General features: G+C 41.4%; 56 protein-coding genes and 1 pseudogene. 21 read left to right on the top strand and 36 right to left on the bottom strand.

Annotated features, from left to right (window positions below):
- A pseudogene (locus tag AN213_RS20300) lies at nt 1-267 on the bottom strand (hypothetical protein); the annotation flags it as partial.
- 173 nt (nt 268-440) lie between these two features.
- Here AN213_RS20300 and AN213_RS00595 point away from each other — a divergent pair.
- Both AN213_RS00595 and AN213_RS00600 read left to right on the top strand, forming a co-directional pair.
- Nucleotides 441-1,418, top strand: a complete 978-nt coding sequence (locus tag AN213_RS00595) for a tRNA-dihydrouridine synthase (RefSeq protein ID WP_055196827.1) — start codon at nt 441-443, stop codon at nt 1,416-1,418.
- Between the two features lie 51 nt (nt 1,419-1,469).
- A complete protein-coding gene (locus AN213_RS00600; RefSeq protein WP_054561739.1) occupies nt 1,470-1,805 on the top strand; it encodes a TraR/DksA C4-type zinc finger protein in 336 nt (111 codons plus the stop codon).
- A 14-nt stretch (nt 1,806-1,819) separates the two neighbouring features.
- Here the strand turns inward: AN213_RS00600 and AN213_RS00605 are convergent, their stop codons facing one another.
- From AN213_RS00605 to pyrC, 10 genes are all read right to left on the bottom strand, one after another.
- Nucleotides 1,820-2,824 carry a hypothetical protein gene (locus AN213_RS00605; protein ID WP_055196829.1) on the bottom strand — a complete coding sequence of 335 codons (1,005 nt, stop codon included), beginning with the start codon at nt 2,822-2,824 and terminating at the stop codon, nt 1,820-1,822.
- Nucleotides 2,825-2,880: 56 nt separating this feature from the next.
- Nucleotides 2,881-4,140, bottom strand: a complete 1,260-nt coding sequence (locus AN213_RS00610) for a hypothetical protein (RefSeq protein WP_054561741.1) — start codon at nt 4,138-4,140, stop codon at nt 2,881-2,883.
- 11 nt (nt 4,141-4,151) lie between these two features.
- Nucleotides 4,152-4,769: an energy transducer TonB gene (locus AN213_RS00615; RefSeq protein ID WP_054561742.1), complete on the bottom strand. Its 618-nt coding sequence runs from the start codon at nt 4,767-4,769 to the stop codon at nt 4,152-4,154.
- A complete protein-coding gene (locus AN213_RS00620; RefSeq protein ID WP_054551557.1) occupies nt 4,769-5,173 on the bottom strand; it encodes a biopolymer transporter ExbD in 405 nt (134 codons plus the stop codon). The genes AN213_RS00615 and AN213_RS00620 overlap by 1 nt, the downstream gene beginning before the upstream one ends.
- Before the next feature lie 14 nt (nt 5,174-5,187).
- A complete protein-coding gene (locus tag AN213_RS00625) occupies nt 5,188-5,712 on the bottom strand; it encodes a MotA/TolQ/ExbB proton channel family protein (RefSeq protein WP_054551558.1) in 525 nt (174 codons plus the stop codon).
- Complete coding sequence (locus AN213_RS00630) at nt 5,712-7,076, bottom strand: MotA/TolQ/ExbB proton channel family protein (RefSeq protein ID WP_054561743.1); 1,365 nt, start codon at nt 7,074-7,076, stop codon at nt 5,712-5,714. The genes AN213_RS00625 and AN213_RS00630 overlap by 1 nt, the downstream gene beginning before the upstream one ends.
- A gap of 6 nt (nt 7,077-7,082) precedes the next feature.
- Entirely contained in the window at nt 7,083-7,853 is a 771-nt protein-coding gene (locus AN213_RS00635; RefSeq protein WP_054551560.1) for a DUF3450 domain-containing protein, read from the bottom strand.
- 474 nt (nt 7,854-8,327) lie between these two features.
- Nucleotides 8,328-8,942 (bottom strand): response regulator transcription factor, encoded by a 615-nt coding sequence (locus AN213_RS00640; protein WP_063705929.1) that lies wholly within the window; start codon nt 8,940-8,942, stop codon nt 8,328-8,330.
- 435 nt (nt 8,943-9,377) lie between these two features.
- Nucleotides 9,378-9,587: a cold-shock protein gene (locus AN213_RS00645; RefSeq protein ID WP_036967526.1), complete on the bottom strand. Its 210-nt coding sequence runs from the start codon at nt 9,585-9,587 to the stop codon at nt 9,378-9,380.
- A 340-nt stretch (nt 9,588-9,927) separates the two neighbouring features.
- The gene (gene pyrC / locus AN213_RS00650; protein WP_055196831.1) at nt 9,928-10,974 is read right to left on the bottom strand and encodes a dihydroorotase; all 1,047 of its coding nucleotides are present in this window, start codon (nt 10,972-10,974) and stop codon (nt 9,928-9,930) included.
- 191 nt (nt 10,975-11,165) lie between these two features.
- On the opposite strand from pyrC, the gene AN213_RS00655 reads away from it, so the two are divergent.
- Entirely contained in the window at nt 11,166-13,535 is a 2,370-nt protein-coding gene (locus AN213_RS00655; RefSeq protein WP_055196833.1) for an EAL domain-containing protein, read from the top strand.
- A gap of 59 nt (nt 13,536-13,594) precedes the next feature.
- Here AN213_RS00655 and AN213_RS00660 read toward each other — a convergent pair whose 3' ends face one another.
- Nucleotides 13,595-15,874, bottom strand: coding sequence for an acyl-CoA dehydrogenase (locus AN213_RS00660; protein WP_055196835.1), 2,280 nt, complete (start codon nt 15,872-15,874; stop codon nt 13,595-13,597).
- Nucleotides 15,875-16,042: 168 nt separating this feature from the next.
- On the opposite strand from AN213_RS00660, the gene AN213_RS00665 reads away from it, so the two are divergent.
- The gene (locus AN213_RS00665; protein ID WP_054561748.1) at nt 16,043-17,893 is read left to right on the top strand and encodes a M2 family metallopeptidase; all 1,851 of its coding nucleotides are present in this window, start codon (nt 16,043-16,045) and stop codon (nt 17,891-17,893) included.
- 57 nt (nt 17,894-17,950) lie between these two features.
- Here AN213_RS00665 and AN213_RS00670 read toward each other — a convergent pair whose 3' ends face one another.
- From AN213_RS00670 to AN213_RS00720, 11 genes are all read right to left on the bottom strand, one after another.
- A complete protein-coding gene (locus tag AN213_RS00670; protein WP_054561749.1) occupies nt 17,951-18,739 on the bottom strand; it encodes a putative porin in 789 nt (262 codons plus the stop codon).
- A 220-nt stretch (nt 18,740-18,959) separates the two neighbouring features.
- Nucleotides 18,960-19,334 (bottom strand): PH domain-containing protein, encoded by a 375-nt coding sequence (locus AN213_RS00675; RefSeq protein WP_054561750.1) that lies wholly within the window; start codon nt 19,332-19,334, stop codon nt 18,960-18,962.
- A gap of 2 nt (nt 19,335-19,336) precedes the next feature.
- Nucleotides 19,337-20,245, bottom strand: a complete 909-nt coding sequence (locus tag AN213_RS00680; protein ID WP_055021539.1) for an ABC transporter ATP-binding protein — start codon at nt 20,243-20,245, stop codon at nt 19,337-19,339.
- A complete protein-coding gene (locus AN213_RS00685; RefSeq protein ID WP_054561752.1) occupies nt 20,242-21,060 on the bottom strand; it encodes an ABC transporter permease in 819 nt (272 codons plus the stop codon). The genes AN213_RS00680 and AN213_RS00685 overlap by 4 nt, the downstream gene beginning before the upstream one ends.
- Nucleotides 21,061-21,175: 115 nt before the next feature.
- Nucleotides 21,176-22,354: a cystathionine beta-lyase gene (locus AN213_RS00690; protein WP_055196837.1), complete on the bottom strand. Its 1,179-nt coding sequence runs from the start codon at nt 22,352-22,354 to the stop codon at nt 21,176-21,178.
- Between the two features lie 19 nt (nt 22,355-22,373).
- Nucleotides 22,374-23,291, bottom strand: a complete 918-nt coding sequence (gene nudC, locus AN213_RS00695; RefSeq protein WP_055196839.1) for an NAD(+) diphosphatase — start codon at nt 23,289-23,291, stop codon at nt 22,374-22,376.
- 114 nt (nt 23,292-23,405) lie between these two features.
- The gene (gene nagB, locus AN213_RS00700) at nt 23,406-24,200 is read right to left on the bottom strand and encodes a glucosamine-6-phosphate deaminase (protein ID WP_054561755.1); all 795 of its coding nucleotides are present in this window, start codon (nt 24,198-24,200) and stop codon (nt 23,406-23,408) included.
- A 210-nt stretch (nt 24,201-24,410) separates the two neighbouring features.
- Nucleotides 24,411-25,541: a transmembrane glucosamine N-acetyltransferase NagX gene (nagX, locus tag AN213_RS00705; RefSeq protein WP_054561756.1), complete on the bottom strand. Its 1,131-nt coding sequence runs from the start codon at nt 25,539-25,541 to the stop codon at nt 24,411-24,413.
- A gap of 63 nt (nt 25,542-25,604) precedes the next feature.
- Nucleotides 25,605-26,717: an N-acetylglucosamine-6-phosphate deacetylase gene (gene nagA, locus AN213_RS00710; RefSeq protein WP_055196841.1), complete on the bottom strand. Its 1,113-nt coding sequence runs from the start codon at nt 26,715-26,717 to the stop codon at nt 25,605-25,607.
- Nucleotides 26,717-27,631 carry an N-acetylglucosamine kinase gene (gene nagK, locus AN213_RS00715; RefSeq protein ID WP_055196842.1) on the bottom strand — a complete coding sequence of 305 codons (915 nt, stop codon included), beginning with the start codon at nt 27,629-27,631 and terminating at the stop codon, nt 26,717-26,719. The genes nagA and nagK overlap by 1 nt, the downstream gene beginning before the upstream one ends.
- Before the next feature lie 370 nt (nt 27,632-28,001).
- Nucleotides 28,002-28,496, bottom strand: coding sequence for an NYN domain-containing protein (locus tag AN213_RS00720; RefSeq protein WP_054561759.1), 495 nt, complete (start codon nt 28,494-28,496; stop codon nt 28,002-28,004).
- Nucleotides 28,497-28,651: 155 nt separating this feature from the next.
- On the opposite strand from AN213_RS00720, the gene AN213_RS00725 reads away from it, so the two are divergent.
- Both AN213_RS00725 and AN213_RS00730 read left to right on the top strand, forming a co-directional pair.
- Entirely contained in the window at nt 28,652-29,266 is a 615-nt protein-coding gene (locus tag AN213_RS00725; protein WP_054561760.1) for a hypothetical protein, read from the top strand.
- Complete coding sequence (locus AN213_RS00730; protein ID WP_054561761.1) at nt 29,263-30,015, top strand: DUF3307 domain-containing protein; 753 nt, start codon at nt 29,263-29,265, stop codon at nt 30,013-30,015. Before AN213_RS00725 ends, AN213_RS00730 begins: the two co-directional genes overlap by 4 nt.
- A 52-nt stretch (nt 30,016-30,067) precedes the next feature.
- Here the strand turns inward: AN213_RS00730 and AN213_RS00735 are convergent, their stop codons facing one another.
- On the bottom strand, nt 30,068-31,516 hold the full coding sequence (locus AN213_RS00735) for a DEAD/DEAH box helicase (RefSeq protein WP_055196844.1): 1,449 nt from the start codon (nt 31,514-31,516) through the stop codon (nt 30,068-30,070).
- 172 nt (nt 31,517-31,688) lie between these two features.
- Entirely contained in the window at nt 31,689-32,531 is an 843-nt protein-coding gene (locus AN213_RS00740; RefSeq protein ID WP_054551580.1) for an isopenicillin N synthase family oxygenase, read from the bottom strand.
- Nucleotides 32,532-32,769: 238 nt separating this feature from the next.
- Here AN213_RS00740 and AN213_RS00745 point away from each other — a divergent pair, with 238 nt between their 5' ends.
- Nucleotides 32,770-33,657, top strand: coding sequence for an MBL fold metallo-hydrolase (locus AN213_RS00745; RefSeq protein WP_236702868.1), 888 nt, complete (start codon nt 32,770-32,772; stop codon nt 33,655-33,657).
- Nucleotides 33,658-33,664: 7 nt separating this feature from the next.
- Here AN213_RS00745 and AN213_RS00750 read toward each other — a convergent pair whose 3' ends face one another.
- The 5 genes from AN213_RS00750 to aspS all read right to left on the bottom strand — a co-directional run bounded on the left by AN213_RS00750 (nt 33,665) and on the right by aspS (nt 37,678).
- Nucleotides 33,665-34,396 carry an alpha/beta hydrolase gene (locus AN213_RS00750; protein WP_055196846.1) on the bottom strand — a complete coding sequence of 244 codons (732 nt, stop codon included), beginning with the start codon at nt 34,394-34,396 and terminating at the stop codon, nt 33,665-33,667.
- Entirely contained in the window at nt 34,390-34,974 is a 585-nt protein-coding gene (locus AN213_RS00755) for a GNAT family N-acetyltransferase (RefSeq protein WP_054561764.1), read from the bottom strand. Before AN213_RS00755 ends, AN213_RS00750 begins: the two co-directional genes overlap by 7 nt.
- Nucleotides 34,975-35,005: 31 nt before the next feature.
- Nucleotides 35,006-35,596: a pentapeptide repeat-containing protein gene (locus AN213_RS00760; protein ID WP_236702869.1), complete on the bottom strand. Its 591-nt coding sequence runs from the start codon at nt 35,594-35,596 to the stop codon at nt 35,006-35,008.
- Nucleotides 35,593-35,799, bottom strand: coding sequence for a hypothetical protein (locus AN213_RS00765; protein ID WP_054561765.1), 207 nt, complete (start codon nt 35,797-35,799; stop codon nt 35,593-35,595). Before AN213_RS00765 ends, AN213_RS00760 begins: the two co-directional genes overlap by 4 nt.
- A gap of 109 nt (nt 35,800-35,908) precedes the next feature.
- Complete coding sequence (gene aspS / locus AN213_RS00770; protein ID WP_054561766.1) at nt 35,909-37,678, bottom strand: aspartate--tRNA ligase; 1,770 nt, start codon at nt 37,676-37,678, stop codon at nt 35,909-35,911.
- A gap of 227 nt (nt 37,679-37,905) precedes the next feature.
- Here aspS and AN213_RS00775 point away from each other — a divergent pair, with 227 nt between their 5' ends.
- Together AN213_RS00775 and AN213_RS00780 are read left to right on the top strand one after the other, a co-directional pair.
- Nucleotides 37,906-38,754 carry a DUF72 domain-containing protein gene (locus AN213_RS00775; RefSeq protein ID WP_054561767.1) on the top strand — a complete coding sequence of 283 codons (849 nt, stop codon included), beginning with the start codon at nt 37,906-37,908 and terminating at the stop codon, nt 38,752-38,754.
- Nucleotides 38,755-38,776: 22 nt separating this feature from the next.
- Nucleotides 38,777-39,271: a M48 family metallopeptidase gene (locus AN213_RS00780; protein WP_054561768.1), complete on the top strand. Its 495-nt coding sequence runs from the start codon at nt 38,777-38,779 to the stop codon at nt 39,269-39,271.
- 127 nt (nt 39,272-39,398) lie between these two features.
- On the opposite strand, the gene AN213_RS00785 is transcribed toward AN213_RS00780, so the two are convergent.
- Nucleotides 39,399-40,415, bottom strand: a complete 1,017-nt coding sequence (locus AN213_RS00785; RefSeq protein WP_055021526.1) for a DUF5924 family protein — start codon at nt 40,413-40,415, stop codon at nt 39,399-39,401.
- 153 nt (nt 40,416-40,568) lie between these two features.
- Here AN213_RS00785 and AN213_RS00790 point away from each other — a divergent pair, with 153 nt between their 5' ends.
- Nucleotides 40,569-41,063 (top strand): hypothetical protein, encoded by a 495-nt coding sequence (locus tag AN213_RS00790; protein WP_055196849.1) that lies wholly within the window; start codon nt 40,569-40,571, stop codon nt 41,061-41,063.
- 53 nt (nt 41,064-41,116) lie between these two features.
- Here the strand turns inward: AN213_RS00790 and AN213_RS00795 are convergent, their stop codons facing one another.
- Complete coding sequence (locus AN213_RS00795) at nt 41,117-41,797, bottom strand: DUF3334 family protein (protein ID WP_054561772.1); 681 nt, start codon at nt 41,795-41,797, stop codon at nt 41,117-41,119.
- Nucleotides 41,798-41,915: 118 nt separating this feature from the next.
- On the opposite strand from AN213_RS00795, the gene cmoA reads away from it, so the two are divergent.
- The 5 genes from cmoA (at nt 41,916) to AN213_RS00820 (ending at nt 46,288) form a co-directional block, all read left to right on the top strand.
- Complete coding sequence (gene cmoA / locus AN213_RS00800; RefSeq protein WP_054551943.1) at nt 41,916-42,641, top strand: carboxy-S-adenosyl-L-methionine synthase CmoA; 726 nt, start codon at nt 41,916-41,918, stop codon at nt 42,639-42,641.
- Nucleotides 42,642-42,668: 27 nt separating this feature from the next.
- The gene (gene cmoB / locus AN213_RS00805) at nt 42,669-43,637 is read left to right on the top strand and encodes a tRNA 5-methoxyuridine(34)/uridine 5-oxyacetic acid(34) synthase CmoB (RefSeq protein ID WP_054551592.1); all 969 of its coding nucleotides are present in this window, start codon (nt 42,669-42,671) and stop codon (nt 43,635-43,637) included.
- A gap of 200 nt (nt 43,638-43,837) precedes the next feature.
- Nucleotides 43,838-44,890 carry a phosphoribosylformylglycinamidine cyclo-ligase gene (gene purM / locus AN213_RS00810; protein ID WP_054551593.1) on the top strand — a complete coding sequence of 351 codons (1,053 nt, stop codon included), beginning with the start codon at nt 43,838-43,840 and terminating at the stop codon, nt 44,888-44,890.
- Nucleotides 44,890-45,537, top strand: a complete 648-nt coding sequence (gene purN / locus AN213_RS00815; RefSeq protein ID WP_054551594.1) for a phosphoribosylglycinamide formyltransferase — start codon at nt 44,890-44,892, stop codon at nt 45,535-45,537. The genes purM and purN overlap by 1 nt, the downstream gene beginning before the upstream one ends.
- The gene (locus AN213_RS00820) at nt 45,482-46,288 is read left to right on the top strand and encodes a DUF3108 domain-containing protein (protein WP_082401575.1); all 807 of its coding nucleotides are present in this window, start codon (nt 45,482-45,484) and stop codon (nt 46,286-46,288) included. Before purN ends, AN213_RS00820 begins: the two co-directional genes overlap by 56 nt.
- Nucleotides 46,289-46,303: 15 nt before the next feature.
- On the opposite strand, the gene AN213_RS00825 is transcribed toward AN213_RS00820, so the two are convergent.
- Complete coding sequence (locus AN213_RS00825) at nt 46,304-47,068, bottom strand: class II glutamine amidotransferase (RefSeq protein ID WP_054561775.1); 765 nt, start codon at nt 47,066-47,068, stop codon at nt 46,304-46,306.
- A 336-nt stretch (nt 47,069-47,404) separates the two neighbouring features.
- Here AN213_RS00825 and fadE point away from each other — a divergent pair, with 336 nt between their 5' ends.
- From fadE to AN213_RS00845, 4 genes are all read left to right on the top strand, one after another.
- Nucleotides 47,405-49,861, top strand: a complete 2,457-nt coding sequence (gene fadE, locus AN213_RS00830; RefSeq protein ID WP_055196851.1) for an acyl-CoA dehydrogenase FadE — start codon at nt 47,405-47,407, stop codon at nt 49,859-49,861.
- 199 nt (nt 49,862-50,060) lie between these two features.
- Entirely contained in the window at nt 50,061-51,986 is a 1,926-nt protein-coding gene (locus AN213_RS00835) for a S9 family peptidase (protein WP_055196853.1), read from the top strand.
- Between the two features lie 302 nt (nt 51,987-52,288).
- Nucleotides 52,289-52,726, top strand: coding sequence for a SulA-like leucine-rich domain-containing protein (locus AN213_RS00840; RefSeq protein WP_054551944.1), 438 nt, complete (start codon nt 52,289-52,291; stop codon nt 52,724-52,726).
- A gap of 40 nt (nt 52,727-52,766) precedes the next feature.
- Entirely contained in the window at nt 52,767-53,246 is a 480-nt protein-coding gene (locus AN213_RS00845; protein ID WP_055196855.1) for a YchJ family protein, read from the top strand.
- Here the strand turns inward: AN213_RS00845 and AN213_RS00850 are convergent.
- On the bottom strand, nt 53,243-54,067 hold the full coding sequence (locus tag AN213_RS00850; protein WP_055196857.1) for an alpha/beta hydrolase: 825 nt from the start codon (nt 54,065-54,067) through the stop codon (nt 53,243-53,245). The genes AN213_RS00845 and AN213_RS00850 overlap by 4 nt on opposite strands.
- A gap of 2 nt (nt 54,068-54,069) precedes the next feature.
- Nucleotides 54,070-54,714, bottom strand: coding sequence for an alpha/beta hydrolase (locus AN213_RS00855; RefSeq protein ID WP_236702870.1), 645 nt, complete (start codon nt 54,712-54,714; stop codon nt 54,070-54,072).
- Between the two features lie 361 nt (nt 54,715-55,075).
- On the opposite strand from AN213_RS00855, the gene AN213_RS00860 reads away from it, so the two are divergent.
- Together AN213_RS00860 and AN213_RS00865 are read left to right on the top strand one after the other, a co-directional pair.
- On the top strand, nt 55,076-55,963 hold the full coding sequence (locus tag AN213_RS00860) for a LysR substrate-binding domain-containing protein (protein ID WP_054551603.1): 888 nt from the start codon (nt 55,076-55,078) through the stop codon (nt 55,961-55,963).
- A gap of 55 nt (nt 55,964-56,018) precedes the next feature.
- Nucleotides 56,019-56,783, top strand: coding sequence for a YdcF family protein (locus AN213_RS00865; protein ID WP_055196860.1), 765 nt, complete (start codon nt 56,019-56,021; stop codon nt 56,781-56,783).
- A 4-nt stretch (nt 56,784-56,787) separates the two neighbouring features.
- Here the strand turns inward: AN213_RS00865 and AN213_RS00870 are convergent, their stop codons facing one another.
- On the bottom strand, nt 56,788-57,540 hold the full coding sequence (locus AN213_RS00870; protein ID WP_055196862.1) for a Nif3-like dinuclear metal center hexameric protein: 753 nt from the start codon (nt 57,538-57,540) through the stop codon (nt 56,788-56,790).
- Nucleotides 57,541-57,671: the final 131 nt, after the last annotated feature.

Raw genomic sequence — 57,671 nt, forward strand, 5'->3', positions numbered from 1 at the left:
TTTACCTTCGCCGCACTTGCCTTCTTTAGCTGCTTTTTTGTCTGCGCCGCATTTACCTTCGCCACATTTGCCTTCTTTTTCGGCTTTTTTATCGCCGCCGCATTTACCTTCACCACATTTACCTTCTGCGGCATCTAGTTGATAGCCTGCTTGCATTTGCTGAAATTCAAATGGGTTTGCACTGGCATCAGTGGCTGCAAAACTTGACGCACCTACTACAACCGCACCTAATGTTAATGCAATTGAATTTTTCTTAACTGTGTTCATTCGATGACTCTCTTTTTTATAAAGGGTTATTAAACAAGACCCGAGAACTAAAAATTACTTTCAAAATTTTTATAATTATTTTCTGAAAGTGCCAAGAATGCAAATTACGATTTATAAAACAATCCAGAACAGCTAGAATACGCGTCCTAATTTTTGATGAGTTAACAGGTATCATGCGACTAGTTTTAGCACCGATGGAAGGCGTTGTGGATTTTAAAATGCGACAACTCCTAACTGATTTAGGTGGATTTGATTTATGCGTAACAGAGTTTGTTCGTGTCGTTGAAGACACACTGCCCGAACGCGTGTTTCATCGCTATTGTCCTGAGCTAAAAACAGGTGGCTATACCCGTGCAGGTACGCCAGTGCGTATTCAGTTGCTAGGTCAAGTTGCCGATGCTTTGGCAGCAAATGCCGTCAAAGCAATACGCCTAGGCTCGCATGGTATCGACTTAAATTTTGGTTGCCCAGCTAAAACAGTGAACAAAAGTAAAGGTGGTGCGGTACTGTTAAAAGATCCTGAACACATGTACGAAATTATTAAAACCGTACGTGATGCTGTTGACCCTTGCCATGAAGTTAGTGCCAAAATTAGGCTTGGTTTTGATGATGATAGTAATAGCCAAGAAATTGTTGATGCTGTTGTTAGCGCTGGTGCTTCAAGTCTTGCTATTCATGCCAGAACTAAAAGAGATGGTTACAACCCACCGGCATATTGGGAAAAAATCCCGCCGTTGATCAAAGATAAAAATATTTCGGTCGTTGCTAACGGCGAAATTTGGCAAGTTGAAGATGCCATGCTTTGTCAAAAGCGCAGTCATTGCCAAGATTTAATGCTTGGTCGTGGTTCATTAGCGATGCCTGATTTAGCAAAACAAATAAAATCTCATGCAGAAAACGAGCATTACACTCCGATGTTATGGGAGCATGTGATATACCACATTATTCATTCATCTATGCATCAAGACGAGAGCAAATGTGAAAAGTATTTTGCTTCTCGTACTAAGCAGTGGCTCGGCTATTTAAAACGCCAATACCCACAAGCTAACGCACTTTTTGATGAGATCCGCCGTCTAAAAGCCAAAGATGAAGTTGCAGATGTACTAAGAAAGTACGCGAAAGCGCCGAGTATTGATACAAATCATAATTAGCAAATCGATTTTGTTTGATAATACCAGTATTGCCCACTTGGAAGAAAAGCGATGAACAATACTGAAATTCAAACAAAGTTATCTGCGGAACTTGCGCAGGTTAGACAACGTTTACTCGATATGCTGGCTAATTCTGATCAAGCCTATCATCAGCAACTGCTATCGCAACTCAAGGATAATCCCCCTTCAGACTGGTTAGAGCTGACAGCAAATAATCTCGGTTCTGAGTATCAAATATTGATTGCTCGAATAGAAAAGTTAGAAGCAGCACTATGCCAAATCGATATTGGGCAGTATGGCTATTGCTGTGATTGTGAAGAAAAAATTGATGACGAACGTTTACTTGCAGATCCTGCAAGCCAACGCTGTCGACGTTGCGCTCCATAGAGCGCAGCGCTGTACTAATTTATAAAAATAAAGCTCATCGCAGGATAAAGCACGATATCCTCAATTAACCAATCAGCTTGCTGCTGAACTACACCTAAACGCTTCATCAAGTTGACACGTGCTTGCTGTTCACTCCACGTGTGATAATGAATACCTAAGTCAGTTTCCATCATAACTTGCCAGAAGTATTGCTCCCCTTGTGTTAATTTACGCTTACTTTTGAGCGGGTCGAGATAATCAAGCTGCCAATCAAGGCCTGTGTGCTGATGATTTTCTACAAAATAATTCATTACTAATGGTTTAGCGTGAGAGTCTGATACAGGTAATACAAAATCTGCACTCTGCGATTGCTTTAACGAAGCCTGTATCTCACTTAACCAATTTAAAGGTGGCTTAGTTTCACCACTAAAGTAATTAAGTTTACTTTGATACCAATCTTTACCGTTTGCCAAACCAACTAAACCAAGTTTTGTACGCGGTTTATACTGAGTTAAATATTGATTAAGTTTGTTTAGTGCTGCTTGTACACTGTCATCGCTATTATCAAGGTGCGATTTGACCATATTATGTAAAAGCGTTAATTCGATTTTATTTAATTTCAGATTGCTTTGCTCAGCTGCAATTAACTGCGTTTCAACTAACTCTAGCCAGTTAGCTAGTGCATTTACTGAGTAGTCATCTAATGAACGAGCTTGGCTAATAACATCACGTTGTACAGGCCATACAAAGTAACGCTCAGGATAACGCTCAGCAATAATTAAATAATTTAATTGCGCCTGTTGTGACACATCTAACTTAATCGCTTTTAGTCCTTGATAAGCTTGATGACGCGCTTGCAAATAACTTTCTGAGAAAGGCCAGCTAGCAGCTTCACTTTGCTGTTCTTGAGTCGATAATAAATTATTAATAGTTTGCAGCGCTTGCTGCCCTTCACGAAATGTTTTGAAACCTGATGTTTGCTCAGAGCAAGCTATCAGCATCACACTTGCGACAACTAATAATACGATCTGTCTTAGCATTTTAAAATTCCATAAAAAAAGCCCCAGAGGGGCTTTTTAATTTAAAACAACATCAATTAGATTTTTACACCGTTACGAGCGGCTTTATCTTTGATGAAGGTCGACCAGCTCTTCGCGAAACGACGCGTGCGCGGATCATCCATTGCTTTAGTGATAGCGTTGTAAGCTTGCTTGTACTTCTCTTGGTAGTAGTAAGCTTCAGCTAAATCAGAGTAGATAGTTCCTTTTTTGTCAGAACCTAACTCTAATGCCTTGTTCAAACGAACAACGGCTGCACTATAGTTTTGCGATTGTAAAAGTAATGAACCCGCTTTGCGATAAAGCTCTGCATCGTCATCAAATTTAGCCGCTTCTTCATAGTATTTAGCTGCTTTTTCAATATCTTTAGAACGGTGGTAGTTAGATGCCACTGCACTGATATTTTGCTTGTTACGCTTAACTTTTTCTTCGTTGATTGCCTTTTCAAGCACGACTGCTGCTTTGTAAGGAATATCATTTAACGAATAGAAGTTAGAAAGTACTTTGTATTCAACTTCGTTTTCAAAATAGCCATTTTTGTAGGCAACTTCCATGGTCGCTAGACCTTTCTTGAAGTCTTCGGTTTGTAGGTAGTATTTACCTAAACCAACCCAGGCTTTTTTGTCTTCAGGCCAAACACGAACAATCTCTTCAGCTACTTCTACCATGTTTTTGTACTGTTTAAGTTCAAAATAGGCAGCTAGCTTTAATTGGTAAGAAGCTTTAGCAGGTTCTTTTGCCAATTCGATTGCTTTGTCTGCAGCAGGAAGTACGTCTTTGTAAAGCTTTAACTCGTAGTTTGCTTGCGCAATACGTGTATAAACTTTGTCGTCTTCCTCACCTGTGAAGTCCATCCAAGCTGCATAAGCTTCTTTTGCTTTTGCATATTGCTCAGTACCCGCGTACATATCACCTAGAAGTTTTAGGCCTTGCTCTTGGTCAGCAAAGTTTAAAACGTCAGGCTTAACTGCCGCTGAGATGTGCTTAATAGCCAATTGGTACTGCTCTTTTTGAGCGTACATTTGACCTAAGTAACGATCAACTGTTGCCTTATCGAAATCATCTGAAGGATCAATTTCTTTAAGTAGTGCAATCGCTTCATCAAGCTTATCTTCATTGTACAAGTCAAACGCTTTAATAACTTTCTTACCAACGCGCTCGCCCATAACTTTAGTTTTTGCTTTTTTACGCGCTTCAATCTTCGCGTAATCTGGCGCCGCTAAAGCAGGTGCAGTGAAAGCTACACCTGATAGAGACATAAGAAGCGCAAGTGCAGTTACTTTAGATAAATTTCTCATTACTCGCCTCCTTAGTTGCCTTGGTTAAGTTTAAAGTCTAATTGTACTTGAAGACCAAATTGCTTCTGTGGTTTACCATCGATGATTTTCGGACGGTATTTCCACTTACGTAGCGCACGTTTAGCTTCGCGGTCGAAGATACGTTTAGGATCTGCGTCGATCACTTGAACATCTTCTACACCACCCACTTCATTGATAGTGAATGAAAGTTGTACCCAACCTTCTTTACCATCACGCGCTGCTTGCGTAGGGTATTTTGGTTCAATACGAACGATAGGTGTCGCGTCACCATCACGTCCAAATGCACCTGGACCACTTAGGCCACCAGCTGTGCTACCCACATCGATGCTTGGCATATTAAATGACAAACCACCAGTGTTCGGGTTGCTGTTTTCCGGCTGAGGCGGCTGCGGCTTAGGCGGCTGCTTTGGCGGTGGCGGAGGCGGAGGCGGAACACGCTTCCTCTCCTGCACCTTAGATTCAGGCGGATTCGTCATAATTTCGACTACAATCTGTTCTTTTTGTTCAGTCGCACGATCAGCTCCACCGGAGATGAGGTACGCCATGAAGTAGAACAAGCCGAAAGTAACTGCCCCACCTGCAATCAGTGAAAACAGAAAACGAATCATTACTGATCTCCAGCTATTGAAATTTTAAGGTTATCACCCGTCGCTTTGATCTGGTCCATAACTTTAACTACTACGCCGTGTTTTGCTTCTTTATCAGCTTGCAAAATTACAACTTCAGTAGGTTGTTCTGCTAATAAACTTTCAAGCTTAGCTGATACACGCTCAACGTCTACTTGTTGTTTATCAATCCAGATCGCACCGTCAGCGCGGATAGCAACAAAAATGTTTGCATTTTTTTGCTTCGTAGCTGCAGCTGCTTTAGGTTTATTGACTTCGATACCAGCCTCTTTAACGAACGATGTAGTTACGATAAAGAAAATAAGCATGATAAATACGATGTCAAGCATTGGCGTCATGTCAACCGCTGCTTCTTCTTCTTCACGAAAACGTTGTTTACGTGCCATATTTAATTCTCTCTCTAGTGATGAGGCATGCTATCTACAAGTTTAGCTTTCGCCATTCTCGCTCTCGCTTCTAGACGTGAGCTAAAGAATACTCCAGATAGTGCCGCAACCATTCCAGCCATTGTTGGGATTGTTGCCATTGAAATACCTGATGCCATTAAACGTGCGTTACCAGTACCTTGAGTAGCCATGGTTTCGAAAACCGCGATCATACCCGTTACAGTACCTAATAAGCCGATTAAAGGACAAACAGCTACTAATGTCTTAATCAACAACATACGCTGATCTAATTTTTCAGACGCTTCAGAAATCCATGCTTCACGGATTCTGTGTGCGTACCAAGACGTAGTGTCTTGGCGGGCATCCCACTGAGCTACAATGTTCTTCGTCATACGAGGAAACTCAGCTAGTAGGAACCAATAGCGCTCAATCATTAAAACCCACATAAGAAAGAGTGCTATCGCGACCACGTATAATACCTGGCCGCCTGTGCCAACAAAATCCCTGATAGATTCCCAGATCTCCATCAGGACTAGCATTAGGCTTTCTCCTTCTCCGCGTGAGCAGCGATGATACCAGCGCTTTGCTCATCAAGGACATGTAGAACCGACTTACTACGACCCGCAACAATTGAGTGAAGTAGAATAAGTGGTAGAGCTGCAATTAGACCTAACGCTGTAGTAACAAGTGCTAGAGAGATATTACCAGCCATGATCTTCGGATCACCTGTACCGAACAATGTGATTGTTTGGAACGTAAGGATCATACCGATTACCGTACCTAGTAGACCTAGTAATGGAGCGATTGCTGCCAAGATCTTGATGATGTTGATACCAGCTTCGATGCGAGGCGTTTCACGTAGGATTGCTTCGTCAAGTTTAAGCTCAAGGTTTTCAACGTCTTGATTCTTGTTGTCAGCGTATACCTTAAGAATACGACCCAGTGGGTTGTTTGTATTCGGAGTAGAAAGGTTTTTAAGCTGGCTCTTAATCTTAGTGCTAGTAAGCGCAAGATCAATGAAACGAACGATGAAGATAAGTAGACCAACAATTAATAGTAATGTGATGATGTAACCTACTTCAGCACCTTGCTCGTAGTATTCCATTAGTGATTTCTTCTGCGTGTTGATACGTAAGATCGCGCCACGAGTTGGGTCGATATATACGCCAGCATAGTTATCTGCAGAAGTACCTTCTAAATCGCTGATACCAGCTAGGATGTAGCTATCAGGTTGCTTACCTAGAGGTTGAATCGCTTTAGTTTCTGGAGAGTAGATTAAATAACCGTCGTCAGTTACTAAGTTGAAGTTACCGATACGAGTTACTTTCTTCACAGAAGATGAACCGTCAAGACCTGCAACTTCAGTTTCGAAAGTTGAAACTTTAGCTGACTCAGTCATTTCAGTTTGAAGAGAAATCCAAAGCTCTTCTAGTTCACGAACAGTTGGAAGTTCTTTCGCAGCAGCTAGTGAGCGAAGTACTTCAGCACGTCCTGGTTTTTCAGCTGAAACAAGTGATGCTTCGATTGAACCGATTGCATCAGCAGCTGCACGACGTACAACACCGAACATCTCACCTAATGTACCTTGAGCATTTAAAAGAGCTTGCTCTTTTTCTGCTAAAGTATTTTCGTTTTGAGCATATTCTTTAGCTAAACGGTCACCACGTGCTTTTTCAGCAGCTAGGTCGCTTTTAGCTTTGTTAAGTAACGCTTGCTTGTCAGCACGAGCTGAAAGGAACTCTTGTTCACGTTGCTTATTTAATTTGCCTTCAGAGATACGTTCTTGCTTAACTTGCTCAAGAATTTTGTCTAAAGCATCAGTGTTTGCGTGTGCATTAAGCGCGGTACCTGCAGAAACAGATAGTACTGCTGCAACAGCAAAACCTTTAAATAGTTTCTTCATTATTGATTACTCCGCGCCAAAAATTGGTAGTTTAACAAGTTCTAATGTCGCTTGTTTACGCGCCATACGGATAACTTCTTTAACAGGTTTTAGGTATTCTTCACCTAATTCTTTCCACTGTTTAGTGTTGTTATCCCACACCCACGCGTGCTTAAGGTCAAAAGACTGAGCTACGTAAGTGATACGACCTAAACGACCGAAGTCAACGTTGATGCTCTTACCATCAATCTCAAGAGTACCTTGAGAAGCAGTTACAGCTGAGCTGTATGCAGTTTCAACAGTGTAAGCTTCAAGAACTTGGCGGAATTTTTCAGATGTAGTAACTGATGCTGACGCCATGATGTCACGAAGTCTTTCAACACGTGCAAGACGGTTTTCAAGATTGAACGGAACGTCCGCTTTGATGAATTGCTCAAGCGTATCGATCATGCGATACATCAAAGGCACAACGTTTTGTTTCGTGTTATCGATAGTTGCGATTTGACGGTCAAACGATTCGATTGAAGCGTTTTGGTCAGCGACCAAACGTGCTACGTGATCGTTATAAACCTTCATTAGCTCAGTTTCGTCAACAACGCTACGGTACTCAGCGATTAGCTCTTGAGTTTGACCATATACATTGTCAATTTTAGTTTGAGACTTAACAGCAGCCTTTTGAATTTGTTGACCTGCATCTTGCACATCTTTCAAAGGATCTGCAATCACATTGCTGCTTGCAAATGCAAAAGCGCCAACCAACGCTGATGCTACAAGACTCTTTCTGATTTTAACAGACATAGTTCCCAACCAATTAAGTAATGTTACTTTTATAATTTAATTATCCTCCGAAGAGGACAACCCTGATATCTTTTAATAGATATCAACTCTCCAATAATGCTAAATGCTTCAGAGTCTGTCAACTTGATGTTCGGCTTTCATCGGAAAAATTTGGTGACTCGTCGTTGAGATGAAAATAACCAAAACAATGAATTAACAAAAATATAACAGAGGTATTCATGTGGTACTTCTATAGCCCTTTACTGGCGAACATTGCATTCATATTAGGTTCAACCTTAAACATAAATGTAACATTTTATGAAATCTGAAAGTGCTGAAGAAAAATGAAAAAAAAATTCACTTTGTTCATCTAAAAAATCTGTTTTGAAGAATTTTTATGCACTCAATACATCTAACCGCTCAATAAGCAGCCAAATCAGACACTAAACACAAGAATGAGAGAGTTGAAATCTCTCACCGCTACGGGTGAGAGAGTTAAAATACGGCGCGGTCTTTAACTAGCTTAGCGAGTGAGATAATTGAATCAACCTCAAGTTTTTCAAATATTTTCGCTTTGTATGTACTTACCGTTTTATTACTGATGAAAAGTTTTTCACCAATATCTTTGTTTGATAAGCCTTGTAGTAGATAATTCATCACTGCGAGTTCACGTTCAGTGAGTAACTCGTCTATGTCTTTTTCAGACGCTATTAGGTGCTCTTGTGGAAAGAAAGTATAGCCACGCAAAATCATTTCAACTGCGGAGGAGATATCTTCAAGGCTTTCGGCCTTGTTAACAAATCCTTGAGCGCCTAGCTTTGCTGCAGTGCGAATAATATGTTTGTCTTGCTTAGCAGATAAAAACAATACTTTGCCAGTAAACCCACTACTGACTGCGCGCTTATATAAACTAAAGCCATCTGAGTCTTCTAACTCAATGTCTAAAATTGCCAGCGCTACATTATTACTTTTTAAAAACTGCAATGCTTCCTTTTGACTTCCAACAGCTTGTACTTCGTTAACTAGTGTAGACTTAGCGAGTACCATTTTAATTGCTGTTGCCACCATCGGGTGGTCGTCTACCAAAAGTATATTGTTTCCTATGCTCATCGATTAGCAAACCTTCATTATATTTCATCAAACAAGTATAAGTTACTCAGCATTTATTCCACTTGTGGATAATTTAAGTTTAGCGGGTTATTTCTAGATTGGTGAAAAATAACTATAAACTTTTTTAGCTGCTCACTTTCGAGTTCGATCAAAACTACAAACTAAACATAACGGGTGATGTCATGTTAAATAAATCCTATCGGTACAGCATATAATACTTTAGTTATGGAGAGTAGCTTTTAGGACATAGAATGCGAAGTTCTAGCTTATTGGCTGATTAATTTAGTCTTAAACAATGCCTTTGGAGGAATATAATTTCGGTACAGTTTATAACTATTTATAGAGAGTTAAAACTCGGGGTTTGGCAGGAGATAAAAATGAATTTTTGGTGAAACAGAAACTGTTTCACCAAAATGCTTAGGTTCGCATAATTAATTATGCTACTTCTACGTTCTCAGCTTCAGGGCCTTTTTGACCTTGTTTGATGCCGAAAGATACTTGCTGACCTTCGCTTAGAGTGCGGAAGCCTGTACCTGTGATAGCGCTGAAGTGTACGAATACATCAGGGCCATTTTCTTGTTCAATAAAACCGAAGCCTTTAGCTTCGTTGAAGAACTTAACTTTACCAGTAACCGTGTTTGACATACCAAATTTTCCTGTAAGTCAATTATTAAAATTCAGCCATAATGGCTCTATCCTCCCTGAGTGAATGCCCAAAAAACTTGGGGTAAAGTACAGGAAGAACCAATAACCAAACCGGTAACCGTACAGCCGCACATTATCCGTAAATTCAATACGCAAAAACTCAAAGCAATTTAAGACTAACACATTAAATTGCTTTTAGCTCTATTAATCGAAAATAATTTTAAGGTCAACTGCCTAAACAAAAATATATGACAGTACTATTTATAAACAATTAATTATCAATGAAAAAAGCCCATCAAATAGATGGGCTTTTAAATCTCAATTTATAGCTTGCTAAAACTTACTTAACTTGCCAATCCATTTGCGCTTCTGCTTTGATTGGAACTACTTCTGAATCACCTAGTTTATAGCTTGCTGGTACTGTCCAGCTCTCTTTAACTAGTGTAATTGTATCTTGGTTTCGTGGCATACCATAGAAGTCAGGGCCAAAGTGACTCGCAAAACCTTCAAGCTTGTCTAAAGCACCCGCTTCTTCAAACGCTTCTGCATAAAGCTCAATAGCTGCATGTGCAGTATATGCACCGGCACAACCACACGCCGCTTCTTTTTTGTCTTTGTAATGTGGTGCAGAGTCAGTACCTAAGAAGAATTTTTTGCTGCCGCTTGTTGCAGCACCAATTAACGCTTGCTGGTGAATGTTACGCTTTAAAATAGGTAAGCAGTAATAATGCGGGCGAATACCACCTGCTAGCATATGATTACGGTTATAAAGAAGGTGATGAGCAGTAATTGTTGCAGCAACATTCTCTGGTGCATTATTAACAAACTCTACTGCATCTTTCGTGGTGATGTGCTCAAGCACAATTTTAAGACTCGGGAAGTCATTAACCACGTCCGCTAGAATTGTTTCTAGGAATACCTTCTCACGGTCAAAAATATCAATTGATGAATCGGTTACTTCACCGTGCACTAGCAGCAACATCCCTACTTCTTGCATTGCCTCAAGTACAGGGTAAATGTTTTTGATTGATGTTACACCCGAATCTGAGTTGGTCGTCGCACCAGCTGGGTACAACTTAGCAGCAACAATTTTACCTGTCGCTTTAGCTTTTTTGATTTCTTCTGGTGTAGTTTTGTCTGTTAGGTAAAGCACCATTAATGGTTCAAAGTTACCTTGTGGGCCCGCAGCTTTAATTCGCTCATAGTAAGATAACGCAGTGTCTGTGCAGGTTGCCGGTGGAACAAGGTTTGGCATGATGATCGCGCGACCCATATAACGGCTAGCATCACGAACGGTATCAACGAGTTGCTCGCCATCACGTAAATGAATGTGCCAATCATCAGGGCGTGTAATTGTTAGAGTTTGCATCGAATTTAAATCTGACATTGCTTGTTTCCACGGCTAAAGTTAGGGGGATAGCGTAAACATTGAGCAAATAACCTCGCTTATTTACCCAAGTTCATATTCAGGTGCCTAGTTTACACCAGTTCCAGTTTTTTTTGAAAATAACTTTGTGGATAGTTTGATAGTAGGTTAACGTAATAAATTAATACAACATTTCGGTTACCTTTTATTCTATGCCTAAGAGTTTAGACGCTGCTTTTGCACTTGAGGTCAAAACAGACCAACTACATATTATTAATCAGTTCTCATCATCTGTGATGCAATTAGACACAGTTGAAGAATTGTTAGAGTATGTCACGTCAGAAGTGGTAAGCCGCCTAGGTTTTATAGAGTGTGTTATTTATCTAGCCGATGACAAAACTCGCACCCTCAAAGAAATGGCGTCTATTGGCACAGCAAGCAGCCATGATACTTACCATATCGACCGAACAGAAATTAGCTTTGACCAAGGTATTACGGGGTATGTCGCAAGCACTGGTAAACCGTTAATGATTGGCGATGTCAGTGAAGACCCTCGTTATATCGCTGACTCTCGCCCTGCTCTTTCTGAGCTTTGCGTACCATTAGTTTATAAAGAAAAAGTACTGGGTGTCATTGACTGTGAGCACCCGCAAAAAGATTACTACAACGACGCCCATTTAGAGATTTTATCAACAGTGGCGCATCTATTAAGTGCCAAGATAAATCAAGTTCGCACCGTAGAAGACTTACAGCAAACTGTGATGCAGTTAAATGATGCGCAAAAGCTAGAACGCTCGATGCTGCAAATTGCCAATCTAACTTATCAATCGAGCGAGCTAGATAGTTTCTTTGAATCTTTACACGGCATTATTACCTCTTTACTTAGGGCTGATAACTTCTTCATTGGCCTGTATGACAAGCAACTAGATGTACTTGATTTAGTTTACATTATCGAAGAAGGCGTGCGTTCTAACGCGCATAAGAAAATATCGAAAGAACAATTAAAAGACACCGCATCTTATTACTTATTAAATATCGACCAATCTTTACTTTTTACGAAAGAAGAATTTCAACAGCATATTGATGCTGGTCATTTTAAAATGGTTGGTCGTCAGGCCGAGTCTTGGCTGGGTGTGCCATTTAAAGTAAATGAGCGCATTAGTGGTGTTATCGCCGTACAAAGTTACAGTAAAAGCTATCATTATGACGAACATGACCGTGCCTTACTTACGTATGTGAGCCGCCAAATTAGCATGGCGATAGACCGTCAATTATCAAGACAAGAGCTTGAGCACCGCGCTCTTCACGACGAATTAACCGGCCTTGCTAATCGCTCGTTATTAATAGAACGTATTAAACATGCGATCCTTCGCCTAGCAAGAGCTGATAAGCGTCACCAACATGCCCTGCTCTATCTAGACTTTGACCGCTTCAAGAGTATCAATGATTCATTAGGTCATGAGGTTGGCGACCACTTTTTGGTAAAAATCTGTGAGTTGATCTTAGGTACCATTCGCAATACCGATACCTTTGCCCGTTTAGGGGGGGATGAGTTTGCCATCTTTATGGAAAACATCACCGATAAACAACAAATTAATGATGCTCTAGATCGCATTCAACAGGTACTAACAGAGCCTCTCAATATTGACGGCCACCTATTGCAAGCATCTACCAGTATAGGCGTTGCCTTTTGTGAAAGCAGTCGCGACCAAGCTTATAAGCTATTACAACATGCCGATGCAGCAATGTACGAGGCAAAGTCATCTGGCCGTGGTAAGGTTAAGTTTTTCAACAATACCATGCGTAAAAAACTTAAAAATCATGCTGATATAGAAAATGATTTACAGCATGGTATTGAGCATGACGATTTTGAGCTTTACTACCAGCCAATTTTTACCATTCAAGACACAAGAGTTGTAGGTTTTGAAGCACTTGTACGCTGGCACCACCCAAGTAAAGGCTTTGTCTCGCCAAATGATTTTATTCCCGTTGCTGAAGACACAGGGCAAATTATCAATCTAGATTTACATTTGCTTGAGCTTGCTGCAAAGCAAATCGCAAAGTGGACGAGTGAAGGAAAAGCATTTGGCCGCATTACTGTGAATGTATCATCACGTCATTTTGCGAGCCTCGATTTTGTAGCGCAAATACATTCCTTATACAAACAATATAAATTGCCACTTGGCTCATTATGTTTAGAAATCACAGAGTCTGGCCTTATTGGCAATTTAGAGCTGGCAACAAAAATCATTAAGGGCCTTGAGCCTCTTGAAGTAAAACTGTGTTTAGATGACTTTGGCACAGGCTACTCAGCGCTTGGTTATTTACATCAATTACCGATTCACATAATGAAAATTGATAAAAGTTTCATTGACCACTTAAACAAAGCGCATAACCCCTTGGTTGATGCCATTTTATCATTAGCACAATCGTTAAAACTCGATGTCGTTGCTGAAGGGATTGAAACAGAAAAACAATTGGCAATCCTAAAACAAACTCAATGTAAGTTTGGTCAAGGCTTTTTAAAAGCGAAACCCATGCCCGCCAGTGAAGCAGAAAAAGTCATCACTCACGGCCTATAATGCTAATATAAAAAAGCCTTGCAAATACAAGGCTTAGTTTGTTTATACTTTACAAAAAGTTACAGCTCGCCAGGTGCAAAGTTATCAACGGCTATCGCTTGTTTACGTAACTCATTGGCTTGGTTCATGCGCTCTGCAACGGTTTCGTTAATCAAGTTTTTCTCTGCCGCTGCGGCAATTGCGCCCTCGAGTTCAAGGTTTTTAGCAATAGTGCCTTCTTTTTGCCATTTACGAAGCTGCTTAAAGTCTTCATGGGTATCAATCATGGCTAAAAAGGCATTTTCCATTACACCAGTCCCTGCATTTTCATCGACATAACAAAGGTGGGTTAATCTGTCCCTAAAGACCCCTGGTTTGCTCATGTGCTCACACATTGTTTGGGCTAACTCATCACTTGGACGGTGGTAATGGTTACCTAGTGGGAACACAATACGTTTTAGTAAGAAATTAATTACAGGATTAGAGAAGTTTTTAAAGAAGCCGTCGAATGCCTGACCAATGCAGAATAACGAATGCTCAACGGCATATTGCACAAATGGTAGGTCAGCTTGCTGACGTCCTTCATCTTCGTAGCGTTTCAATACACATGAAGCAAGATATAAGTGGCTAAGCACATCACCTAAACGCGCCGAAATCATCTCTTTGCGTTTTAACTCACCACCTAATACTAGCATCGCAACATCAGTACAAAATGCTAAACCACAACTCATGCGGCTTAACTGTTTGTAGTAAACAGTAGTTGCGCCACATACAGGGGCTTTAGCGAAGTAACTGCGTGTTAAACCGTGCACAAATGCCATACCTGCATTACTGCCAGCAAATAAAATATGTTGCAGTAGTAATGAATCAAATTCTTTTAAGGCAACATCATGGTCTTCCATTGCTGCTGCTTCCATTTCTTTTAAAACAAACGGATGACAGCGAGTGGCACCTTGACCAAAGATCATCAAATTACGAGTAAGAATATTTGCACCTTCAACGGTAATCGATACCGGGATCCCCATATAGCCATGAGCTAGATAGTTATTCGGCCCGACTTGAATACCTTTACCTGAATGAATATCCATAGCGTCATTCATTACTGTACGACCCATTTCAGTCATATGGTACTTAGCTATAGCGGTAACCACAGACGGACTCAATTTTAAGTCAATCGCCCCTGCAGTCATTAGCCTTGCTGATTCTAAGGTGTAAGTTAAACCACCAATGCGAGCAAGCGCCTCTTGAACACCTTCAAATTGGCCAATCGAAACACCAAACTGTTGGCGAACGGTTGCATAGGCTGATGTCATTCTTGAAGCCAAATGGCCAGTTGCTGTACTAAGCGCCGGTAACGAAATACCGCGGCCTGCACTTAAACATTCAACTAACATGCGCCAGCCTCGACCAGCGCCTTTTTCGCCACCGATGATCCAATCAAGTGGAATAAACACATCTTTACCGTATGTTGTGCCATTCATAAATGCCATGTTTAACGGGTAATGACGCTCACCTGTTTGTACACCTTCGTGATCAGTTGGAATAAGCGCACATGTAATGCCAAGCTCTTTTTTATCACCTAATAAACCCTCAGGATCGTACATCTTAAATGCAAGACCCAGCACTGTGGCAATGGGTGCAAGGGTGATATAACGTTTTGACCAGTTAAGTTTTAAACCAATCACTTCTTCACCGTCATGCATGCCTTTACACACTACGCCTGTATCAGGAATACTGCCTGCATCAGACCCAGCCTCAGGACCCGTTAATGCAAAACAAGGCACATCATCACCCTTAGCCAGGCTTGGCAACCAACGCTCTTGTTGCTCGGTAGTACCATAATGAAGGAGTAATTCACCTGGACCTAAACTATTGGGCACCATTACGGTGACCGCAGCGGTTAAGCTCTTAGTGGCAATTTTCGATACGATGGTTGAATTTGCAATCGCCGAAAACTCGCGACCACCAAATTTTTCAGGAATGATTAACGCAAAAAATCCTTCTTTTTTTAGGTAGTCCCACACTTCTTTTGGTAGGTCTTTATCTTTTTGCACGATTTGATAATCATCAAGCATGACTAACAAGGTTTCGACTTGCTCGCCCATAAATGCGCGTTCTTTTTCGCTGAGTTCAGGTTTAGGAAAACGATGCAGTTTTTGCCAATCAGGGTTACCACTGAATAGTTCACCATCCCACCAAACATCACCTGCTTCCATAGCTTCACGTTCTGTTTGCGATAACGGCGGCAAAACTTTTTTAAACATACTAAACGTAGGTCGTGTGACAAGATTGAGGCGAATGTCTTTCACCGCAAAAATTACAATCACAGCAACCAGTAACAGAATGATTACGGTCGTCATTGTGCAATCCTTTTATTTTAATTAACTGCTTCAAGTATGACTGATCGTGCCATAAATACAACGTAAGCAGCTCTTACTTAGGTTGTTTTCAACTAGGCAGTTTGTTGTTTACTAAGACACTGCTATTATGCATGGGCAATAAATAACAATAAACTTCTAGGGAACGTTATGAAAAAGACTCCATTTAAGCTCAGCATCAGCGCGCTTATGGTCGCAAGTGCACTAGCACTTACTGGCTGTAATGATGACACTGCGAGCAATAAAACAACGACTGCTGAAGTCAAAACAAGCCAAGTTACCGCACAAGATGCCGATAAATTTATCGCCGCTACTGAAAAAGAATTAAGCGCGCTTTATTTAGAAGCAAGCCGTGCTGAATGGATTTATGCCAACTTCATTACCCATGATACTGCGGAACTATCTGCTGAAGTAAATCGCAAGATGACCGAAGCCGTTGTTCGCCTTGCTAATGAAGCCGCAAAATTCGATAGTTTAGAGCTAGATTACGATGCGCGTCGTAAACTCGATAAACTTAAACTAGCGCTTACCTTACCTGCACCACAAGATGCTGAAAAAACAGCTAAGCTCTCACAATTAGTGGCTGAGCTAGGGGGTATTTATGGTAAAGGTAAATACTGTAAAGAAGATGGTAGCTGTTTAAGCCTTGGCGACATGACCGCAAAAATGGCAACGAGCCGTGATTACAATGAATTGCTTGATTTATGGCAAGGTTGGCGTCAAGTTTCAAAACCTATGCGCCCGCTTTATGAGCAACAAGTTGCCCTCACCAATGAAGGTGCAAAAGAGCTAGGTTATGCAGATACAGGTGCTATGTGGCGTAGTAAATACGACATGCCAGCCGATGATTTTGCAAAAGAACTCGACCGTATTTGGGGCCAAGTTAAACCGCTTTATGATTCATTACATTGTCATGTTCGTGCCAAGCTAGGTGAAAAATATGGCGAGGATAAAGTACCACAAGACCAGCCTATCCCTGCACACCTACTAGGAAATATGTGGGCACAAACGTGGGGTAACATTTACGATGTTGTTGCACCAGAAAATGCCGATCCTGGTTATGACGTAACAGAACTATTAGCTGAGCACGATTACGACGAACTTAAAATGGTACGTGGCGCTGAGAAGTTCTTCACCTCAATGGGTTTTGCGCCATTGCCAGATACCTTCTATGAGCGCTCACTATTCACTAAACCTCAAGATCGTGACGTACAGTGCCATGCGTCAGCTTGGAATATTGATAGCAAAGACGACCTACGTATTAAGATGTGTATTCAACGCACAGGTGAAGAATTCTCTGTTATTCACCATGAGTTAGGCCATAACTTCTATCAACGCGCGTACAACACGCAGCCTATTTATTATCAAGAAAGTGCGAACGATGGTTTCCACGAAGCGATTGGTGACACCATTGCTCTTTCTGTAACGCCAGGTTATTTAAAAGAAATTGGTTTATTAGACGAAGTACCTGATGAATCTAAAGATATTGGCCTATTAATGAAAATGGCATTAGACAAAGTAGCATTTATTCCATTTGGTTTATTAGTAGACCAATGGCGCTGGAAAGTTTTCTCGGGTGAAGTAACACCTGAGAACTACAACAAAGCGTGGTGGGAATTACGTGAAAAATACCAAGGTGTACAAGCGCCTATCGCACGTAGCGAAGCAGACTTCGATCCAGGTGCTAAGTATCATGTACCAGGCAACACGCCTTACACACGTTATTTCCTAGCGCACATTTTACAATTCGACTTCCACAGAAGTTTATGTGAAATTGCCGGTAACGAAGAAGCGATTCACCGTTGTTCTGTATACAACTCTGCTGAGGCAGGTGAAAAACTAAATGCTATGTTAGAAATGGGCTCAAGCCGCCCATGGCAAGAAGCTCTTGCTACTATCACTGGTAAAGAAGAAATGGATGCAACAGCAATCTTAGATTACTTTGCACCGTTACAAAAATACCTTGATGAGCAAAATGAAGGCCGCCAGTGCGGTTGGTAATGATAAAAACGAAAAAGCCCGCATAATGCGGGCTTTTTTATATCATAAAATTAATGATTAAAACTGTAAGCTTACGTTTGCAAAGTATGCATCGTAGTCTGAGTCATCCCAGTTGTTTGCATAACCTGCTTTTAAACCAATGTTTTTGTTAAAGAAGTGCTGTGCACCAAAGCTGTAGTCATCTTCTTTATTAAACGTTACAAATGCTGACGTTGCTTTAGAGAAGTAGTAGTTAGAACCTAGTTCCCAAGAGCTACCGCTATCGTCTGTATCTGAGATTGTACCTTCAATTGTTAGGTAGTTACCTTGTTGAAGATCCATGAAGTATTTTGCATTTACTGCACGGTAATCAAACTCATCGTCTGCTGTGAATGTGAAACCTAAGTAATCAGTGCTGTTAAGCTGGTGATTGTATTTAAGGTCGAACATTACAGTGTTATCACCGTCTTCTACGTCGATAAATGTCGCTTTAAGAAGAAGGTTAGGATTAAAGAAGTAACCTGCAGACACATTGAATAAATCAGTATCTGAACCGTAATCGTAGTTGCTGTAACCCGCACCAAATACAAAATCTTGTACGAAGTATTCACCACCGATGTTAGTTACATCACCAAAGTCATCATCTGCGTACGAACCAAACACGTTGGTTGTTCTGTTGATGTATTCAAACTGGTCGTATGGACCCATTGTTTTCTTTGGCGCGAAGTAATACGTTGAATCAACACTTACTGTGTCGTTGCCATCGGTGTCCATGTATCCTAAATGGCTGATTGATTGGTAACTATCCGCAGCAGTCGCGGCAGTTGACAGAAGCATACTCGAAATAATAACTGCTAACTTTTTCATAAACAGATTTCCCTATTAACATTGTTTCATTGCTGTTGAAAACTAGCCTGATGGCTAAGTTGGGCACATGCTAACGTGAGAAAACTGAATGGAAACTTAACTAAGCATTTGTTTTTACTTGATTAATTGTAATAAAGTGTCGGCAAATGTAAAGAAAAAGTTGGCCGAAACTTGCGTCTCTAAACCAACTTTTAGTGAAAAAATAAAGCTTGTCAGTACCTTATAAAGCAAACTCGCTTATAATTCTATAAACCTCATTAATGTTATCTCCTGCTTTAAAGTCTTTACTGATTGGCGTTGGATCTGAACCAACCCAAATTTTTAGTTCAGCATCAAGGTCAAAATGCCCAGCACTCTCTTTACTAAACTTAGTAATTTTTGAGTAAGCAATACTCAGCATTTCAACTTTAGAACCAGTAACGCCTTGTTTATCAATAATAATTAATCTTTTATTGGTAAAGATGAACATATCACGAATGACTTTATAGGCTTTTTGTACTGTTTCACCATCAATCAGGGTATTAGCAAGCAGCTCTTCTAAATCATCGTTATCGACTTCACTTGCGTTACCCATTAATCCACTTAATAGACCCATAACTAGCTCTCCTTATGAAAAATTTGGTTTTCGAGTGTGTGACCATTCACCAGTTGACGATACTGCCAACCTTGTTGATAACAAAAGTGTAGAAGATTGATATCAAAAGGCTCAGCGGTTTTTTCAAACTCGATCACATATTCTTTTGCTTGGCTCATATAAACATGATGTACATGGGCAAGGCCAGCAAGCTTTGCTTCTACATCATCATATTGTTGATTTAACTGCAGCGTAATAAAGTGTTTATTATCCTGCGTGCTAGAACGGGCTTGATGCTCACTTAACACCCCTTTATCGAGGTGTAAAACCTGAGAGCATAAACGCTCAAGCTCAGTTAAGTCATGGGAGCTTAAAATAAATGTTGCTTCGTTACTTAAAGAACTTACCAGCTCCCTTACCTCACGAGCATGAATTGGATCAAGGCCTGCAGTTGCTTCATCAAGCATCACTATTTCAGGTGAACCAATTAATGCCTGTGCAATCGTCACTCGCTTACGCATACCATGAGAAAGGTCATCCGGTCGCTGCTTAGCCACTTCTGACAAACCAACGAGCTCTAAAACACGAGCCGTTTCTTTTTTACGAACCGCACCACTGAGCCCTTGTAATTGACCATAAAAGTTAAGTTGATGCGCAATACTAAAACGAGGATCAAGCTGGGCATCTTGCGGTAACGCGGTTAGCTTACCGAATAACGCCGCATTACCTGGGGTATGCCCCATTACCGATAGCTTTCCTGAGCTTGGTAAAATATAGCCACATAACAAACTGAATAACGTTGTTTTACCCGCACCATTAGGACCAACTAGCGCTACCGGTGCCCCTTTGTTTATCTCAAAGCTGACGTTATCGAGCGCTCGTTTAGCCCCGTAGTTTTTTGACAAGCCTTGTGCTTGAATTAAAACGGTCATAATGAGCTCCTCGCAAAAATTCGTTCACCAGCAACCAGTAGCACAGCCGTTTGTAAAACTGGTAAACCAAGTGCCAATGTGACACCAGCACGCTGACCTGCCATTAAATCAAGTTGATAGCCCGGAAATATGTAATTTAAAACCTCAAATGCAGGCCATTGCCATGTTAGTAAGCCAATCACAATATTACCGCCAGCAAAGAACAAAATAGCCAATACAAATGCAAGGCGCGATGAACGGGCAAATGTATTCAAAAAGCTCATCAACGCAATAAATGGCATAACCGCAACAAGCAAATAAAATAACAACATAAAGCTTCGCGATAAGCCAGAAAGCAGCAAACTTGGCTCACGATAGCCAAGCATTGCAACCGTTGCCAACAAGGTAACAAACAACAATGCTGCTAAAATGAGTAGCTGCCCTAAAAAGCGGCCAATAATAATTTCTGAACGAGTCGCTCTAAGTGATAAAAAGCGTAACGTACCTCGCTGTCTATCGCCCACTGTTTGGTCACTACATAAAAACAAACAGAAGCTTGGGAAACTAAATAAAGCAATCAGCCAATAAACAGCAAGTTCAGATTCAGGCCAATCAAGTAATTTACTGATGCCAATGGCGCCAAATGCTTGTCTTGCAAAGTCGGCAAAATCAGGTGAGCTTATCAAGGTCACAGATTGGGCAATGGGATAGCGTAAAATAAGTAGCCAACAAATGGCAAAAGCGGCAACCGCCAACAAACCACGTTTGGTTAGAAATAGTCGTACTAGCTCAAATTGGGCAATTTGTGCAAGACGTTTAGGATGTAACTGCGTCACTCATAATCCTTAATGAATTTTATTATTAGAATTACACTAAGTTGAAACAGCTTGAATTACCAGAAAAAAAAGACCCGACAAGCGGGTCTTATGTAACAAAGTATAAACTTTTAACCTAGAGGTGGCTTTCGTACACTGCAAGCGCTTGGTCAAGGTCGGCTAGTAAATCAGCCACATCTTCAAGACCAATGTGTAGCCTTATTACCGGACCTTGCGACCAACCTGTTTCAGAGCGAAGCCCTTTCATGCTCAGGTTTGCTGTGACTAAACTCTCATAACCACCCCAAGAAAAGCCCATTTTAAAATGGTGCAAGCTATCTAAAAACGCATCAATCGCTTGTTGATTTCCCTGCTTCATTACAAATGAAAATAAGCCGTTACTGCCATCAAAGTCTCGCTTAAAGAACTCATGACCCGGGCACGTTGCAAAAGCAGGATGGCGAATATGATCAACCAATGGGTGTGTTTCAAGCCATTTAGCTACTTCGATGGCGGCTTGTTCATGCTGTTTTAAACGCACAGCCATAGTACGCAGACCACGTAGCGCTAAATAAGCATCATCAGCAGAGGTACATTGCCCAAGTAGGTATGAATTTTCGCGAAGGGTTGGCCAATACTTTTTATTGGCAACCGCCACCCCCATCATCACATCTGAGTGACCAACGATATATTTTGTCGCTGCTTGAATACTAATATCTACGCCATGCTCAAGCGGTCTAAAATGCAGACCATTCCCCCAGGTGTTATCTAGCATGGTCATTACACCGCGCTCATTTGCCTTTGCAACCATGGCTGGCACATCTTGCACTTCCATGGTGATTGAGCCAGGTGATTCTAAAAACAATACGCGAGTGTTATCTTTAATAAGCTCACTAATCCCTGCACCAATTCCCGGCGGGTAATAAGTTGTTTCAATTCCTAATCCAGCCAGTATTTTGTCGCAAAAATCACGGGTCGGCTCGTAAGCGGTATCCACCATTAAAATATGATCGCCCGCTTTCACAAACGAGAGTAGCGCATTGCTTATTGCAGCCGCACCTGATGGATATAGCGCACAGCCTTCGCCACCTTCAAGTTCAGCAATGGCTTCTTGCAAAGCAAAGTGTGTCGTCGTACCGCGACGGCCATAAAATAACGTTTTGTCGCCTCGCTTCTTCGCCGCTGCTTTTAAATCAGCCACTGAATCGAATACTACCGTTGATGCACGTTGCACCACAGGGTTCACAACCCCTTGTGTGTACGCTTTTTTACGCCCTGCAGAGACGATTTGGGTATTTTTATTTGTCTTTGTCATAATTTGTCCAAGCTGTGCTTTACAGGTTGCGCCAGTGCTCAACCAAAAATCGAGAAATAGAATCTTGTCGGGTTAGTTTAAGATGACTGCCCTGCTCATGCCATTGGCCGAATTCATTAAGTTCAGCACGGCTAAACCATCTTGCATCGTCTAACTCGTCTTTATCTACCTGAATATCTTCTGAAACCGCTGTGGCCATAAAGCCAAACATAATTGATGATGGAAATGGCCAAGGCTGTGAAGCGATATATTGAATATCTGTCACCGCAACACCGGCTTCTTCCATAACTTCGCGGGCAACGGCCTGCTCTAGTGTTTCACCTGGGTCTACAAAACCAGCAAGAGTTGAAAAAACACCTTCAGGCCAGCTTGCTTGACGGCCTAACAAGCAGCGCTCAACCCCATCTGAAAAGGTTTTAGTAACTATCATAATCACCGCAGGATCGGTTCGCGGAAAGGTTTGATGCTGGCAAGTTTGGTTCTCACATAATCGTGAATGCCCAGCTTCAACCATATTATTTTCATGACCACAACGGCCACAAAACCGGTGCGTTGCGTGCCAAAAACACAAGCCCCTTGCCAGTGCGGCAATCGAACCTTGTTTTAACTCAACTTGTGGGCCTAACTTGCGAATATCTACAAATTCAGCGCCATTAAGCATAGGCTCAATAAGTGAGTCTGGAACATGGCTGACGTCTAAAGCAAAATGAGCCACATCATCGTCGTCTAAACCCAATAAAATGCTTTTTGATAAGTCGAGATGATCCACTTGAGATAAGCGTAAATAACACACTTCAGGACTGTCTTTAACAAATAAACTTTGATTGTTATTGACCAATAACCAGCGACTCTGAGAATTCATTTGAGCCTTTAACCACTTTGGATCTTTACGACGATTTGATGCACGATCCAATGGCATTTGAGAGTAATTCAGCATGGCATTCCTTGAAAATAGTTTACTCGCTAAAACTACCATAAGCGGATGATAAACCCAATTTATTACAGGCATAAAAAAAGCCCAAACTGGGCTTTTTTATTCTCTCTCACAATTTTACAAGGTCGCTAGGTGCGCTTGTAGTTTTTGGTTCTCAGCTTCAATATGCTGATAGAACTCTAAATCTTCTAATTGACTCGCTGCAGCTTTATCAATGATGATCACCGCATCTTTATGAAGTTGCAGAGCTGAAGCTGGGCATTTAGCCATTAACGGGCCTTCTACCATGGCATGAACGGCATCAGCTTTACTTGCACCGGTTGCTAAAAGCACTACTTTTTTGGCTTCTAAAATAGTGCCAATACCCATAGTGATTGATAAATGCGGTTGATACTCACCCTCAGCAAAAAATCGCGCATTGTCTTCAATTGTCGCTTTGGTCAGTGTTTTAACACGGGTGCGTGATGTCAAACCAGATGAAGGTTCGTTAAAGCCAATATGACCATTACGGCCAATACCAAGTAGTTGTACGTCAACACCACCAGCCGCTGTGATTTTTTGCTCATATTCATTACAAGCAACAAGCGGGTTTACTGCATCACCCGGCGGTACATGGGTGTTTTGTTTATCGATATCAACATGGTTAAATAGCTGTTCATTCATAAAGTAACGATAACTTTGTGGATGCTCGCCAGTTAAACCTAAGTATTCATCTAAGTTAAATGTTGTCGCTTGGCTAAACGAAATATCGCCAGCTTTATTTTTTTCGATCAGTTGTTGATACAAAGCAACAGGTGTTGACCCTGTGGCAAGACCAAGTACTGAGGCTGGTTTTTTTAGTAATTGTTTCGCAAAGATGTTGGCACCATACGCTGCAACTTGGGCTGCATCATCAAGAATCACTATTTGCATATCGATTAGCTCTAATTATAAGTTGGAAAAAAATGGGACCTAAAACCCAACCCCACGTGCAATCGAGCTGGGTTTTAGATCAAACCACTGCCAGGATACGATGCAGTAGCTATAACCATTATGACAACGCTGTCATTATCACTTCTAGTTTTATCTTTGTAAAGTAAAAGTGAATAAAAAATTACTCTTTTTGTTAGTGTCTAATAATTATTAAACACTAACAAAGATCTTACGGCGATACATCCAATGCAATACCAGCATTTGTACTGCTAATAATGCAATTACCGCCATCAGGGGTTGCCATGCCTCTGGCACAGCTCGAACCACCCCACCAAATACGCTTTGGCTGACATAGCCCCAATTCACAAGACTTGACGCTAAGTAAATAATAATAGAGTTTGCACCTATGATCACAAAAGGATACGCGGCGCGTTGCCCTGGCAGAATATCCACCAGTGCATAAAAAACGGCGAGCAATATGGCACTCCAGCCAACGGTTACAAGCACAAATGAGCTAGTCCAAAGCTCTTTATTTACTGGGAACTGTAAATCCCATAACCAACCTAAACACACACTTACCACACCTGCGGCGAACAATAAGGCGGTCATTTTCCACTCGCCAATTTGCTGAGCACGAGCCACTAGTTGACCTGCAAACACACCCATTAATGCATTAACTATCGCTGGGATATTCGACAATACACCTTCTGGGTCTACCACACGGTTTTGATAACTAATCCCCGGTAGTAAGTGTGCATCAAACCATGCATTCCAACTTCCTGCTGCTGAAAGGTCGCCAGCACTGCCACCCGGCACTGGAACAAAACAAAGTAGTAGCCAATAACCCACTAAAATAGCTGCTGCGGTAATAATTTGTGTTCGTAAACTGGTATGCCAAACCAACATTGCACAGAAGAACCACGCAATAGCGATGCGGCCAAGCACACTGGCATAACGAATTTCATCCAACGCCATTGGCATCCCTGTGCCCCAGCCGTGGTTATACAAAATACCTAATAAACACAATAGTAAAAGACGTTTACCCGCCTTACGGTAATACACTTTGCGCTCATCAAACGGTAAATGGTCAATGCGTTTCGGGGCTAACCCCATCGCCACACCCGATAAGAATATAAACAATGGGAAAATCAGATCGTAAAATGTGAAGCCATGCCAAACGCTGTGCACGGTGTGTGCTTCAAAAACTTTCCAGCCAGTCCAGCCAGTTAAAACGAAGAGCGCTGCGAATAGTGACTGTCCGCCTAATATCCAAAACATATCCATGCCGCGCAGTGCATCCAGCGATGCCAAACGTTTTCTTGTTGGTTGTGTTGTTGTCATTGTATTACCTTAAATAGAAAAAGCCCCGCGATACAACGGCGGGGTTTTTACCAGGGAAGCTTGTTATAGCGCTTTTCCAGCAATAAAGGTGGCTTGTACATTTTGCTGTGCGTCTAACACCACAAAGTCAGCGTCGAACCCGCTCAGTAAGCGACCTTTTTTATGTAAACCTAAATATTGTGCAGGATAAAGTGATGCCATACGTAAGCTCTCAGCAAGGCTAACATCCAATGTGTTCACTGTGTTGCGCACCGCACTTGCCATATCAAGTACGCTGCCTGCTAATTCACCGGTCGTTGAATTTAATCTATCGCCAGTACGAATAACTTTACGACCATCAAAGAAATCAAACTCCATATCGTCAGTCCCTACAGGTGGCATTGCATCTGTAACTAACATAATTTTTCCGCGCTGTTTACTGCGAATTGCTAATTTTGCTGATGATGGGTGTACATGGTGACCATCAACAATTAAGCCGCACCAGCTGTTATCATCCCAAAGTGCAGCACCTACAACACCCGGCTCTCGTGATGTAAATGCTGACATAGCATTAAATAAGTGGGTAAAACCATCAGCCCCTGCCGCAAGTGCTGCATTGGTGGTCGCAAAGTCTGCATTGGTGTGGCCAATTGATACTTTTACACCACACTCAACCAAGCGCGCGATATCATCAGCACTGACATTCTCAGGTGCTAGGGTTACCATTTTAATGCCTAGATCTTGGCGGGCATAAATCGCAAATTCTTGCTCTGTAATAGGTCGAATAAATTGCTCGCTGTGGGTGCCTTTTTTAGGTAATGAAAGGTGTGGCCCCTCGAAGTGCACACCCATTACGCCAGGAACACCTTCAGCAATTGCTTGTGCAGTGGCATCGGCCGCTTTTGCCATGACTTCGACTTGGTCGGTAATCAGCGTGGGCATAATCGCTGTTGAACCAAACTGACCATGTGCTTTGGCTATTCTATCTAAGCAATCTGGCGTTTGTTCAGCGTTAAAAAACGCCCCGCCACCGCCATTCACTTGTACATCAATAAAACCGGGTGCCACTAAACCCGTTAATGCAACGGCATTAGCATTTGCTTCAACACGCTTAAACACACCATTGTCGACGCTAAAATACACATCAGATAAAAATTCGTCACCGGTAAACAATGATCTTGCATGATAAATCGTCATTACAAACTTACCTCTTGGTTTTGTTCAAGCACAGATTGCTGAGCAAAATACACAGCGCCCATTTCCGGTGGTTGAATAGGAGATTCAACGCGTTTCGCAATATCCTCTGCAAGCCACTTATTTAATGGCTCAGCTAAGCCACCAATCATAGATAAACGTGGTGGGTTATTCTCTAATAAACGCTGAGCTAATTTACTAACGTAATCAGCACCCTCTTTAACAATCGAAACAGCAACTTTGTCATTGTTATTGGCGGCTTCAAATACATAGCGGGCTAATTTGGCAAAACTACTCGAAGGCTGACCAGACATTTTCTCAACAATCGCCATCGCATTGTCAGCTGCAAAATGCTCGGTGATCACGTTAGTCAGATTTGTTACTTCACCTAGGCCATCAAGGTCTAACAAGGTTGCTTTTATTGCTTCAAGACCCATCCAGGCACCACTGCCTTTATCGCCTAGAGCAAAGCCATGACCGCCAAAGTTAGTTGTGCGACCATTTACACAAGAAAAACCACAAGAGCCAGTGCCTGTGATGATAACCGCACCATCACTCCCTTCATGGGCGCCGATACAGGCTGTATGTAAGTCAGTGGTGAGGAACATTTGTTTAAATGGATGCTCCCATTCCATAATCTTGTCGTACAAGCTTGGTAGGTTTACGCCTGCTAAACCTAAGCCGGCATAAAGCTGATGAACGGTTTCAAGCGGTAAACCCGCATCACGAAGTGCTAATTGTGTTGAGACCATAATTGATTCGAGAGTACGTTCCAAACCATGTAATGGATTTGCAGGACCACCTAGGCCAGTTCCTAATACACCTTGTTTAACAGAGTAGATAGTTGCTCGACATTTCGTTCCGCCACCATCGATACCAATAAACAATTGGTCCTCATTCACACTCTTCGCCATCATTTAACGACCCCTAGCCTTCGTTTAGTTTTTGTCTAAATCGCATTATTTTTCTTATCAGAATGCGAAATCATCTCAACCTTTGTTGATTTAATGTTACACAACAAATGACAGCGTTGTCATTATATTTTTTATAAAAATTCGTATAACTTTCATATTTATTTTTAATTTATTGAATTAAAACGCTTTATTTAACAGACAAGAAAATTAGAAACCACATCAACAATGTCCTATAACACCTTTATTTATGCTTTTTTGCATAATTTAGTGCGTTGTGCGTGACTATTCCTTTATTTATCATCAAGTGTAGCTAATGTTAGCTTAGCCGAAATAATACTTTAGTTAAACATTTTATTTTTATAGGAATATTTTTTTACCTTGATAGTAGCAGTGAATCATCAATACAATGAAATTCAGCAGCAGCTTGCTTTAAAACATCAGCGGTAAGGTGCTCTGCCCCATAGACATCACACGGTAGCTGATACTTATTTGCTAAGTGACCAAGTAATAATGCAAAATCACCATCACCCGAAAGTAATACCATTTTATCAAGCTGCTTGGCATGTTCTAGCATGTCAATGGTAATGCCAACATCCCAATCCCCTTTCGCACTGCCATCTTTGCGCTGAATAAAAGGTTTCAGTTTTACCTCAAAGCCAATTGCGCGCAAAATATTTTGAAACTGCGATTGCTTTTCATCCCCACGGTAAATTGCATACGCAATGGCGCAATCGATTTGGTAGCGTTCGCTCATTTGCGCCCAAAAGGCATTGTAGTCAAAATTTTTCTTGTAGCTTTCTCTACAGGTGTAATAAATGTTTTGTACATCTACAAAGATACCGACTCTTGGCTTATCAACTACTGACATAATTTTTCTGTTTTTAGTGATTTGTGTTCACTGTAGCATATCTAGGTTGATATTTACGAAAAAGTAACCTAAATTGGTTACATAAAATAAAGTAACCAAATTTGGTTACTTATCGCGATGTAACTAAATTAAGTTACTTAATCTAAGGGATCATAATGATTGCGGTGATCAGCGGTGATTTAATTAAATCACAAAAAATTCCACAACAAGAATACGACGCCATGCTTTATCAGCTCGATCAAAGCTTACGCTTTGTTGCTAAGCGCTTTAACGCAAGCTTTACCATTTACCGTGGCGATGCATTGCAATTACAGCTAACAGAGCCTGAGCTTGTATGTCATGCAGCCATCTTGTTGTATTTGCAAATGAAGGCAGCCAATTATGAGCTGCGACAAAGCTTGGCTATTGGCTCACTCGACAACCCACGCGCCGATATAAAAACAGCCACAGGCAGTGCTTATACCTTATCAGGCCGTGGTTTAGATAACATGAGCCAGCAACGCTTAGTGTTTAATATTGAAAATAACCCCCTTGAAGAAGGCTTTGCGCTTAATATTGCGCTTGTCGAAGTCCTGCTTGAAAAAATGAGTCAAAAGCAGGCTAATGCCCTGTTTTATTATTTAACCGCCGAGAACAATAGCCATGCAGAGCTTGCCAAAGAGCTTAATACTAGCCGAGAGAATGTCACTAAGTTACTCAACCTAGCCCATTATCAACTTATCGAGCGCTTTATAAATTACAGCCAAACCACACTCAAAGGATTGTTATGACCAGTTTTGCTCTATTACTCACCGCGTTAGTACTAGGTCACTTACTTGCTGACTTTTATTGGCAGCCAATGAGCTGGGTACACGACAGAAACAACCGTCACTTTCGTGCCAGTAAGCTCTATTTGCACGTATTGACACATGGTGTGACCTCTTTAGCTGTACTCACACTGTGGGAATACACATACGGCTGGCAAGAGTTCTCTCGTGTATTGTTAGCAGCTGGTGCGATTATGCTAAGCCACTATGTCATTGACTTGGCAAAGTCATACTCAAATAAAGGCGTAGTGCCGTTTTTACTCGACCAATTGGCACATCTTGTTGTGATTGTAATGCTGAGCGTTTGGCTTAGTGATAAGAATGAATTTTATAGCTTAGCGTGGCAGAAGCTGATTGCCCTCGAAACCTTGTTTGTTATTGCAGCTTATTTATTGGTGCTCAACCCAAGCTCTGTGTTTATTCGCATGATGCTGGAGAAAATCAATATTCAGATAAACAATGAAGGCAGTATTCCTGCTGCGGGGCATTTTATAGGCTTGCTCGAGCGAGTGTTAATGTTGAGCTTTATTTTGCTAGGTGAATACGGCGGCGTGGGCTTTCTGCTAGCGGCCAAGTCGATCTTTCGATTTGGTGATTTAAAAGAAAGTAGCGAAAAACAACTCACTGAATATGTCATGCTGGGCACTTTGTTAAGTGTCACCGTAACACTCTTTATTGGTGTCGCCACCTTATATTGCATTAAACTCGTTTAATCGCTTAGAAAAACAAAAACGCGCAATTGCGCGTTTTTTGTTTTTACTGTTATTAACTATCCGCAGCGGGTTTACGTCTTGGGCGAGATGGTCCCGATACACGCTGACGATTACCCGCAGGTTTATTACCTGCTGGTTTAGTGTTATTCGATTTATTCCCGTTGTTAGCGCCTTTTTGGTTTTGGCCCTGCTCTTTACCCTTACCCTGCCACTTACCTTGTGAAGGACGCTTTTGCGATTTAGGTTTTGGCTTTTGTGCAGGTTTTGCTGCACCTTGACCATCTTGAGCTGGTGCTTTTGGCTTTTTCGGTTTCTTTGGCTTTTTCGGCTTGATTGGACGCGTATCTAGCGGCTTTTCAGCAACCGGTTTGCTTGGCTCAAAACCTGCTTCTGTTGCACGCGGAATAAGCTCACCAATAAAGCGCTCAATACCATATAAATCGTCGGCATCATCTACTGTTACAAACGAAATAGCATGACCCGATGCACCCGCTCGGCCTGTACGGCCAATACGGTGTACGTAATCTTCATAAATATTCGGTAAATCGTAGTTAACAACGTGAGGCAGCTCAACAATATCTAGACCACGGGCAACAATATCGGTTGCAACTAATACGTGCACTTCACCGGATTTAAAACCTTCGAGTGCCTTAACGCGAGCGCCTTGCGATTTATTACCGTGAATGGCAGCACCCACAATATCATCGCGTTCAAGCTGCTTAACTAAACGGTTTGCACCATGCTTGGTACGGCAAAATACTAATACTTGTTGCCAATTATTGGTACGGATCAAATGGCTAAGTAATGCTGTTTTACGTGATTTATCTACCGCATATACAGATTGAGCAACCGTTTTAGCTGTGGTGTTTTTTGCCGCGACTGAAATTTCAACGGGGTCGTTAATGAGCCCTTTTGCTAGTTCACGAATTTCATCTGAGAAAGTCGCTGAGAACATCAAGTTTTGACGTTTAGCAGGCAATTTAGCAATGATACGTTTGATGTCATGTATAAAGCCCATATCAAGCATACGGTCGGCTTCATCAAGGATCAGCACTTCTAAATCATCAAACTTAACAGCATTTTGATTGTGTAGGTCTAATAAACGACCAGGTGTGGCAACTAAAATATCAACACCTTTACGAAGGCGCATCATTTGCGGATTAATTTTAACGCCGCCATAAACAACAAATGAGCTAACATTTGAATGTTTAGCGTATTGCTCAACATTTTCGCTTACTTGTAAAGCCAGCTCACGGGTTGGTGCCAATACTAATGCGCGTACTTTGTTGCCACCCGCTTTAGGGCCTTTTGACAAACGCTCAATTAACGGCAGCGTAAAACCTGCTGTTTTACCTGTGCCAGTTTGCGCTGCGGCCATAACATCGCGGCCTTCAATGATCGCAGGGATAGCTTGTGATTGAATAGGCGTTGGTGCTTCATAGCCCTTTTCTAAAACTGCATTTACTAAAGCTGGTGATAAACCTAACCCATCAAAACTCATACTATCTCTCTTTAAAAAATTCAGCCGATACGGCGAAGTGCGCGCATTATACCTAGGATAGTCAATAATGCATGGAATTATTTGCAAACTAACACTTAATGCTGAGCTTAGCAGACAAATTTAAGACATAAAAAAAGCGGCTCAAATGCCGCTTTATTCTTATAACCTATCTTTACTTAACACCAAGTTCGCGTAAACGCTCTTGTAAGTAGCTGTCTGCTGTGTAACGCTCAGAAAGCACAACATCAGGACGCGGGTGTAAGAATAATGGTAACGAAATACGTGATTTCGTTGACGCTTTGCCCGTTGGGTTGATCACGCGGTGAATCGTTGATGGGAAGTAACCACCTGACGCTTCTTGTAACATGTCACCAATATTGATGATCAGGTTACCAAAATCACATGGTACGTCTAACCAACCACCATCTGTTTTTTGTACTTGTAAACCTGGCTCATTTGCCGCAGGTAATACAGTTAGTAAGTTAATATCGCCATGCGCTGCTGCACGGATTGCACCTGGCTCTTCATCACCTGTCATTGGAGGGTAATGCAGAATACGCAGGAGTGTTTGCTCAGAGTTAGCAATCATATCTTTAAGGTCGATAGAGAACTTAGCACGCACTTCTTCTGGAGCTTCAGCTTGAACCCAGCTTAATAATGTTGCTGCAAACTCATTCGCTAAACGGTAGTACTCACGGATTTCTTCTTCTAGCTGTGCTGGAACACGGCCTTTTGGATAAACGTGGTAATACTCTTTAATATCTTTAACGGTAAAGCCTTTTGCAACTTCTGACACTGATGGTGGGAAGTAACCATCTTGTGTTTCTTTTGAAAATAAAAACTCGTGCTTTTGCTCAGAATTAAAGAATTCTTGCCAATTTTTGTAAATAGACTCAACTAATGACTGAGGGATTGGGTGATTTTTTAATACACCGAAACCTGTGTTTCTTAGTGACTCAACAAATTGAGCGGCCGCATCGCTCGCTTTATAATCAACGGTAGGTAAATGTTGCATTTGTCTTTTCCAGTGAATAAGGTTCTAGAAGTCTGTGCTAAGCATAGCATTTCTTCATTATAGCGCTTCGCGAGGATAGAGAAACACAGGCAAAAACATAAGGACTTATGTCCGCCCCACCTTGCTTAGCTCCTTAACTTTGATACAGATCAACTAACCCCTTAAGTAGTATAATATGTACTATTACCTAAACTTTGATATGGTTAATTAGACACATTTCAACGCAAAAGGATCGCTAATGTTCAAAAATATGCAAATCTTACTTTTCAGTGCGCTGATACTTGTAACCAATCAGGCCATCTGTGCAGAACAAGCAAACTATAAAGTCGAAAATATTAAAGACAACGTATATCGCTTTAGTGCTGGCCATTATCACAGCGCTTTTATGATTGTTGATAACCAGGCCTTAGTGACTGATCCTATTAATAGCGATGCCGCAAAATACTTAAAAAGCTATATCAAGAAAACCTTTAACGCCGAAATCAAATTTATGCTGTACAGCCATAGCCATGTTGACCATGCGATGGGCGGTAATGAGCTAATCGATAACAACACCACGGTCGTTGCTCATCAATTTGCAGCTGAGGACCTTAAATTAAATAAAGTGCCTACTGCCCTGCCTGATCTTACATTTACCGATACACTAAAAGTCGATTTAGGTGATAGTTACGTGCAGCTGAAATATTATGGGCCTAATAATGGCCGAGGCAATGTCAGTATGCGCTTTATGCCTGCTAACGTACTTTATGTTGTTGATTGGATTGTGCTTGGCCGCATGCCATATAAAAACCTGATTGGTTACGATATTAACGGCATGCTGCATTCAACCAAAGCGGTGCTAAATGAACCTGCGTTTGCTGCATTTATAGGTGGCCATGCAGATACTGGCAACCGCGATGATGTTGTCTCGTACTTACACTATATTCAAGACTTACACACTGCCGTGCGCGATGGCATGTTAAAAGGTAAAAACCTTGCGACCTTACAAAAAGAAATAAGCTTGCCTAAATACAGCCATTTAAAAATGTACCAGCAATGGCTACCACTGAATATTAAGGGTGTGTATAACAACCTTGTCGAGATGGGTTATTTTAATTTTCGCAGCGACATTGATGCTCAGTTTTAACTGAGCATCAATAGCGAGATAAAAACGCGTTAAGTTCTTCACTCATACGTGCAACAAGCGATTTTGGGCCACCATCATACATATCGTTATGGCGCGAATCTTTAAGCTTAATTTGCGTCACTGGGTATACAGCGAGCTCTTGCGGCGTTAGCAATACGTTGTCATCTGCTGGGTAATCGCTACCGCGTAGTGTCAGTACAGCAATATTTTTGTTCCTTGGGGTCAGCATACGGCGATGATCAAGGGTGATCAGCTTAGACACCTTAGCGGGATAAATAGCGGCATATAATGCTGCAATATCTCCCCCATTTGAGTGCCCAAATAAAGTGAGCTGATTAAAGTCATACGCAGGGTAACGCTTTGCAAGTTCTACGGCTAAAAACTCAAGGGTTTGCACACCACGGTGCCAGTTTTCCATACGGGTAGTCATGTATGGTGGCTCAGGGTTTAAACTCGGATCACCTTTTAACTCATGAGCAACTTCAACCGTTAAATAACCATGCTGATGAAAGGCCTGCTGAGCAAATTGATAGTCTGTATGTGCCATACCATAGCCTGCCCCAATAAACGCCACGGGGCATTTCTTCTTTATCGTGCATTTGCTATCGGCTGCTGTAATGGTCACCGGAATATGGCGTGCCCGCTCAGTATCAAACGGTGTCTCTGTTTGATTTGCAAAGGCTGTTTGCCCGCAAAGCGTTAAAGCGAGCAATAGCGCCGCCTTTTTAATATTTAACATGCTAATTTGAATTCTAAGCTACGTTTAACCATAGGCCACTCACCATCAATAATTGAAAACACCACGGTGTCGCGTACGCATCCATCAGCCATTATTTGGTGATTACGAAGCACCCCATCTTGTTTCGCCCCTAAGCGAGCAATAGCATTGCGCGAAGCCTGATTATGCCAATGGGTACGAAACTCAACAGCAATCACATTAAGTGTTTCAAATGCATAACTCAGCAGCAGTTTTTTACAATCAGTATTAACCCCAGTACGCTGAAAACGCTTGGCATACCATGTATAGCCAATTTCTAAACGGCGGTTTTTACTGTCGATATTACAAAAGCGAGTTGAGCCTATCACCTCATCGGTGTGTTTATCGATGACAGCAAATGGTAATGCGCGACCAAGTGACTGTTGTTCAAACGCCATACTTAAATAATCGTCAACACGTTCTTCATTAGGCACCGAGGTAAACCAAAGCTCCCAAAGCTTTCCATCTGAAGCGGCGCTAACTAGAGCATCACGGTGCTCAAGCGTTAACGGCACTAATTTAACAAATTGACCTTCTAAGGTGATGGGACTTAAATCCATAACTTTTCTTAACCTTAAGTAGCAATAATATTTAATCCACCAGCTCTATATCGAGCCCTGCTAATAAATCCAAAGCGGCATAACGTTCAAATTTGGCCTTACTGATATTGTTAGCTGTTATATCAATGGCGAAGTGGCTGGCACCAATAAAGTTAGCCTTACTGAGGTTGGTTTGTTGGAACAAGCTGTCACGAAAGTCCGTATCAGTAAAATCAGCTGAAGATAAATCTGCATGTCTAAAATCAACATCTTTGGCAAAACAGCTACGCATTTTTAAAGCTTTTAAACTAAGTTCAAAAAAGCTGCTGTGGCTAAGTTCACAACCAACAAAACTCACGGAAGCACGGCTGGCGAGTAGTGGCCAATCAACATCAGTAAAGCGCACGCTGGTTAATTTACACTGTTTAAAGCTTACTTCTTCAAGCGAGGTGTATCTAAGCCCAAGGGCAGCTAAATTACAGTTTTTAAACTCGCACTCTATGAACCGACAGTTTTCAAACTGACTATTGCTAAAGTCACAGTCGATAAATTCACATTGCTCAAATTCGCAATGCGAAAATGTTTGCCCTGCAAGGTTTGCTTCAAAGGTGTGTTCAAAATAAAGCGAATGGCTTGCGATCACGCGGTGGTCTCAATATCTTGTTTAAGCGCAAGTACTGCAATAAAAATAAGACCAAACAATGGAATTAGCCCTAGTAACCCACCAATAACGGCCACTACGATTGGTGTTGAGGTTTTGCGCTTACCTAAGTAATAGCTGATAGCGGCAAACACAGGAATTAAAATAACAATTATTTGCCCGATTAAAGTTGCACTGATATTCATTCTCTCTCCTTGAAGAACATACTAAATATTCATTTAAGCACAAAAAAACCCTAAGGCATACACCTTAGGGTTATTATTCATTAAGTCTTATAATTCAGGTTATTATGAATTATTCAGCGTCTTTCGCTACAACATCAATAGCAAGCTCAGTTAATGCATCTGCATTTGCTTTGCTTGGTGCATCTGTTAATAAACATGATGCTTGAGTTGTTTTAGGGAAAGCAATAACGTCACGAATGTTATCAGTACCGCATAACAACATAACTAAGCGGTCAAGACCAAACGCAAGACCTGCATGCGGTGGCGTACCGTATTTAAGTGCATCAAGTAAGAAACCAAACTTGTCTTGTTGCTCTTGCGCTTCGATACCTAAAATTCTGAATGCTGTTTCTTGCATTTCTGCATTGTGAATACGTACCGAACCACCACCAACTTCGTAGCCGTTTAATACCATGTCGTATGCATCTGATAGTGCACCAGCTGGGTTTGCTTCAAGCTCTTCAGGAGAAATACCTTTCGGTGCAGTAAATGGGTGGTGAACCGCATGCAATGTACCTTCGTCGTCTTCTTCGAACATAGGGAAGTCAACAACCCATAATGGTTTCCAGCTATCTAGATCAGTAATGCCTAAATCAACACCAATCTTAAGACGTAGCGCACCCATTGCTTCGTTTACAACGTTGCGCTTGTCAGCACCAAATAAAATGATGTCGCCAGATTGTGCGTTAGTACGCTCAAGTAACTGGTTGATCACCTCTTCGTTTAAGAACTTAGCGATTGGTGATTGTACACCTTCAACGCCCGCAGCACGGTCGTTCACTTTCATCCATGCTAGGCCTTTCGCGCCATAGATACCAATGAACTTAGTGTAATCGTCGATTTGTTTACGAGAAAGCTCAGCACCGCCTGGTACAGTTAATACAGCAACACGGCCTTTTTCGTCATTAGCAGGACCAGAGAATACTTTAAACTCAACGTCTTTTACTAAATCAGCAACGTCTACAAGTTGCATTGGGTTACGTAAGTCTGGTTTATCAGAACCATATAAACTCATTGCTTCGCTGTATGGCATTACTGGGAAGTCGCCTAAATCAACGTCTAATAATGATTGCCACATTTCACGGATCATTTTCTCAGTCATTGCACGCACTTCATCAGAGCTCATGAATGACGTCTCTAAATCGATTTGTGTGAATTCTGGCTGACGGTCAGCACGTAAATCTTCGTCACGGAAACATTTAACAATTTGATAGTAACGGTCAAAGCCCGACATCATTAATAATTGTTTAAATAACTGTGGTGACTGAGGTAAAGCGTAGAAGCTCCCCTTGTGAACACGGCTAGGTACTAAGTAGTCACGCGCACCTTCTGGCGTTGCTTTTGTTAGTACCGGTGTTTCGATATCTAAGAAACCGTTGTCATCTAAGAAACGACGCACAAAGCTGCTCGCTTTTGCACGAAGTTTGATACGGTCGCTCATTTCAAGACGACGTAAATCTAGGTAACGGTATTTTAAGCGGCGCTCTTCAGAGTTTTGCTGATTAAAATCAAGTGGTAATGGCTCTGAACGGTTGATGATGGTTAAGCTTGTGCCTAAAATTTCAACTTCACCTGTTGCCATGTCTTTATTTACTTGGCTATCAGGGCGTGCGCGAACAACACCTTTTAACTGCACACAAAACTCTTGACGTAGTTTATTCGCAGTATCCATTAATCCTTCTACTTCAGGATCAAAAACAACTTGTACTAAACCTTCTCTGTCACGTAAATCGACGAAGATAAGGCCACCAAGGTCACGGCGTTTGTTGATCCAACCACATAGTTCAACTTCTTGATCTACGTGAGATTTGTTTAGCTGTCCGCAATATATAGAGCGCATAGTATTCCTGTCAGTTAAAGACTTATAGCCGCCTGCTCTTAAGAGTTCGCTATTTTGAGAGCAAAAGCCACTATACAAAGTAATCATTTAAGGCAGAGCATTATACCCAAACCATCGCAAAATGCGAGTGCCAGCAGTGCCTGTCGGGGGCTAAATATATACCCCGACTTCTGAGCAAACATTTCTTTTGATACACTAGCTAAAGTTTAAATTTATTGGTTGGTTTAATGCTGTATTTAGGTTGTCCGCAGTGGTCTAGCACCGCATGGAAAGGAAATTTACTCTCTAGTCACTGTAAAAGCGCCGACATGCTCAGTGAATATGCGCAATGCTTTAACTCAGTCGAGGGCAACACCAGTTTTTATGCTGATCCAAGTCATGAGTCATTATTGCGCTGGCATGATGCGGTACCCGAAGACTTTAAATTTACTTTTAAGTTTCATCGGCGTTTTAGTCACGAATTACAACTGACGAATATAACTAGTGAGCTTAATGCGTGGCTAAACTTATTTGAGCCAATTTTTGCTAAAACGGGGCAAATAATGTTGCAGCTACCCCGTGCCTTTGGACCAGATGCACTGCCACTGCTTGCTAATTTTATTGCACAACTACCCAAACAACTTAGTTACGGTATAGAAGTACGTCACCCCGGTTTCTTTCAAAAAGATGATGCAGAAATTCGTTTAAATCAGCTATTAATTGAAAATAATATAGACCGTATCAGTATGGATACCCGCGCTTTATTTGCTGTACCCGCCGATACCGATGCACTCATTGATGCGCAAAAGAAAAAACCTTATTTACCTGTGCATGCCATTGCAACAGGAAATCAGCCTATGCTGCGCTTTGTGATTGCCAGTCTTGAACATGAATACAAGTCGTATTACCAGCCATGGCTGAAAAAAGTAAAGCAATGGCTTGATGAAGGAAAATCACCCTATTTGTTTTTTCATACCGCAGATAATCGCCAGTCACCACTTTTAGCAAGACAGTTTTGCCAAGATTTAGGTTACAATCACCCCGTGCTCGCACCTTTTATGGGTGAACGCGAAGCAAGCCAAAGCAGTTTATTTTAGCGCCCGATTTATCAGAGAAAATATGAAAGATTACAGCCGTTATTTTCAAGGTTACCCGCCTCACATCATTGAGCAAGTGTTACAGCTATTTAATGGCGACAGAGCTGCTAACTACCTAAAGGGCAAATACCCTGATGCGCATAGCATTACCAGCGATAAAGCTTTATACAGTTACGCCACTGAGCTGAAAAAGCGCTACCTTAAAAATGCCCTGCCTTTTGGTCGTGCTGCATTCAAAAAACAAGGCGATATGGTCACGAATGCCTTAGGCACCCATACTTTCCGTATGCAAGGTAAAACCCGAAAACACGACCTTGCCATTAATAGCGACCTACTTCGCGCACCTGAGCCACTTCTCAAAGCACTCGTCGTACACGAGCTGGCTCATTTTAAAGAAAAAGACCACAACAAAGCTTTCTATCAACTATGCTGCCACATGGAGCCGCAATATCATCAACTAGAACTAGATTTAAGAATATTCAGTGTGCTGGTAGGTGAAGGGAAAAATCCGTATTAAAACTATCAGCTATCAGCTATCAAAAACATAAAACCTGGGGAATGAATGTTGAGCTCTTGTTGTTCAAAAACTCTAATAACTATCCCCCATCTCGATCAGCTAAAAACTGACGGCTGAAAGCTGATAGCTAAACTTCTGAAACCTCAAACCTTCTTTGCCCTATCAGCTGCCCAGACTCGGTAACCACTTTAACGACCCATTTCCCTGCAGCATTAGCAGGGAAATTCGTTTTATGGCTCCACGCTCGATAGCCCTCTTTACGACCACCAGAAATATCCAAGGCTATGCGGTCAACTTCTTTTCGATTATGCACCCAAACGTGGAAGATTTTTTCATTTAACCCTCGCGGTGCTTTTACCGCACTAAAACTATATAGACCTTTTTCATGTAAGCTCTGCTCAGTGAGTTCTGATATTGGCGAAAGCGGTTTACGAGCTTGTTCATCAAGCTGATACGACATGCTCATATCGGTTAAACGCAGTGCCGCAGGTGGCACAAAACTACGTAATTGCCAAAGCCCGGTACCTAATGCACAAAGCAATAACACCAACAGCGGGAAACGCCACCATTTAGCATTGGGCATCAAATTACCAAGACTTGGAATCGTTAAAATAACAGCCGTGATCAGCGCTATTTCAAAACTTTGGCTGGTCGTTAACTTTAATAAAATTGGCAAGGTAACCGACAGCACGACAAACAAAGAAAAGCTATGAAACACACTAAACCAGACACTGTGTCTTGCGAGCTTTTTGTAATAGAGGGGGTCAACAACAGAAACGAACGCACAAAGTATAATTAAAGCGGTAAACGCGGCCTGCCCATGGTCCCAGGTTGTCACTGCTAAGAAAAATGGTAAGGCAAAAAACAAACTTTCTTGCTGCACAACTTGCAGCGCAAAGCGCATGACGTTAGGCGACACCGCCACACCAAAACGCTCCTCTACTTTATCTCTTAGCCAGTTATCTATTAACAACCACAACCAAGTGACTAATAGCAAAATAGAGATAAGTTGCGAAAACGATTCTTTTCGCTCAACAAAGACATAGCTTGCTACACCACTGCAAAAAGCCAACACCGCCATCAACCCCGGCCGCTTCTGCATCATGAAAACAAATTTAGTTATAAAGTTTTTTAAGTAATTCATGTAATCATCAAATCCATTTAAGGCTTTATGAGTAAAGCATAAATTGGATGAATGTAGGCTTTAAAACGAGCTTTAAGTTCAAAGCTTTAAACTGTAAGGTATTTTGATGAAGCCAAACGAGCATCGAGTATTTTTCTAAAAGGAACAAATGGAATGGCGTATAAAGTCTTGATAATACTTTTATTAATTTCTAAGTGTACAACTGCGAATGCATTTGAAGATTATAGTTTTTTAAATGGTGAATGGTTTTGCAAAATGAAATCAGTATTACCAAACGATGCAATACTAGAAGTTGATAGCCACATAACTACTTCAATTAAAGATTTAAACTCATATTCAAAAAGCTTTTTTAAATTTTATTTCAAACAAAACCCTGATTTGGCTTCTGTTATCTCTGTTGAATCCACAGAAAAAATGGATTTCGAGGGTGATATAATGATCAGCTTTGATTCTAAAACCCATAAAACAAATTTAATCAAAGACGATCTCAATTTATTTTCACCAGAGTCTGTTAAAAGCTTTACTCGAGGGCCTTCAGTGACAGTTAAAACGAAAATCAAAAAAATAGACGATGAAACTATTAAATTAATTGGGATCCCTGACAAAGATATTATCAATTGCTCTAAAAAACAAAAAAGCGCGGTCTGACCCGCGCCTCTATTTTATCTGACGGCTGATAGCTGACAGCTCAAGTCGTTAGGTTACAAACCAAGCTCTGCCATAAAATCATCATCTGCATCGTCTGCTTGTGATGATGCTTTTTGCTTTTCAGCTTTTTGTTTAGCTTCGTTTTCGATGATGTCATCCGGGTCAACGGCTTCTGAAATATCAAAATCATGTAGTTTGATAAACTCAGTTTTATCCATGGCTAATTCTAGATAGAAGATATTTTGCTTCGCTGTAGTGAAGGTCACACGGCGCGCTTGTGGTCTATCCATGGTGGTATCAACAGAGATTTGCACCTGTTTATTAATCGCCATCATCTTAGGTTGGTTTTGCGTGATAGAAGTATGCAACTGGTCGCGTACTTTTGACGTAAAGTCACCAACGATTTGGTTCATCAGCTCGCCGAGTACGTTTGCCACATCATCTGATAAATGGCTTTGTGCAATTTCGTCCTCAGGCATACCCATGTTACGCATATAGTCATGGTAAATTTCCATAGCTGCTTGCGCTGTGAAGTTTGTTACCACAAGACCGGTAAAGCCACCATCGAACAATACAAAACAGCCAATATCTGGGCGCATACAGGTGCGGGTGATTTTTTGAACCATAGCAGAATAACTAATACTGTTACCGCTTGCTGAAGACAGAACTCCAGTCACTGAATGACACAGAGTTGATAAGATATCTTCTGTACTGATCACTTTGCTTTTTGTCATTAAACTTCTCTTTTTTGTACTTGTTATTGATAATTCTAGCCAAGCTACTGAATTTATCACTGACTATCCAGTTAAAAATGCTAAAATAGCGGTATTATTTTTTAAAGAGACTGTTCACGTGACGCAAAAAGACAGTATTTATGCCACTGAGCAAGCGGTTAAAGACTTTAGCTTTGACCAACATGTAGTAGAAGTTTTCCCTGATATGATCCAGCGCTCGGTGCCTGGTTATGCAACTATTGTTAGCACCATGGGTAAGCTGGCTGGCGAGTACGCGCAAAGCAATTCAAACCTATACGACTTAGGCTGTTCTCTTGGTGCTGTAACGTTAAGTATGCGCCGCAATATTCGCACTGATAACTGTAATATCATTGCTGTTGATAATTCAGAAGCGATGGTTGAGCGCTGTAAATTACATTTACAAGGTTTTCGCTCTGATGTGCCGGTCACGGTTACACTGGGTGATATCAACGATTTAGCTATCGAGAATGCCTCTGTGGTCGCGATGAACTTTACACTACAGTTTATTCCACCTGAAAAGCGCCAAGCGGTGCTTGAAAAGATTTATGCAAATTTAAAACCAGGCGGTGTTTTGCTGCTGAGCGAAAAAATTAGAGGTGAAAATGAGCAATGCGATAATTTGCTCATTGATTTACACCATGATTTTAAACGTCACAACGGCTATTCGGAGCTTGAGATCAGCCAAAAGCGTACGGCTATCGAAAATGTCATGCGCCCCGATCATTTATCTACCCACTTAAACCGATTAAGTGAAATTGGTTTTAGCCAAACGCAAGTGTGGTATCAATGTTTTAACTTCTGCTCGATGATTGCAATCAAGTAATCATCACAACGATATAAAGAGTATTTCATGTCTCAATGGTTTAACCAATTTTACGCTGCGATTGCACAAAGCCCGCTTAGCCACTGGCTCGAAACTTTGCCTGGTCAATTAAAACACTGGGAACTAGAAGCCAGCCACGGTGATTTACCGAAATGGCAAAAAGTGCTGAAAAACTTACCTGAGGTAAGCACAAACCATGTGAATCTTCAGGATAAAGTACAAATTGGCACCGGTGATGAGCTATCTGAAGGTCAGCAAAAACAGTTAACGCATTTATTAAAGCGCATGATGCCATGGCGTAAAGGGCCATTTAGCTTACACGGTATCGAAATTGATACTGAGTGGCGCAGTGATTGGAAATGGGATCGTTTACTGCCTCATATCGAACCGTTAAAAGGCCGCACTGTGCTTGATATTGGCTGTGGCTCAGGTTATCACTTGTGGCGCATGCGCGGTGAAGGCGCTAATTTTGTAGTGGGCATTGATCCATCTGATTTATTCTTATGCCAATTCCAAGCGATAAAGCATTATCACCAAGATGAAAACGTGCATTTATTGCCGTTAGGTGTTGAAGCTCTGCCAGAGCTAAAAGCATTCGATACGGTATTTTCAATGGGTGTTTTATATCATCGTCGTTCACCTATCGACTTTTTAGCGCAATTAAAAGCACAGCTTCGCCCTGGTGGTGAGTTAGTCCTTGAAACACTGGTTGTTGAAGGTGATGAGCACACAGTTTTAGTGCCAACTGACCGCTATGCGAAAATGCGTAATGTATGGTTTATCCCAAGCACCGCGGCATTAAAACTATGGATGGAGCGCGTTGGCTTTAAAGATGTACAAGTTAAAGACTGCGCAATCACAACGCTTGAAGAACAACGTAAAACCCAGTGGATGGAAAACGAATCATTAGTCGACTTTTTAGACCCAAATGACACCAGCAAAACCATTGAAGGTTACCCTGCCCCTCTTCGCGCTATTTTAACCGCGAAAGCTTAACAAATAGTGAGAAGTTTCGAGTTTCAAGGTTAAAAGTTCATTTGCCTGATACTTTTGCCTTGGAACTTGAAAACAAAAAACCGGACAACTGTCCTTGTCAAGTCGGTTAAAGTAATTTTTCAACTAGCCGCGCCAGTGCAATTGTTGTAAAATACGCGCGTTTCTAAGCAACCCACATGCAACTTTTTTGAGGAAAACCTGTGAGCGAACAAAAACAGTCTCTTAGCTATAAAGACGCGGGCGTAGATATCGATGCCGGTAATGCACTTGTTGAGCGTATTAAAGGCGTAGTTAAAAAAACCAGACGTCCTGAAGTAATGGGCGGTATCGGTGGTTTTGGCGCACTTTGCGAACTACCAACTGGCTATAAAGAGCCTGTACTGGTTGCTGGCACAGACGGTGTTGGTACAAAACTACGTTTAGCAATCGATCTTAAAAAGCACGACACAGTGGGTATCGACCTTGTTGCTATGTGTGTAAACGACCTTATTGTACAAGGTGCAGAGCCACTATTTTTCCTTGATTACTATGCAACTGGTAAATTAGACGTAGATACTGCGGCTGATGTTGTAACAGGTATTGGTAAAGGCTGTGAGCTTTCTGGCTGCGCTTTAATCGGTGGTGAAACTGCTGAAATGCCAGGTATGTACGACGGCGAAGACTACGACATGGCTGGTTTCTGTACTGGTGTTGTAGAAAAATCAAAAATTATCGACGGTACTAAAGTTGCTGCAGGCGACCAATTAATCGCTCTTGCATCAAGTGGTCCTCACTCAAACGGCTTCTCATTAATTCGTAAAGTTCTTGAAGTATCTGGTGCAGACACAAGCGCAGAGCTTGAAGGCAAAACACTAGGCGATCACCTTTTAGAGCCAACTCGTATCTACGTTAAACAACTACTTGAGCTATTCAAGCAGGTTGACGTTCATGCGTTATCTCACATCACGGGTGGTGGTTTCTGGGAAAACATCCCGCGCGTACTTCCTGAATCTGCAAAAGCAGTAATCAAAGGTGATAGCTGGGAATGGCCTGTTGTTTTCAACTGGTTACAAGAAAACGGCAACATCACAACACACGAAATGTACCGTACATTTAACTGTGGTGTAGGCATGGTTTTAGTTGTTCCAGCTGACAAACTTGAGCAAAGCTTAACAATTCTTAAAGATCTTGGCGAAAATGCATGGCATATCGGTGAGATCCAAGATGCGAAAGCAGGTGAAGAGCAAGTAGAAATTTTAGGTGGTCGTGACTAATGACCCCTTGTCGTCTTGTTGTATTAATTTCTGGTAGCGGTTCTAACCTTCAAGCCATCATTGACGCGTGTGCGCGTGGTGAGATAAAGGCCGAAATCGCCGCTGTAATTAGTAATAAAGCCGACGCCTATGGCCTTGAGCGAGCAAAAAATGCAGGTATACAAACACGTGTACTAAGCCATAAAGATTTTGATTCGCGCGAGGCCTATGATGCTGAGTTAATGGACATTATTGACAATTTTGAACCAAATCTAGTTGTATTAGCTGGTTTTATGCGTATTCTTACACCTAGCTTAGTGCAAAAGTTTAAGGGAAAAATGTTGAACATTCACCCTTCTTTGTTGCCTAAGTACCAAGGGCTGAATACCCACCAACGAGCGATAGATGCAAAAGATGACGTTCATGGTGTTAGTGTTCACTTTGTCACAGAAGAGCTAGACGGCGGTCCCGTTGTTCTTCAAGCCAAAGTTCCGGTACTCGAAAACGATACCGCAGAGACACTCGCACAACGTGTTCATCAGCAAGAACATATAATCTATCCATTGGTGGTCAAGTGGTTCAGTGAACAACGACTCAAGATGGAAGCAGATTATGCAGTTTTTGACGAAAAGAAACTTCCTGCACACGGCGCGCACTACCCAGAATAAAAATCTAAGTGCCCTACTCGCTTGTGTGGGCACTTTATTACTTCCTACCAGTGTTTTAGCTGGCGACCTCACTCAATACCAAGCCAAATACGATGTACTTCGTAAAGGCGAAACCCATGGTAAAGCAGTACGCGAGCTGAAAAAAGCCGCTGACGGTAACTACGTGATCACCTATCACAGTGAAATCGAATGGATGATTTTTTCGGACTCACGAAAAGAAACATCCATGTTTACTTATCATGATCAGAAAGTTTCTCCAATGAGTTACACCATGGAGCGCTCAGGCACAGGGCCTGATAAAGAATACAGCTTGAAATTTGATGCGACGCAAAAACAAGTTCAAAGCAGCCAAAGTAAATATCCTCTTAAAATTGATTGGTCAGATGAATTTCAAGATTCACTGTCTTATCAAGTGCAAGTTCGCGAAGAGCTAAAACAAGGCAAAACGCAATTATCTTATCCACTTGTTGATAAAAAAGGCAATTTACGTAACTACAACTTTGAAGTTGTCGGCACAGAAATGATTTCATTGCCCATCGGCAATGTAGAAGCGATTAAAGTAAAACGTTTATACGATAACGACAAGCGTCAAGCACTCGCTTGGTTTGCCCCAGAAATGGACTACATGCTAGTTCGTATGTGGAAAGGTGAAAAAGGCGTAGAGCAATTTGAAGTGCAACTTAATTCATTTACCGTGACCACGCCAGTCGCCGTAACAAATAATGAAGTGAGTAATGAAGCGCCTGAGTAGCGCTTCATCTTTTATTTAAATCTTTTCGCCCATTTTAAACAGTGCAAACTCACCTGGCTCCATTTTCTGCCAGCGTTCATCATTGGTGAGCGGCCTTGTTGCAATCACAGTAACCACATCGTTAGGTGTGGTTTCTTTTTGAAAATCAACCACCATATCAGCATCAATTAATGTCGCTTTGCCAAACGGCGCACGGCGTGTGATCCAATGTAGATTATTGGTGCAATAAGCTAAAACGAAAACACCATCGGTAAGTAGCATATTAAATACGCCTTTTTCACGCAGTGTGTGAGCAAGCTTGGCAGCATAGCGAAATACAGACGCCATATTTGATGGGCGCTTAGGGTATTTTTCGCGAATTTTATCGAGCAGCCAGCAAAACGCTAGTTCACTGTCGGTATTCCCGACAGGCCTGTAATAGTCTGGTTTTAAATCATGATAATTCGATAATTGCCCATTGTGGGCATACGTAATCTCGCGTCCCCATAACTCACGAGTAAATGGGTGGGTGTTTTCAAGACATACACGACCACGATTACCTTGGCGAATATGGCTTATCACCGAAATACTTTTTATTGGGTAAGCTTTTACGAGTTTGGCAATTTCTGACTGGCAGCTTGGCTCAGGATCTTTAAATGTACGACAGCCTTTACCTTCATAAAAAGTGATGCCCCAGCCATCTTTATGTGGGCCAGTATTACCACCGCGCTCTAATAATCCTGAAAAACTGAAACAAATATCCGTTGGTACATTGGCCGACATGCCAAGCAACTCACACATAGAACTCTTAACCTATAAAACTAATCGAAGGAAGGCATGATGGGCTGATCCCTGCCTGCGCTCATTGTTAATCATAGCGCTAAAGATGGCAACTGCTATGCTGAGATTTTCAGAACTATCTGAGCAATTCACAACTAATCGCAAGTATAGCGGCGCTGATTATAAGTAATTACTCAACAATTCCTCATCTGCTGTAAATGTTTTTGCACTGATAGCCATTTTTAAAATAATAAAACTCACCAAACAAGCCGTTTTAATCCTTGTTCCCCTCTTGATAATTCGCTTTTCTAGCGCTACTCTAAAAGAGGTGGTCTGACCTCTATTAAGGAATAATCAATGACTCTCATATTTTTACTTGGTTTACTCGTGCTGCTTAGTATCGCGAGTTACCACAGAGCAAGCTGGAATACCTGCTTAGGTATTGCCGTTGCGACTTTACTTGTTGGCACATTTGCTGGCGCGTTTGGCGCAATTAGTTGGCTACTATTCTTACTTATCGCTGTGCCACTTTCTGTGACTGGCGTTCGTCAACAATACATCATTAAACCTATCTTCGCTGCTTTCAAAAAAGTAACCCCGACTATGTCGGATACTGAAAAATCAGCAATCGATGCCGGTACTACGTGGTGGGAAGCGGATCTGTTTTGTGGTCGTCCTGACTGGAACAAATTGCACCAATACCCAGCACCTAAACTGACTATCGAAGAGCAAGCATTTATTGATGGTCCTGTTGAAAAAGTGTGTAGCATGCTAGATGACTGGCACGCAACTCACGAACTAACTGATTTACCGCAAGATGTTTGGCAATATCTAAAAGATAATAAATTCTTTGCCATGATCATCAAAAAAGAATTCGGCGGTTTAGAGTTTTCTGCTTATGCACAATCATGTGTACTGCAAAAGTTAACCAGTAAATCGACGCTACTTTCTTCTATCGTAGGTGTACCTAACTCATTAGGTCCGGGCGAATTACTGCAGCACTATGGTACTAAAGAGCAAAAAGATCATTACTTACCACGTTTAGCAAGTGGTCAAGAGATCCCATGTTTTGCTTTAACATCACCAGAAGCTGGTTCTGACGCAAGTGCAATTCCTGATTACGGTGTTGTTTGTAAAGGTCAATGGAACGGCGAAGAAGTTGTTGGTATTAGCCTAACATGGAACAAGCGTTACATTACTCTTGCCCCTGTTGCGACTGTACTTGGTCTTGCATTTAAACTACAAGATCCAGACGGTTTACTAGGTGATGACAAAGAACCTGGTATTACCTGTGCGCTGATCCCTACAGATACTCCAGGGGTCGAAATTGGCCGTCGTCACTTCCCGCTAAACGTACCATTCCAAAATGGTCCTACTCGCGGTAAAGACATCTTCGTACCACTTGATTACATCATTGGTGGCCCGAAAATGGCAGGTCAAGGCTGGCGTATGCTTGTTGAATGTTTATCTGTTGGTCGTGCAATTACATTGCCGTCTAACTCTACAGGTGGCATTAAAACAATTGCGCTTGCAACAGGCTCTTACAGCCGTATTCGTCGTCAATTCCGTTTACCAATTGGTCAAATGGAAGGTGTTGAAGAATCAATGGCAAAACTTGCAGGTTACGCATATAGCTCTGATGCTGCTGTTAGCATGTCTACAGGGGCTGTTGACCTTGGTGAAAAACCATCGGTTGTATCTGCGATTATCAAATACCACTTAACTGAGCAAATGCGTGAAGCGACTATTCACGGCATGGATGTTCATGGTGGTAAAGGCATCATGCTTGGTCCAAACAACTACTTAGGTCGCGGTTACCAAGGTGCGCCAATTGCAATTACCGTTGAAGGTGCAAATATCTTAACACGTAACATGATCATTTATGGTCAAGGTGCAATTCGTTGTCATCCATTCGTGTTAACTGAGCTAGGTGCTTGTGCTATTGAAGACCGTGAAGAAGCGCTAGCAGTATTCGATAAAGCATTAATGGGTCACGTTGGCTTTACTATTTCGAACCTTGTACGTACTAAGTGGTTAGCATTAACAAATGCTCGCTTCACAAGTACACCGTACAAAGACGAAACCGCTGAGTTTTATCGTGTTACGTCACGTTTCAGTGCATCATTAGCATTAATGTCAGATATCAGCATGGCGGTATTTGGTGGTTCATTAAAACGTAAAGAGCGTATCTCTGCACGTTTAGGTGACTTACTAAGCTACTTATACCTTGTATCTGCAACACTTAAACGTTACAACGACGAAGGCCGAAAAAAAGAAGATTTTGCGCTTGTTCAATGGAGCTGCCAAGATCACCTTTACCACTGCCAACGTGCACTCGCTGACTTAATTAATAACATGCCATCTGCACCACTACGTGCAATGCTAAAAATCATGTTATTCCCATTCGGTCGTCCAGTTCGTAAGCCTACTGATAAGCTTGAGCACAAACTTGCACACTTATTACAAGTACCGAGCGAAACTCGTAACCGTTTAGCTAACTACATTTACCTTAAAAACGAGCCACTTAACCTTGTTGGCCGTCAAGAGCAAACGCTTAAAGATATTCTTGAAGTTGAGCCTCTGTTTGACAAGGTATGCCGTGAAAAAGGCGTAAAACTGCCTTTCTTCCAGCTTGATAAAGTAGCGCAAATGGGCCTAGAAGCAGGCATTTTAAGCCAAGCTGAAGCCGACAAACTAGCTGCTGTTGAAAAAGCCCGTCTTGACGTTATTAACGTTGACGACTTTGACCCAGCAGACTTAGTTGCAGGTAATGTTGCCCGCGGCGAGAGCGATAAAAAAGCAGACGCCGCTTAAGCTAGCAAAACAATTCCAATTGTTATGAAAAACCAAACCAGCGCAAATTGCGCTGGTTTTTTTTGTTTATAAACCCTCTAGCACACTCATGTCCCTATTTATTTACATGATTTGTAACAAATATCGAACGGGTAAAACTTGCGTTTAGATTATGAACAGGCAACACTTTATAACGAAAAATTAACAAGGAATAATTACAATGAAACCGAGTTTTCAACTAGCTGCCGTTGCATGCGCGCTTAGCCTTGCACTGGCAGGATGTTCTCAATCAACCCCATCAACAAGTAGCACCGAAAGCGTGCAACAAAGCCAAACTGTTAAACAGTACGACGCTGAAACCTTTTTTGATACAACCTCAATTATGGGCAGCAGCTTTTCACCGAAAGGCGACAAAATACTCGTTAGCAGTGACGAAAGCGGCATTTATAGCCTTTATGAAGTAGATATAAAAACCGCCCAAAAAACCCGCTTAACAGACTTTGAAGACAGTACTTATGCTGTGGCTTATTTCCCTAAAGATGAGCGCGTACTATTTACTAAAGACTCTGGTGGTAACGAGCGTTATCACATCTACGTTCGCGAAACAGATGGCACAGTTAAAGATCTTACGCCAGGTGAAGAAACCCGTGCAGGATTTGCAGGCTTCACAGAAGACGGTAAACACTTTTTTATAACCAGCAATCAGCGTGATGCTAAGTTTATGGACCTATATCGTGTTGATGCTAACAGCTATGAAGTAACGCCTGTTTATCAAAATACTATGGGGCTAGATGTCGGCGCAATCAGCCCTGACGGCCGCTTTATTGCTTTATCGAAAAACAATTCGAACAAAGACAGCGATGTATTTATTCTCGATACGAGTAAGAAAACACTGAAACCAGAGCTCATTACCCGTCATGACGATGACGCTAAGTATGGCCCAGAAACCTTCTCAAGAGACAGTAAATCATTATATTACTCAACCGATGCCAAAGGTGAATTTGCAGAGGTGTGGCGCTATGACTTAACGACCGGCGAGCACAGCCCTGCCCTCAAAGATGAGTGGGATGTGAGTTTTATTTACTTCTCTAAATCTGGCCGTTATCAAGTAAGCGGTGTTAATGCTGACGCAAGCACTAAAGTGTCGATAATTGATACCACCACAGGTAAAGGTATTGCCATGCCATCGCTGCCTGCTGGTAACTTACGTGGTGTGAACTTTTCAGCTGATGAAAAGACCATGGCGTTTTATTTAAATTCAGATACCTCGCCAAGTAACCTATTTGTGTGGCAACTCGGTGAATCAAAAGCTAAACAATTAACCAACACATTAAGTGATGCCATTGATCAAAATGACTTGGTTGAAAGCACAATTGTGCGCTTTAAAAGCTTTGATGGTTTAGAGATCCCTGGGGTTTTATATAAGCCTAAGCAAGCTAATAGTAACAACAAAGTACCAGCTTTAGTTTGGGTGCACGGCGGTCCTGGCGGCCAAAGTCGCACAGGATATAGTGCAATGCAGCAGCATCTAGTCAATCATGGTTATGCCATTTTTGCAGTAAATAACCGTGGCAGCTCAGGCTATGGTAAAACCTTCTTCCATTTAGATGATAAAAAACACGGCACTGACGATTTACAAGATATTGTTTACGGTAAAAAACACCTGCAAAGCCTAGATTGGGTTGATGCTGATAAAATTGGCATCATGGGGGGCAGCTATGGTGGCTTTATGACCGCCGCAGCACTTGCCTTTGAACCAGAAGAGTTCAAAGTAGGCATTAATATATTTGGTGTAACAAACTGGGTTAGAACCTTAAACTCAATTCCACCATGGTGGGAAAGCTTTAAAAAGGCACTGTATGATGAAATGGGCGACCCAGCGACAGACGGTGAACGTCACCGTGCCATTTCGCCACTATTTCATGCTAAAAACATCACCAAGCCATTAATGGTGATCCAAGGTGCTAACGACCCACGCGTTTTACAAGTTGAAAGCGATGAACTTGTTGCCGCTGTAAAGGCAAATGGCGTGCCTGTTGAATATGTATTATTCGATGATGAAGGCCATGGTTTTACTAAAAAAGAAAACCGCATAAAAGCCTCAAATGCATACCTTGAGTTCTTAAATACCTACTTAGATAAATAGCAAAATTGCAAAGATAAAGAGCCGGTATTATGCCGGCTTTTTTATGCAAAACACCTGTATAGAATCAAAATTTAACAGTTTATACAGTACTGTATAAAATACTGTGTGGATTTAATGGTAAATTTTTCACCTTTTCCAACCTTCAAAATAAAACCATAAGCAACTGTTTAATAACAATTAAATAATATTAACTAAAATAAAACTGAATAATTGGTTAAAAAATAGCAAAAAAGTACTTGCGCAAAAACACTGTATAAACTACTGTATACACATACTGTATAAACAACCAGTGAGTGAAAGTTATGTTACAGCCAATTACCTTAAGAACAGTTAAAAGCTACCAACAAGATAACGACAAAGCGTCTGTTAATTTAATTCAAATTGAAGACGAAATATCAGCAACCTTTGAGCTATTAAAAGTATTGCATCATTACAATAGCCAAAATGCATGGACACTATTAATTGCTCCTGATCATGTTCCTAGTAAAGCCTTACTAGATTCGTGTTCGATTGATACCAGCAAACTTCTTGTGATCAGACAAAAACATTTAGTTAATCTTGAGTATGTTCTTAGTTCAGCATTACATAACGGTAATTTTGCTGCTGTGATCACATGGACAGATATTGTTAACAATCATCAACTTGATTCGATGAACTTAAACCTTGAGCAGGCATCTGCTAAGTTTTATTGTTTTACAAAAAGCGCTCAATTAAACAATTTAGTACCGCAGCCACAATAGGCTTGTTAAAATAACAATTTATAGTTTTAGGTAAGTTGTTATGACATCACTCACACACTCCCTTTGTCCTTGTGGCAGCGAATCGACTTACGAGCTTTGCTGCCAACCTTTTCATACAGGTGCAAGCCAAGCTGATACGCCAGAGCAACTTATGCGTTCTCGTTTTAGTGCATACGCGCTGAAAGATGCGAAATATGTATTCAGTACCTATGCACAAAGCCAGCAAGCCGCTAACCCTGTTCGCGAAATTAAAGATTTTGCTAATAGCTGCCGTTTTACCAAGCTAAGTGTTTTAGATACTGAACATAATGATCAAGAAGGTTTTGTCGAATTTAAAGCTAATTACTTTTACCAAAACTTGTATTGTGAGTTACACGAAAAGTCGCGTTTTATTAAAGAAGATGGCCTATGGCGTTACTTAGATGGTGATATAACGCCAGTTGCAGATATTAAAATTGGCCGTAACGACGAGTGCCCTTGTGGGAGCGGCAAAAAATATAAAAAGTGTCACGCTCTTTAATTACCATTAACCTGGTAAATCCAGTCTAAGGCTTGGGTAATCGTTGTTGGGAATGCAGTTGCATGGCGTGCCTGAGGGATAACAAATAAATTTGTTGTAACCAGCGCGCCGCTATGTTTATTAATTTTAGCTGCTAATTGCCTTGCGCCCGACACCATTTTTTCACCTTCGCTTTCTTCAAGTTCTCCCACTGCGATGTAAACTTTTGTTGTGTTGGCAGCTGGTTTTACAGCCATAGCTAATATTGAGTTTTCTTTAAACCACACTGAAGGACTGCCGATAATATAATTTGAAAAAAGCGAAGGCTCAGTGAATAAGGTATAAGCCGCAAATAAACCGCCAAGTGAGTTACCGACTAACGTACTTTTTTGGGTTGTTCTGAAGTCGGCCTCAATATAAGGCAATACAGTATGTTTTAGGTAGTTTAGATACTGACTTGCTCCGCCAGTTTTACGCTGCCAATTTTTATCTTCAAATGGCGTATAGTCATAAATACGGCTATCAAGCCCTGATACACCTTTTTGATATCCTACTGCAACGATAATTACCTCTTCTATAGCCCCCGAATTCATCATAAAGCGACTAGCACCAGAGGTAATTGGCAAACTGTAGTTTGCATCTAACAGGTAAACAACTGGGTAGCGCTTCTGGTTTTGCTTTTGGTAGCTGCGTGGCAATTTAATCGTAATGGGGTATTCGTTTTCGGTATGTTTATCTTTAAGTAACACAGTATTAGTATGTGGCAAAGTAAACGGCTCAGCATAGCTTACGGAGGTCACGCCCAAAACACTGATCACCAAAACGAGCAATATATAAGGCATAGTTAATCCTTTAACCACTTCTTAATTGGTAACAGCCACTCATCTTTTGGTTTATAAAATGTGCCATGGGAGAGCCCTGTATTAATGCTTAATTCTTCGAACTTGGTTACGTCACTTCTATCAATTAAAAATTGGCAAGAGCCAACCTGATCTGAGCGCTCAAAGATAGAATACACCTTGCCATAAGCCTTAACTGATGTGTGATTTTTTATAAGGCCTGCACAACCTGCCAATATAATTAAGTTAATATGTGTACGCTTAAGTTCATTGGCTGCTAGGATCGACAATGCCCCGCCCCGTGAAAAACCAACCAAACTAATGTTCGACTCAGCAACACCGGCACTGATCAATGCTTCAACATCTACAGCGAGCTTTTTCGCAAACGTAAATGGCTCAGTGCCCTCTGGCCTGTGATAGGCAATTAAATGATAGCTCTCATCTGCCAGTGCTTCTTTTACTGCAATAAAGTCATAAACACCAAAGGTTTTGTGAACAGGCTTAGGGTTTGTCCCTTCAACGATAAAACCATGTGAATAAAAAACATAGTGACCATACGGGTCAATCTCTGTTGGAAACTGGCTGTAGATAGTGCCAGCGCAAACAGGCAAAACCCAGCATGCACAGAGTAAAAGTACGGTACGTATCACAAGCATCCCTTTAAAAATCACGTTACACCTAATAGAAGATAATAACACCTTAAAAAATAATATCTTAGCAAAAAACTAAACCCTACTCTCAGTAATTTTAATTAAAAATCAAATTACTAATCGCAAGCTGTATCACGATTTAAACTTCAAGTTTCAACTTGAGGTAAATTCATGGAATTTCATAGTTAAACTACAAAAAACCACATGACAACGCTGTCAATATTTATAAAAAGGCGTATTGTAAAAAAGCAGTTAAAATAACTGCAGGTTTTAGACGTCTAGACGTTGAAAAAATAAATTCTAAGGCGTAGTATGTTCGTAATCTGAGTTAGACTCACATTTTCCATGAGATTTTTTAAAGATGATTGATATAAAGCACCTAAAAACCATAGCGACCCTTAAAGAAACAGGCTCTTTGGTCAATACCGCCCGTGAGTTGTTTTTAACTCAATCGGCTTTATCGCATCAAATTAAAGATCTCGAGAATAAGTTAGATTGCCAGCTGTTCGAACGTAAAACACAGCCTGTGCGTTTTACTCCGCAAGGTATGCTACTTCTGGAGCTTGCTAATGAAGTATTACCTCGTGTTGAGGCAACAAAATGTCGGTTAAAAGAAAGCCTTAACCAGCCAATCTCAAATTTACGTTTAAGCGTTGAGTGTCATGCCTGCTTTCATTGGTTGCTCCCAACCATCAAAGAATTTAATAATTTTTGGCCTGATATTAAAATTGATTACGAGCGCGGCTTTAGTTACGACGCCATTCCAGATTTAATTAATGATGAATTAGATCTAGTGCTGACTTCTGATATTCGTGAACCCGATCAACTTGAGTATGCTCACCTGTTTGATTTTAAATTGAAACTAATCGTTGCACCGGATCATGAGTTGGCTAAAAAAGCCTATGTCACCGCCCTTGATTTAAAGAACGAAACAATTATTTCGTACCCTATTCCCCGTGAGCGCCAAGACATCTTTAAACATTTTATTCAAAATGCACGCTTTGATGGCACGCTTAAAACGGTTGACCAAGGCTTATTGATATTTCAATTAGTGAGTGCAGGTATGGGGGTTGCAGCATTACCAGACTGGCTAGTCACCCCTTATGAAAGCCAAGGGCTCATTAAGTCTATTCCGTTAGGTGCACTAGGCCTTACTCGCCCTATGTATTTAGCGATGAAAAAGAATATGAAAGATAACCCAGTTTATCGCCACTTTTTAAATACATGTAAGCAAAATAACGGTCGCTAAAGCTAGGCAAAATAACTAACATAGCTGCATCTGTTACAAACAATAGTGTTGATACATGTTTGAAATTAAAAAGATCATTGGCTCATTATTAATGCCCCTGCCTTTGCTCGGGCTTCTTACTTTAGTGATGGTATTTTTAGCCATTGCACATAAACGCAAAGCACTCTATTTTGGCTTTGTTAGTATTTTAACTTTAATGCTGATAAGCACGCCATTTATTGGTCAATCACTGATAGCTGCAAGCAATAACCCAGCTTGGCAATTTAAACAAGCGAAACACCCTAAACTCGATAACATTGTGGTACTTGGCTGCTCAATAATGCCCAACTCGCGCCTTCAAGCAAACCACCAGTTAGGCGATTGCGCGCTTGCTCGATTACTTGAAGGTGTTAAGCTTGCCCATCACTATCCAAATGCCACCCTTTATGTATCAGGAGGCGGCTTTGCTAATACCACCAATAGCCAGCTCATGTTTGAGACAGCAAAAGCGTTAGGTATTTCTGCAACGAGAATTAAACAAAACCCTCTCGCCATGGACACCGCAGAAGAGGCGAAACGACTTGCCATTTATTTAGTCGATAAAAAAACTGCCTTAGTCACCTCAGCGAGCCACATGCCGCGAGCGAAAGACTTATTTAATGCACAAGGCATTGATGTGATCCCAGCGGCAACCGACTTTCAAGATTTTAGTCAGTATCCAACGTACAAACAGTTTATACCTAACATTGCAGTACTTGTTGCAGTGACCAGAGTAGCGCATGAGAAAATTGGCAGTGCATGGGTGAGTGTGCGCCGCTGGGTTGATCCAGAGGCGCTGTAGAACATCAGACTGGATTGTCGATATCGATAAACGTTACATCAAAACCATGCTGCTGAGCTAAAAGCTCGCCTAAGGCTTTGATGCCATAACGCTCAGTCGCATGGTGCCCTGCTGCAAAAAAGTCGATACTTTGCTCGCGTGAACTATGAATCGTTTGCTCAGAGGCTTCACCTGTAAGATAAGCATCAATACCTTGAGCTGCCGCTAAATCAATATACCCTTGTCCGCCACCTGTGCACCAAGCGATGGTTTCGATTTTCTCTTTTCTTACCAAACTAGTTAATGGTGCACGGTCAAGTACTTGGGTTATTTTGGCGGTAAATTCTTCACCACTTAAAGGTGTTTTTAAACGGCCTTTTACTGGCACACTATTTGGGCCAGATTCAAGCCCACCTGTGAACTCAATATCGAGTAACTTAGCCAGTTGCGCGTTATTACCAATTTCAGGGTGTATATCTAGCGGTAAATGATAGCCATATAAGTTAATATCATTATTTAAAAGCGCTGCAATACGGCGCTTTTTCATGCCCGTGATTGGCTGCGATTCCCCTTTCCAGAAATAACCATGGTGTACCAAAATAGTATCTGCATTTTCTGCAATAGCGGCATCAATCAATGCTTGGCTAGCGGTGACACCCGTCACTATCTTTTTTACTTCGCTCGCACCTTCAACTTGTAAGCCATTTGGGCAAAAGTCAGCGATAGAATCAGGTTTAAGAATGTCGTTTAATAATTGAGTAAATTGTTTGCGTTGCATATAAAAATCGTCCTTCAACCCTCTATTTTGTGCAAATTTTGGCGTTTATGAGTGAAAAATGGAAGGAAAATCGCAAAAAATTGAAAAGTAAGCTGAAAATAGGTATAAATATGTATTCTTAATCTGTGTTT

Origin of the sequence: Pseudoalteromonas sp. P1-8 (assembly GCF_001399985.1) — a bacterium.
Classification (GTDB): domain Bacteria; phylum Pseudomonadota; class Gammaproteobacteria; order Enterobacterales; family Alteromonadaceae; genus Pseudoalteromonas.

Bases quoted from the DNA above. Each gene is read 5' to 3' on its own strand.
- AN213_RS00595 (WP_055196827.1), top strand. From the start codon at position 441: ATGCGACTAGTTTTAGCACCGATGGAAGGCGTTGTGGATTTTAAAATG.
- AN213_RS00600 (WP_054561739.1), top strand. From the start codon at position 1,470: ATGAACAATACTGAAATTCAAACAAAGTTATCTGCGGAACTTGCGCAG.
- AN213_RS00605 (WP_055196829.1), bottom strand. From the start codon at position 2,824: ATGCTAAGACAGATCGTATTATTAGTTGTCGCAAGTGTGATGCTGATA.
- AN213_RS00610 (WP_054561741.1), bottom strand. From the start codon at position 4,140: ATGAGAAATTTATCTAAAGTAACTGCACTTGCGCTTCTTATGTCTCTA.
- AN213_RS00615 (WP_054561742.1), bottom strand. From the start codon at position 4,769: ATGATTCGTTTTCTGTTTTCACTGATTGCAGGTGGGGCAGTTACTTTC.
- AN213_RS00620 (WP_054551557.1), bottom strand. From the start codon at position 5,173: ATGGCACGTAAACAACGTTTTCGTGAAGAAGAAGAAGCAGCGGTTGAC.
- AN213_RS00625 (WP_054551558.1), bottom strand. From the start codon at position 5,712: ATGCTAGTCCTGATGGAGATCTGGGAATCTATCAGGGATTTTGTTGGC.
- AN213_RS00630 (WP_054561743.1), bottom strand. From the start codon at position 7,076: ATGAAGAAACTATTTAAAGGTTTTGCTGTTGCAGCAGTACTATCTGTT.
- AN213_RS00635 (WP_054551560.1), bottom strand. From the start codon at position 7,853: ATGTCTGTTAAAATCAGAAAGAGTCTTGTAGCATCAGCGTTGGTTGGC.
- AN213_RS00640 (WP_063705929.1), bottom strand. From the start codon at position 8,942: ATGAGCATAGGAAACAATATACTTTTGGTAGACGACCACCCGATGGTG.
- AN213_RS00645 (WP_036967526.1), bottom strand. From the start codon at position 9,587: ATGTCAAACACGGTTACTGGTAAAGTTAAGTTCTTCAACGAAGCTAAA.
- pyrC (WP_055196831.1), bottom strand. From the start codon at position 10,974: ATGTCAGATTTAAATTCGATGCAAACTCTAACAATTACACGCCCTGAT.
- AN213_RS00655 (WP_055196833.1), top strand. From the start codon at position 11,166: ATGCCTAAGAGTTTAGACGCTGCTTTTGCACTTGAGGTCAAAACAGAC.
- AN213_RS00660 (WP_055196835.1), bottom strand. From the start codon at position 15,874: ATGACGACCGTAATCATTCTGTTACTGGTTGCTGTGATTGTAATTTTT.
- AN213_RS00665 (WP_054561748.1), top strand. From the start codon at position 16,043: ATGAAAAAGACTCCATTTAAGCTCAGCATCAGCGCGCTTATGGTCGCA.
- AN213_RS00670 (WP_054561749.1), bottom strand. From the start codon at position 18,739: ATGAAAAAGTTAGCAGTTATTATTTCGAGTATGCTTCTGTCAACTGCC.
- AN213_RS00675 (WP_054561750.1), bottom strand. From the start codon at position 19,334: ATGGGTCTATTAAGTGGATTAATGGGTAACGCAAGTGAAGTCGATAAC.
- AN213_RS00680 (WP_055021539.1), bottom strand. From the start codon at position 20,245: ATGACCGTTTTAATTCAAGCACAAGGCTTGTCAAAAAACTACGGGGCT.
- AN213_RS00690 (WP_055196837.1), bottom strand. From the start codon at position 22,354: ATGACAAAGACAAATAAAAATACCCAAATCGTCTCTGCAGGGCGTAAA.
- nudC (WP_055196839.1), bottom strand. From the start codon at position 23,291: ATGCTGAATTACTCTCAAATGCCATTGGATCGTGCATCAAATCGTCGT.
- nagB (WP_054561755.1), bottom strand. From the start codon at position 24,200: ATGCAAATAGTGATTCTTGATGATGCAGCCCAAGTTGCAGCGTATGGT.
- nagX (WP_054561756.1), bottom strand. From the start codon at position 25,541: ATGACAACAACACAACCAACAAGAAAACGTTTGGCATCGCTGGATGCA.
- nagA (WP_055196841.1), bottom strand. From the start codon at position 26,717: ATGACGATTTATCATGCAAGATCATTGTTTACCGGTGACGAATTTTTA.
- nagK (WP_055196842.1), bottom strand. From the start codon at position 27,631: ATGATGGCGAAGAGTGTGAATGAGGACCAATTGTTTATTGGTATCGAT.
- AN213_RS00720 (WP_054561759.1), bottom strand. From the start codon at position 28,496: ATGTCAGTAGTTGATAAGCCAAGAGTCGGTATCTTTGTAGATGTACAA.
- AN213_RS00725 (WP_054561760.1), top strand. From the start codon at position 28,652: ATGATTGCGGTGATCAGCGGTGATTTAATTAAATCACAAAAAATTCCA.
- AN213_RS00730 (WP_054561761.1), top strand. From the start codon at position 29,263: ATGACCAGTTTTGCTCTATTACTCACCGCGTTAGTACTAGGTCACTTA.
- AN213_RS00735 (WP_055196844.1), bottom strand. From the start codon at position 31,516: ATGAGTTTTGATGGGTTAGGTTTATCACCAGCTTTAGTAAATGCAGTT.
- AN213_RS00740 (WP_054551580.1), bottom strand. From the start codon at position 32,531: ATGCAACATTTACCTACCGTTGATTATAAAGCGAGCGATGCGGCCGCT.
- AN213_RS00745 (WP_236702868.1), top strand. From the start codon at position 32,770: ATGTTCAAAAATATGCAAATCTTACTTTTCAGTGCGCTGATACTTGTA.
- AN213_RS00750 (WP_055196846.1), bottom strand. From the start codon at position 34,396: ATGTTAAATATTAAAAAGGCGGCGCTATTGCTCGCTTTAACGCTTTGC.
- AN213_RS00755 (WP_054561764.1), bottom strand. From the start codon at position 34,974: ATGGATTTAAGTCCCATCACCTTAGAAGGTCAATTTGTTAAATTAGTG.
- AN213_RS00765 (WP_054561765.1), bottom strand. From the start codon at position 35,799: ATGAATATCAGTGCAACTTTAATCGGGCAAATAATTGTTATTTTAATT.
- aspS (WP_054561766.1), bottom strand. From the start codon at position 37,678: ATGCGCTCTATATATTGCGGACAGCTAAACAAATCTCACGTAGATCAA.
- AN213_RS00775 (WP_054561767.1), top strand. From the start codon at position 37,906: ATGCTGTATTTAGGTTGTCCGCAGTGGTCTAGCACCGCATGGAAAGGA.
- AN213_RS00780 (WP_054561768.1), top strand. From the start codon at position 38,777: ATGAAAGATTACAGCCGTTATTTTCAAGGTTACCCGCCTCACATCATT.
- AN213_RS00785 (WP_055021526.1), bottom strand. From the start codon at position 40,415: ATGAATTACTTAAAAAACTTTATAACTAAATTTGTTTTCATGATGCAG.
- AN213_RS00790 (WP_055196849.1), top strand. From the start codon at position 40,569: ATGGCGTATAAAGTCTTGATAATACTTTTATTAATTTCTAAGTGTACA.
- AN213_RS00795 (WP_054561772.1), bottom strand. From the start codon at position 41,797: ATGACAAAAAGCAAAGTGATCAGTACAGAAGATATCTTATCAACTCTG.
- cmoB (WP_054551592.1), top strand. From the start codon at position 42,669: ATGTCTCAATGGTTTAACCAATTTTACGCTGCGATTGCACAAAGCCCG.
- purN (WP_054551594.1), top strand. From the start codon at position 44,890: ATGACCCCTTGTCGTCTTGTTGTATTAATTTCTGGTAGCGGTTCTAAC.
- AN213_RS00820 (WP_082401575.1), top strand. From the start codon at position 45,482: ATGCAGTTTTTGACGAAAAGAAACTTCCTGCACACGGCGCGCACTACC.
- AN213_RS00825 (WP_054561775.1), bottom strand. From the start codon at position 47,068: ATGTGTGAGTTGCTTGGCATGTCGGCCAATGTACCAACGGATATTTGT.
- fadE (WP_055196851.1), top strand. From the start codon at position 47,405: ATGACTCTCATATTTTTACTTGGTTTACTCGTGCTGCTTAGTATCGCG.
- AN213_RS00835 (WP_055196853.1), top strand. From the start codon at position 50,061: ATGAAACCGAGTTTTCAACTAGCTGCCGTTGCATGCGCGCTTAGCCTT.
- AN213_RS00840 (WP_054551944.1), top strand. From the start codon at position 52,289: ATGTTACAGCCAATTACCTTAAGAACAGTTAAAAGCTACCAACAAGAT.
- AN213_RS00845 (WP_055196855.1), top strand. From the start codon at position 52,767: ATGACATCACTCACACACTCCCTTTGTCCTTGTGGCAGCGAATCGACT.
- AN213_RS00850 (WP_055196857.1), bottom strand. From the start codon at position 54,067: ATGCCTTATATATTGCTCGTTTTGGTGATCAGTGTTTTGGGCGTGACC.
- AN213_RS00860 (WP_054551603.1), top strand. From the start codon at position 55,076: ATGATTGATATAAAGCACCTAAAAACCATAGCGACCCTTAAAGAAACA.
- AN213_RS00865 (WP_055196860.1), top strand. From the start codon at position 56,019: ATGTTTGAAATTAAAAAGATCATTGGCTCATTATTAATGCCCCTGCCT.
- AN213_RS00870 (WP_055196862.1), bottom strand. From the start codon at position 57,540: ATGCAACGCAAACAATTTACTCAATTATTAAACGACATTCTTAAACCT.